Source organism: Micromonospora sediminimaris (assembly GCF_016863575.1).
GTDB classification, from domain to species: Bacteria; Actinomycetota; Actinomycetes; order Mycobacteriales; family Micromonosporaceae; genus Micromonospora; species Micromonospora sediminimaris.
This window is the reverse complement of record NZ_BOPD01000021.1, coordinates 1-57671: the sequence shown is the minus strand read 5'-3', so window position 1 is coordinate 57671 and position 57671 is coordinate 1. Positions and strand designations below refer to the sequence as shown.

The following is a 57671-nucleotide window of genomic DNA, read 5'->3' as shown; positions in this document are numbered from 1 at the left end:
TGGAGCGCCGCCGCGCTGGCCAATCTCGGCGACGGCATCCGGGTGGCCGCCTTCCCGCTGCTGGCCGCCGCACTCACCGACGACCCGCTGGCCGTAGGTGCGGTTGCCGCCGCGCAGTTCCTGCCGTGGCTCGTCTCCGGGATGTTCGCCGGAGCCCTCGCCGACCGCCGAGCCACCCGTACGCTGCTCGCCGCCGCCGACACCGGCCGCGTCGTGGTGCTGGCCGCGCTGGCCACCACGGTCGCCCTGGGCTGGGCCACCATCTCGCTCGTCGTCGCCGCCGCGTTCCTGCTCGGCGTCGGCGAGACCATCCGGGACACCGCCGCACAGACCGCCGTACCCAGGCTCGTCCCCGACGCGCAGTTGGAGAAGGCCAACGGGCGGCTGGTCGCCGGGGAGATCGTCGGCAACGAGTTCGTCGGCCCACCGGTGGGCGCCCTGCTGTTCGTGCTGGGTGCGGCCATCCCGTTCGCCGTCAACGGGGCCACCCTGGCCCTGGCGGTGATGCTCGTGCTCTCGCTGCCGCTGACCCTGGCGCACCGGGCCACCGCAGCTGCCGGCGACGCCCCGCCGAGCGCCGACGGCGACGGTGCCCTGGCCGGTTTGCGCTGGCTCGTCCGCCAGCCGACGCTGCGCACCCTGGTGCTCGTCACCGCTGCCGTGGCCGCCGCGGACACCGCCTGGTTCGCGATCTTCGTGCTCTACGCCCGCGATGCCCTCGGCCTCGGCGCGTTCGGCTTCGGTCTGCTGCTGGCCACCGGCGCCGCCGGTGGACTGATCGGCTCGTTCGCCGCCGACCGTCTCGTCGCCCGCTTCCAGCACCGGTCCGTGTTGACCTGGTCCATGGCCGTCACCGCCGGCGTACCGGTCCTGCTGGCCGTCGTCGGGCACCGCGCCGTCGCGGTGGTCGTGGTGGTCACCACCAGCGCCGCGTTCGCCGTGCTCAACGTCGCCGCGCTGTCGGTACGCCAACGGCTGGTGCCGGGCGGGCTGCTCGGTCGGGTCATCGCCGCCTCCCGCGTGGTCACCTACAGCTGCACCGCGCTGGGCGCGCTGGCCGGCGGTGCCCTGGCCGCCCGAGCCGGCATCGAGGCGCCGTTCCTGTTCAGCGGCGTCGTCGCCGTGGCCGCCACCGTCGCCTGGTGGGTCGCCTCCCGACCCACCACCCCCGGCCCCGCGCCCGGCCTCCGGTAAGCGTTCGGCCGGCCGCCCACTGCCCCGCCGGATCAGCGGGGCAGCGCCTGCTGAAGTTCGGCGCGCAGGGCCGGGGTCAGCATCTCCCCGGCCTGCTTGGCCAGCCGGGCCATCTCGTAGCCCACCACGCCGATGTCGGCGTCCGCCGCCGCCAGGGTGGCCAGGATCGAGCCGTCGCGTACCTGCATCACCAGGAAGTAGCCCCGGCCCATCTCCACCACGGTCTGCTTGACCACGTCCCCGTCGAACATCTGGGCGGCACCGGCGGTGATGCTCATCAGTCCCGAGGTCACCGCAGCGAGCTTGTCGGCGTGGTCCCGTGGCAGGTGGTCGGATATCGCGACCAGCAGCCCGTCGGAGGAGACCACCACCGCGTGCGCCACCCCGGGCACCCGCTCCGCGAACGCGCTGACCAGCCAGCTCAGGTCGCGAGCCTCCTGCGACAACGTCGTCACTTCCGTCCTCCTTCGCTCCACGCCCCGAGCGGTGGCACGGGTATCTCGGTGGTCTCCTCAGACTCTGCCCGCCGTACGCCGCTGTACAACCTGGACAACATCCCGCCGACGGCTTCCGGATCCGGATCGTCGCGGGCCGTCGACTGCTGCTCTGGACGGGCCGGCTGGGTCACCGCACTGAGCTGCGCCATCGGCACCCGCATCGGCAGACCCCGTTCGTTCGTCCCGGCGGTCACCGGCACGGCCGGCGGGGCCGGCGCGCCGGCCCCGACCGCGGGGACGACCGACGACGAGGGGCCCTCCCGCGACCACCAGCCGCTCCCGCCGCTGGCCGGTGCCGCTGCCGGGGCGAGCACGTCCTCGGCGCGTACCGGCACCGGGTGGGCCTGGCGGGGCACCGTGGTCGGACGTCGCCCGGCCACCGGCAGATCCGCCGGCCCCGGGTCGGCCGGGGCGACCGCGACCGGGCGAGGTGTCGCGACGGGCAGCCCGCGCGGCGAGGGCACCGGGTCCAGGCTCGGCGGCGGCGCTTCGGCAAGCAGCGGACGCGGCAGGCGTACCCGGGCCACCAGTCCACCGGCACCGCCGTGCAACCGCACCTCGATGCCGTGCCGAGCGGCGAGGTGACTGACCACGAACAGACCCATCCGCTCGACCGCCGCCACGTCGGCGGCCGGCGGGGCGGCCAGCACCGCATTCGCCTCCGCCAGTGCCGCCGGGCTCATCCCGAGGCCCTGGTCGGCGATCTCGATCACCGCCCCAGACCCCTCCACCCGGGCCATCACCTGCACGATGGTGTCCGGCCGGGAGAAGGCGGTCGCGTTCTCCAGCAACTCGGCCAGCAGGTGCACCAGCTCACCAACCGCGTGCCCGACCACGTGCAGATCCGCCACCGCCTCGTGCCGCACCCGCTGGTACTGCTCGATCTCGGCGCTGGCCGCCAGCAGCACCGCGCTCAGCCCGATCGGCCGGTTCCACCGGCGGGTCGACTCGGTACCGGCGAGCACCAGCAGGCTCTCGTCGTTACGGCGCATCCGGGCGGCGAGGTGATCCAGCTTGAACAGGTTCTCCAGCTGCTCGGGGTCGCCCTCCTCGCGCTCCAGGTCGTCGAGCAGCTCCAGCTGCCGCTCCACCAGCACCTGGCTGCGTCGGGCGAGGTTGATGAACATCGCGTTGACGTTGCGACGCATGTTCGCCTGCTCGACGGCCACCCCGACGGCGCTACGGTGCACCGCGACGAACGCCTCGGCCAGTTCTCCGATCTCGTCGAGCGACCGTACGACCGCCGGCGAGACGTCGATCGGCGGTACGCCACCGGAGACCGACCGCAGCCGGGCCAGCGCCTCGGGCAGCTCGATCTGCGCGATCCGCAGCGCCTGTGAACGCAGCAGCCGGATCGACCGGGCCAACGACCGACCGATCAGCACCGAGATCAGCACCGCCACCAGCAGGACCGTGATGATCACGCCGACGACCAGCAGCGTCTCCCGCAGCTGGGTCTCGCTCGCGTCGTCGGCCTGCCGCGCCGAAGCCGACAGCACGTCTGCCTCAAAGCCCTGCAACAGCTCGTGGCGGGCCTCGCTGGCCGTCCACCACTGCTCCGCGTCAAGCACCGCCGACCCGGACGTGCCCTGCGACAGCGCCTGCTCCTCCATCCGGGAGGCGGCGATGAAGGCGGGGTCCAGGCTCATCTCGTCGTAGCGGGTCACCTGTGCGCTCGTCGCCGCGATCCGGAACGCGCCGAGCGCGGTCAACTGACGCGCCCGCAGGTCAGGCAGCTGGGCCGCGTCCTCGGAGTCGTAGCTGCCGGCACGGGCCGCCGCGTACAGCTCCGCCCGGACCCGCGAGGAGAGTTCCTTGGCCCGGGCGAACTGCACGTAGCGCAGCACCGCGTCGGCCAGCTCCGGCCGGTCGGCGCCGGGCGTCGGCTGGGCGAGCAGATTCAGCAACGCGTCGATCGCCCGGTGGTAGTTACCGATGATGGTGTCGTCGCTGAGCACCACCGTGGTCATCGTGTTCCGGATGTAGCCGACCTGCTGGTACGCCTGGGAGGCCACCACGTAGACGTCCCGCCACGAGGCGTCCGCCTCGGCCAACGGCTCAGCCGCCGCGCGCAGTTCCGCCGCTGCCTGGTCGGCGGCGTCGCGGTAGGGCTGCAACACGGCCAGCCGCTCCTCGCTCGCCTCCTCGTCGGCGGCGTCACGCAGCGCGGGCAGTTCCCCGGCTGTACGGTCGCGCTCCATCTGCAACCGGTGGGTCAGCGTGGTGATCTCGCGTCCGATGCCGACCTGGGCGGCGAAGTCACCCAGGACGCTGGCGCGGCTGACCAGGCTCTCGGTCTGCACCCCCGCCAGCACCAGGAAGGCGACCGACGGAATCACCAGCACCGTGGCCAGCTTGGTCCGCATCCGCCAGTCCCGCAGGCGCAGGGCAGAGCGACGCCGGTGGGGTACCACCCGGACGTCGAACCGACGCCGGCGGTGCTGCGACACCCCGTGCGCCTGCTCCGGTCCTACACCCACCCGCTCCTCCTCCCCCACGCGTCCGCCGCGGTCCGGGGAGCGCCGTCCATCCAACCAGGCCCGGGAGCAGTGTCAACGCCCTGCCCTTATGAACGGTTAAGGAAGGGTACTGCTGGTCGCAACCCTATGCCGAGGTCGCCGAGTCTTGATCATCCGTCCGGCCGATGTCGGCCACCACCACGGCATCGGCGATCCGGCCGGTGGCCACCAGCGCCGCGCCGGTGGCCCCGATCTCCGGGTGCCGCGCGAAGTGGACCGGCCGGGGGGCCAGCACCGCCGCGAACGCTCTCCGCCACCAGCTCGAGGCGGCCATCGCGCCGCCGCCGAGGACCACCTCCACCGGCCGGCCGACCGTGGACTCCAGCACCACCAGGTCGTCGACGACCTGCTCGCACACCCCGTACATGAGCCCGGCCAGCATCTCCACCGCAGTGGTGCCGAAGCCCAGTCCCCGCAGCTCGCCCAGCCCGGCCGGGCGCATGCCCGGCGGACGGTCACCGCCGAACCGGACGTTGGTCGGCCGACCGCCGTCGGGCGGCAGCAGGTCCAGCGCCGCCTCCAACTCGCGGCCGGTCGGCAGCCGCAGCTCCCGGTCCGCCCAGGCGAACAGGTTCCCGCCCGAGGAGTACGCGACCCCGGTCACCACATGGTCGTGGTCGACGCGGTAGCGCCACAACCGGTGGGGCAGGGCGGTCGGCTCGGCGGACGTCGACATCCGCTGCAACAGCCGCACCGCCGAGGACGTACCCACGGTCACCGCCGCCCGGGTCGGGTCGACGCAGCCGGAGCCGACGTTGGAGGCGGCGCCGTCGCCGAGCGGTGGCGTCCACCGGGCCGAAGCAAGGGCCGGCCACCGCCGCCCGTACTCGGCGCGCAGCCTCCCGTGCCAGCCGCGCGGGGCCAGTTCGGGAAGGTCGGCACCGTCGCTGCCGGCCAGCGCGCAGGCCTCCGGGTCCCAGTCCAGCGTGTGCAGGTCCAACAGGCCGGTGCCGGACGCCTGGGACATCGACATCGGCGCCTCGGTGAGCAACCCGCCGAGCACGTACTCGACAAGTCCGGTGAACCGGCCCACCCGGTCACCGGTGTGGACTCGCAGCCAGGGCAGCCGCACCGACCAGTAACAGCGGTGCCACCAGGTGCCGGTGCGCTGGTGGAAGGCGTCCGGGTCAACCGGGCCGACTGCGGTGGCCGAGGGCTCGGGCCGGGTGTCGAGCCAGGTCAGCACCGGGCCGAGCGGCTCGTCGTCGGCACCCAGCGGCACCACCGAGTGCCACTGGCCGCTGATCGCCACCAGTTCCACCCCGTCCAACCAACCCTGTCCGTGCAACTCGTCCAGGCACTCGATCAGGCAGGCCAGGTAGGCACGGGCGTCCAGGGTGCCGGCACCCTCGTCGTCGACGGTGACCGCCATGCGGCGACGAGCCAGCGCCCCCGGCAACGGTTGCGCGTCGTCCAGCACAAGCCCACGCACCGACGAGGTGCCCAGGTCCAGCGCGAGAATCTTCATCGCGGGTCAACGTACCCGGTGATCGTGACTCGACAACGCTGCCGGGCACCGGGTCCGCCGATCGGCTTCCGCGCCGACCACCCGACGCGTAGAGTGTTCGCATGCTTGCGCGATTGACCTGCTGGTGGCCCGCCGACCCGGCGGCCCTCCCCCGCGCGTAGCTTCATCAACGCGGCCGCCCGACGAGGCGGCCGCCGGTCATCTCCCGGTTTCCGGGCCGCCCCCCAACGGTGGTCACCCGGCCTGAGGAGACCGATGCACCAGCTCACCGACCTGCTCGACACGCTCGCCGCCGGCTTCGACCCCGGCCCGTTCGCGCTGTTACGCCGCGACGGCGCCGAGCATCTCGACCTGTTCACCGGGGCCGTGTCGACCGTCGACCGGCTCGTCGACATCCCGCTGCCCGCCGCAGCCGCCGGCCCGGCGACGCTGGCCCTGGTGCCGTACCGCCAGGTCGCCGAGCGGGGCTTCGCCTGTGCCGACGACGGGGTACCACTGGAATGCCTCCGCGTCGACCACCACCACCGGCTGCCGCTGGCCGGTGTCCTCGACGCCCTGCCGACCGCGCCCGTCCGCACCACCGGCGCCGCCTTCGACATCAGCGACGACGAGTACGCCGCCATCGTGGCCCGGGTGCTGGCTGACGAGATCGGCCACGGAGAGGGCGCGAACTTCGTCATCCACCGTACGCTGCGCGCCCAGGTGCAGGGTGCCCCGCTGGCCGCCGCGCTGGCGGCACTGCGCTCACTGCTGATCCGGGAGCGCGGAGCGTACTGGACATTCGTGGTGCACACCGGGGCGCGCACCCTGGTCGGTGCCAGCCCGGAGCGGCACGTAAGCGTCGACGACGGTCTGGTGCTGATGAACCCGATCAGCGGCACGTTCCGGCACACCGGCGCCGCTGCCGACCGGGCCGCGCTGCTGCGCTTCCTCGCCGACACCAAGGAGACCGAAGAGCTGTACATGGTCCTCGACGAGGAGTTGAAGATGATGGCCACCGTCGCCGAGCACGGTGGGCAGGTCGTCGGGCCGTACCTGAAGGAGATGTCGCACCTGGCGCACACCGAGTACCTGCTGGCCGGACGGGGCACGAAGGACGTCCGCGAGGTGCTGCGGGAGACGATGTTCGCGCCGACGGTGACCGGCAGTCCGATGGAGAACGCCTGCCGGGTGATCGCCCGGCACGAACGCACCGGACGCCGCTACTACTCCGGGGTGTTGGCCCTGCTCGGCCACGACGAGACGGGCCGGCAGAGCCTCGACGCGCCCATCCTGATCCGTACCGCCGAGATCTCCCCCGCCGGTGAGTTGCGGGTACCGGTCGGTGCGACCCTGGTCCGCCATTCCACCCCCGCCGCCGAGGTCGCGGAGACCCACGCCAAGGCCGCCGGGGTGCTGGCCGCCCTCGGTCTCGGGCCGCAGGCGCCGGCCGGGCCGCGGGCGACGCACCGGCTCGCCGACGATCCGCAGGTACGCGCCGCCCTCGCCGCCCGCAACGCGCCGCTGGCCCGGTTCTGGCTGGACCAGCGGCCACCGGGCGCTCTGGCCCTGCCCACCCTGACCGGCCGCCGGGCCCTCATCGTCGACGGGGAGGACACCTTCACCGGGATGCTGGCCCACCAGCTCGGCGCCCTCGGGCTGTCGGTGACCGTCCGGCCGTGGCAGGACGAGCAGCCGGTCCAGGCGTACGACCTGGTGGTGGTCGGGCCGGGCCCGGGTGACCCGACCGGGGACACGGAGAAGATGACCAGGTTGCGCGCCCTGCTCACCCGGTTGCTGGACGCCGGGCACCCGACGCTCGCCGTCTGTCTCGGTCACCAGCTCCTCGCCGGTCTGCTCGGGCTGCCCGTGTACCGCCGGGACGCCCCCTACCAGGGGCTGCAACGCACGGTCACCCTCTTCGGCACGCCCCGCCGGGTCGGCTTCTACGCCACCTTCACCGCCCGCGCCACCACCGGCCGCCTGGATGGGCCGTACGGGCCGGTGGAGCTGGCGCGCGACGAGTCCGACGGCGCGGTGCACGCCCTGCGGGGCCGCGGCTTCGCCGGGGTGCAGTTCCATCCCGAGTCGGTGCTCAGCCCGGACGGGGTGGCGGTGCTGACCGACCTGCTGCGCGACCTGCTGCCGGCAGCGGCCGGTGAGTTGTCCCCGGCGGCGCAGGCATAGCCGGCCCGATCCCGGGTAGCGCTGTCCATGGCCGACGGTCCGGGCGGGTCTGAGAGCCCCCGCCCGGACCGTCGGTCCTGTGGTGTCGGGCCGCTCAGGCGGCCATGCCCTGCTTGAGCGCCGCGCCGATGCGTACCGCCCGCTTGGCGGTCAGCGCGACCGCCCCCAGCGCGACGTGGTCGGGCGCGGTCTCGCCGTTGTTGCTGGTGTGCGAGGCACCGTACGGGTTGCCGGCGGTGAACTGGCTCGGCTCGGTGTACCCGGGGGTGACCACGATCCCGCCCCAGTGGTAGAAGACGTGGAACAGCGACAGCAACGTCGACTCCTGCCCGCCGTGCTCGGTGGCGGTGGAGGTGAAGGCCGAATAGACCTTGTTCGCCAGCGCGCCCTGGGCCCACAGCGGGCCGGTGGTGTCGATGAACTGCTTGAGCTGGGCGGCGACCAGGCCGTAGCGGGTCGGCGAACCGAAGATCACCACATCCGCCCAGCTGAGGTCGTCCGGCTGCGCCTCCTCCACGTCCTGGGTCTCCATCCGGTGCGCCTGCCATCCCGAGTTGGAGCGGATCGCCTCGTCCGGTGCCAGCTCCCGTACCTTGCGCAGCCGCACCTCCGCACCCGCCTCACCGGCGGCCTCGCAGGCCGCCTGCGCCATCTGGTAGGTGATGCCCGTAGCGCTGTAGTAGATCACCGCCACCTTGACCTGTGCCGCCATCGCTCGTCCTTCCTCCTTGGGATCAGCTCCGGCGACTACCCGATGCTTGCGGTGACAAACATTGGGCGGCGCGCGTGGATATCTGGTGGCCGGCACCGGCGGCGTACTGGCAGGCTGGTCGGCGATGGAGATCAGGATCGCGACCGCCGACGACTGGCCCGGCATCTGGCCCTTCCTGCGCGAGATCGTCGCGGCGGGTGAGACGTACACCTGGCCCCGGGACGTCGACGAGACACAGGCCCGACAGATGTGGCTGGTAACTCCGCCGGGCCGCACCGTGGTCGCCGTCGACACCGACGGCACGGTCCTCGGCTCGGCGAAGCTGACCCCCAACCAGCTCGGGCCGGGGGCACATGTCGCAAACGCCAGTTTCATGGTCGCTCCGTCGGCGGCCGGGCGCGGCATCGGGCGGGCGCTGGGCGAGCACGTGCTGGGCCTGGCCCGCGCCGACGGCTACCGGGCGATGCAGTTCAACGCGGTGGTCGCGGTCAACACCCGCGCGGTGGCGCTGTGGCGGTCACTCGGCTTCGAGGTGGTGGGGCGGATCCCGGAAGGCTTCCGACACGCCGTCGACGGCTACGTCGACCTGCTGGTGATGTATCGGCGGCTCTGAGCGGCGCGTCGACCGTCGCGCACCGCCGGATAGCCTGGGCCGGTGATGCTGCCCCTGCCGACCGGCGAGTTCCAGGCGTACCTGTTCGACTGCGACGGCACGATCGTCGACTCGATGCCCCAGCACTACATCGCGTGGCGGGACACCCTCGACCGGTGGGGCTGTGCCTTCCCCGAGGACCTCTTCTACGCCTGGGCCGGGCGACCGACCGCGGACATCGTCGTCGCCCTGAACGAACAACACGGCCTGGACATGCCGGTGGAGACGGTCGTCGCGCACCGGGAGACGCGGTTCCAGCAGCTGCTGCCCACCGCCGCCGGCATCCCCGGTGTGCTGCGGCACATCGACGACGCGCACGGACGCATCCCGTTCGCCGTGGTCTCCGGCAGCACCCGGGAGGCGGTCACCGCCTCGCTGGACGCGCTGGGCATCCTCGACCGGTTCGACGTGTTGGTCTGCGCGGGCGACTACGCCCGTCCCAAGCCCGACCCGGAGCCGTTCCTGCGCGCCGCCGAACTGCTCGGCGTACCGCCGCGGTCCTGCCTGGTCTTCGAGGACGCGGACCTGGGCATCGAGGCCGCGACCGCAGCCGGCATGGCCGCCGTCCGGGTGCCGCAACCCCGTCGGGGCTGACCGCGAGCCCGCCCCGGCTTGCTCAAGATATCCGCAAGTTGCGTGGTTCACAGTTCTCGAACAGGTAGGAAAACGTCATCCTGTTGACACCGGTGCCGGCATTTCCGTAGCCGCCCTCACACCGGTCGACCTGAACGGGGGATCGCGCTCCGCCACCAACGATGTTGGCGTAGCGCGATCAGGGGGAACCGCCCGGTGTTCCGGCCCGAACGGTGTTGTCGGTGTCAGCACCTATGCTGCCGTCGACCACCGAAAGGAAGGCGGCCGACGTCGTGGCACCTCCCGGCACGATCGCGCTGAGCGGCTCCGAGGCCCTCGCGCTGCGGATGACCAGCCTGCTGCTGCGCCCCCACCCCACCGCCGCCGCGCCGACGACGGTGGCCGACGTGGTGGAGTGGTTCGGCGCCATGCAGGCCCAGGACCTGGCCAGCGGCATTTGGTCGCTTGGCGTACGGCTGCCCGGGTCGACCCACGTCGACGTGCACGCCGCGTTGGAGCGTAGGGAGGCACTGCGGACCTGGCCGATGCGCGGCACCATCCACCTGGTGCCGGCCCGCGACGCCCGCTGGCTGCTGGAGCTGACCGGCGTTCGCGCGCTCGCCGGTGCGGCGAAGCGACGTGAGTTTCTCGGCCTGTCGGAGGCGGAGGCGGACCGCGCGGCCGACGTACTGGGTGGGATCCTCGCCGGTGGCGGTCGGCTGACCCGCACCGAGTGCGTGGCCGCGCTGGTGGCGGCCGGCATCGACGGTGCTGGGCAGCGCGGCTACCACCTGCTGTGGTACGCGGCCCAGCGCGGGGTCACCTGCATCGCCCCCAACGTCGGCACCGAGCAGACCTTCGCCCTGCTCGACGAGTGGGCGCCCGGCCAGCGACAGCTCGACCGCGACGAGGCGCTGGCCACCCTGGCGCTGCGTTACTTCCGCAGCCACGGCCCCACCACCCGGCAGGACTTCGCCGGCTGGACGGGCCTGACCGCTGCCGACGCCAAGCGCGGCATCGCCGCCGCCGGTGCGGAGCTGACCACCGTTCTGGTCGACGGCGTCGAGGCGGTGCTGCACACGCCGCTGCTGGACGCACCCCGCGCCGTGGTGGACGACGTGCTGACCCTGCCCGGCTTCGACGAATACCTGCTCGGCTACAAGGACCGCGCGCTGATGCTCGACCCCGAGCACAAGCAGGCCATCATCCCCGGTGGCAACGGCGTCTTCCAGGCCACCGTCGTGGTCGGGGGCCGGGTGGTCGGCACCTGGAAACGCAGCCTGGCCAAGACCCGCGTCACCCTCACCGTGAAACCGCTGACCGACCTCGGCCCGGCCCGCCGCGAGCAGATCGAGCAGGCGCTACACCGGTACGCCGACTTCCTCGCCCTGCCGCCCCGGGTCAGCTGGAGCGACTGAACTGCGGGTACCGCGAGCCGGCGACGGCGGCCAGGCCGGCGAGCCCCGCCAACACCGCGACCGGTCCGCCAGGTCCGAGCGACGGACGGACCGCGGGGACGACCGGGCCGAGGAACACGTCGGCGTAGGTGGTCATGACAGCGACTGCGGCCACGATCGTGACGCCACCGAGCCCACCGGCCACCAGCGGCAGCCACCCTCGCCGGCCCGGGTCGGCGATCGTCCACGCGGTGACCAAGTTGAGCAGGACGGCCGCGCCGACGTACCAGGCCCATCCCGGAAACTCGGTGAGGCGGACGGCCCGGTCTCCGTACCAGGCCCAGGGCAGGCCGAAGACCGCGACGAGGGTGCCTGCCGCGCCAGCGACGGCGGCGGCCCGAATGACGACCTTCGACATCATGTCTTCCCCCGGATGCGCGGACCATGACGCGAGCAGGATAGGGCGTGCCTCCTTCGGCGCTGGTCAGCGAATCCGCCCCGGCCGTTCTGCCCACGGCAGAGATCCTTGGCCGCGCCGCGCCACCACTGCTTGGCTGAGTGCCATGCAGACACTGGTGCTCGGCGGAACGGCATGGCTGGGGCAGGAGGTGGCCCGGCAGGCCGTCGCTCGGGGACACGCCGTCACCTGCCTGGCCCGTGGGGAGAGCGGAGCGGTGCCGGACGGCGCGACCCTGGTCTCGGCGGACCGCCGCGACCCGACAGCGTACGACCGGTTGCGCTACCGGGACTGGGACGTCGTCATCGAGGTGTCGTGGCAGCCCGGCTTCGTCCGGCAGGCCCTGCGCGCGCTGGGCGACCGGGCCCGGCACTGGAGCTACGTCTCGTCCGTCAGCGCCTACGCCAGCCACGACACACCCGGCGCCGACGAGTCGGCGGCCACCCTGCCGGCAACGGTCCGCGACGAGGTCGACCGCGAGGAGTACGGCGAAGCCAAGGTGGCCTGCGAGCAGCTCTCCACGACCGAGGTCGGCGACCGGTTGCTGGTGGCCCGGGCCGGGTTGATCGGCGGCCCCGGCGACCACACCGATCGCTCCGGCTACTGGGTGGCGCGGGCCGCCCGCGACCCCGAGGAACCCATGCTGGTACCCCGTACCCCCGATCTGTCGACCCAGGTGATCGACGTGCGCGATCTGGTCACCTGGCTGCTGGACAGCGCGACGGCCGGGACGGTCGGCACGTTCAACGCGGTCGGGCCGGTGGTGCCCTTCGGCGAATGGATCGCCCGGTGCCGCGCCATCGGCGGGCACACCGGCCCGGTGGTCGACGTCGACGCCGACTGGCTGGTGGCCCAGGGCGTGGCCCAGTACATGGGCCCGGAGTCGCTGCCGATGTGGCTGGTCGAGCCGGGCTGGTCCGGCTGGTCGGCGCGTAGCGGGGCGGCGGCGGTCGCCGCCGGGCTGCGGCACCGGCCACGCCCAGACCTGCTGGCGGACACCCTTGCCTGGGAGCGCGAGGCGGGGCTGAACCGTGACCGGCGGGCCGGCCTGAGCGCCGGCCGAGAGGCCGAACTGCTCGACGTCCTGGCCCAGTCGAACGGCCCCAAGTCAGCCTCCTGAGGCCTGCCGCCGGACGCTGACGCCGTAGCTGGCCGAGAACGGCGACAACATCGGGGATGTTGTCGCGTCAAGCCACCGCGAGGCAGCAACATCCCCGTAGTTGTAGGCGGCCCGGCGGGCGTCACCGGCGAGCAACGTACCTCCCGGCGCTTGCTCACAGCGCTGTGCCGTGTCGGCGTGTCGCGCTGCCAACGCAAAGCGCCCGGGTCAGATCCGATCGCAGATCTGGGTGACGAAGGCACGCCACGCGGACGGGGCGAAGGTCAGCGCGGGACCGTTCGGGTTCTTCGAGTCGCGGACACCGACGACGCCGGGAAGATTGTCGGCAACCTCAACGCAGTTGCCGCCGCTAGTGCCGCTGCGGGTGCTCTTGCGCCACCGCGCGCCGTTCAGGTCCATTGGTTCGCTGCCTCCTTGATGAGGTTTAGGGACTGTCGCCGGGGAAGGGCCTCGGTCCGGACGCTCTCCCATCGCTGAAAGAGCGTATCGAGGTCAGCTGGTCGGTCCACCACCTCACCGCCCAGCTGGCTTTCGAGGTGGCCGATCCAACTGCCGTCCGGCATGTGGGCCAGAGACAGTGGACCGGACAGCCCCGCGTGAAGGCCAACATCGGCCGGAATGACGTGGACGCTGATGTTGGGTCGCTCCGCGCAAGCTACAACGTGCGAGAGTTGCCCGGCCATCATCTTCTCGCCTGCGTCGCCCGCGCGACGGATCGCTGCCTCATCGACGACAACGACGAGTTGGGGTGGAGACTCCCTTGTGAGGATGGCCTGCCGTTCAAGCCGACCGGTGACCCGGCGATCCACCTCGTCATCGGTCAGGCGGGGATCGAGTCGTAAGACAGCACGAGCGTATGCCTCGCTTTGCAACAGGCCCGGGATCAGGTTGGGCTCGAAGTAGCGGAGCTGCGTCGCACCGCGCTCGGCGTCGAGCCATGGCAGGAACCAGGACGGTGCGCCGAGCTTCATCGCCAGTCGCTCGAAAAGGCCACCGTTGCTCAGCGCGCGGTCGGCGCCTCGGGCGAACTCCAACGTCAATGCCCGAGTACCGCCCTCAACAGCGCTGACGTGGGAGGCACTGAAGCCGGCGCCGCGCCCGAATGCCTCTTGGGTCATGCCGGCCGCGCCCCGTGCCCGGCGGATCTCGCCCACGATGAAGGACGCCACGGGGTTCGGCATGTCAGGCATTCAAGGCTCCCCAAACTGAAGATCGATTACCCAGATCACCACCGAATCGGCGGCCGTTTCGCCAGCTCAGCCCGGACGGCGGAAGCACCTTCCGAGAGTAACGGCCTCCATACCAGAGTGTCACCAGCGGAACCGCGGACGTGGCACGGCCCGTCGGCGGGACCAGCACGGGGCCGCCCGACGGGCGAGCACTCTCGGGCGGCCCTCCCACACTCCGTGTCGACTGAGGAGGCCCGCCGTGCCCGTGCCGAAGCCCACCACCGCCGTACCCGCGTCCCGTTGGCCGGCCCGGCTCGGCCCTCGCCATGTCCGGTGATGCGGGAGGACGGCACGCCTCGGGTCTCTCCCGGCGTGTACCTCCTGGACCGGGCGGCTTCCCCGCAGTTCGCCAGCCCGATCCTGGTGCGGGTGATCCGCGAGCTGCCGGACCGGCACCCGCCGTACGCCTGGACCTGGGTCGACTGCTACCAGCTCGATCGGCACGGCGACGCGACGGAGAAGCGGCAGTTGTTCGTGATGCCGCAGGGCATGCGTCCGGTGCGCCTGGCACCGGTCCCCTACGCCACGCGTCGGCGCCCGTCCCTCCCCGCCGCGCGGGCGGGAGGGTGAGCAGCGGACCGGTCGAGCACGTCGCGTCCCGTCCCACGTGGCGCTGCCGGGCCTGCGGGACCGCCTGGCCTTGTTCCCCGGCGAAGCTGCGTCTGCTCGCGGAGTACCGGGAGAACCTGCCCAACCTGATGGTCTATCTGGTGACCTTGCGCGAGGAGGCCGCCGAGCAGCTCGCCGGGCTGGGCGGCAGCGAGCCGCCGACCGACCTGCACCGCCGCTTCACCGACTGGGTGCCGGCCCGGCCCCGATGAGCCGCCCGCCCCGGGTCCGCGCACTCCCCCGACGCGGCCCCGGGGCGGGCTCCACCGCTCGGGCTCAGCCGAGGTCGGCGGGGTGGCCGAGTTCCCGGGAGATCTGGTTCGCGGTGTCGAGCAGCAGCGGGAGGCTCTCCTTGAGCTGGTCGAGGCTCGCGATGACCTCGATCGCGGTCATCGAGGCGGCGGCGATGACCTGCCCGCGCGAGTCCCTGATCGGCGCCGCCACGCACATGACGTACGTGTCGTGTTCGCCGTTGTCGACGGCCCAGCCCTGGTCCTTGATGCGGAGGAGTTCGGCGTCGAGAGACTCGCGGTCGGCGTACGTGGTGGGGGTGAATCGTTCGAAGACGACGTGGGAGAGGAGGCGGTCGCGTTCCTCCGTGGGCAGGTACGCCAGGATGGTCTTCCCGACCGCGCTCGCGTAGATCGAGACCGCCCGCCCGATCCGTGACGGCAGCTTGACCGCGTCGAAAGCGGGACTGTCGACCTTGTCGATATAGATGATCTCGTCGCCGGTCAGCTGCGCCAGGTGCACGGTGTGGCCGGTCTCGCGCTGAAGCGCACGCAGGGGCGCGGCGGCGAACTGGCGCAGGTCCATCGAGCCCAGGGCGAGTTCCGACAGTTCGATGATGCCGCTGCCGAGCACGTACGTCCCGGCACCGGTCCGGCGGACGAAGCGGGCCGATTCGAGTGTCTGAAGGATCCGCAGGGCGGTGGACTTGTGCACTCCCAGGACCTCCGCCGCCTCGGTGAGTGACAGCGGATGCTCCGCGGCGCGACGGATCAGGTCGACCGCCCGGCGAATCGATTGCGACAACGTCCTGTCTCCCTCCGCGCAGCGACCCGGGACGGCCGCCGGTTGCATCATATGCAATGTAGTCCGCCCTCAGCGCAACCGACTATTGACACCGTTGCACATGTCGCTACGATCGTTGCAGATTCCAGCTCGGCGACTCTGACCTGCGACAGGGGAGCGACGATGAGCAAGGAGCCCTGGTTCGGAAGTGCCGCCGAGGCGTTGCCGGACGACGTCGACCACAGCGTCCTCATCGGCCGGATCTGGGACCCGTCCGTCGACGGCCCCTCCCCGGTGACCGTTCGCGACGGCGACGTCATCGACCTCAGCCGCCAGTTTCCGACCGTCCGGGACATCTGCGAGCTGCCCGAGCCCGCCAAGGCCGTGGCCGGGTCGGACGGGCCACGGGTCGGCGGCTTCGACGAGCTGCTGGCCAACACCGGTGCCGCGAACCGGGACCGGAGCCGGCCCTGGCTGCTCGCCCCGGTCGACCTGCAAGCGGTCAAGGCCGCCGGCGTGACGTTTCCCGTCTCGATGATCGAACGCGTCATCGAGGAGCGGGCGCGGGGAGACCTGACCCTCGCGGCGGACATTCGTGGCCGGATGCTCGCGGACGTCGGTGCCGACCTGCACAGCCTGGTCCCCGGCTCGGTCGAGGCGGAGCGGCTCAAGGCCACACTGATCGCCGAAGGCCTCTGGAGTCAGTACCTGGAGGTGGGGATCGGTCCGGACGCCGAGATCTTCACGAAGGGTCAGCCGCTCTCCGCCGTCGGCACCGCCGTCCCGGTCGGCGTACTCGCCGCCTCGACCTGGAACAACCCGGAACCCGAGGTCGCTCTCATCGTCCAGTCCAGCGGTCGGATCGTCGGTGCCACCCTGGGCAACGACGTCAACCTGCGGGACGTCGAGGGACGGTCGGCGCTGCTGCTCCCCCGAGCCAAGGACAACAACGCCGCATGCGCGCTCGGTCCGTTGATCCGGCTGTTCGACGAGCGGTTTCCGCTCAGCCGGGTACGCGAACTGGAGGTGGGTCTCCAGGTCCACGGGGTGGACGACTTCCACCTGGCGGCGACCTCGGAGATGGCGCGGATGTCACGCGACCCGGCGGAGCTGGTCCGGCAGCTGATCGGCCCCCATCACCAGTACCCCGACGGCGCCGTCCTGATGCTCGGCACCATGTTCGCCCCCACCCAGGACCGCGAGCGCCCCGGTGAGGGCTTCACCCACAAGGTCGACGACGTGGTGCGGATCAGCTGCCCGGCGCTCGGCACCCTGGTCAACCGGGTGTGGCACGCGGAGCAGTGCGAGCCGTGGCGGTTCGGCGTCCGCGATCTCATGAGCAATCTGGCGAGGAGAGGACTGCTGTGAAAGTCACCACCACCGATCCGCGCGACGGCCGGCAACACCCGACGGATCTCACCGAGACGGACGAGGCTGGCGTGGCGACGATCGCCGGCCAGGCGTTCCGAGCGGCACAGTGGCTGTCCGACCTGGGCAGGACCGGCAGGGCGCAGCTGCTGGACGCGGTCGCCGGCTCCCTGGAGTCCCGTCGTGCGGATCTGGTCGCGACGGCGGAGGCGGAGACCGGGCTGGGGCAGGCACGACTCGACTCGGAGCTGACCCGGGCGGCGATCCAGTTCCGGATGTTCGCGGCGGTGCTGCGCGACGGTGGGTACCTGGAGGCGGCCATCGACCACGCCGCCGACACGCCACTCGGACCCGGCCCGGACGTGCGACGGATGCTCGTACCCCTCGGACCGGTGGCCGTCTTCGGCGCCAGCAACTTCCCGTTCGCCTTCTCCGTCGCCGGGGGCGACACCGCCTCGGCGCTGGCCGCCGGCTGCCCCACTGTCGTGAAGGCCCACCCGTCCCATCCGCTGACGTCGCGTGCCTCCGCCGACGCGGTCGAGTCGGCCGTCCGCGACCTGGATGGGCCCGACGGCGTGCTCGCGGCGGTGTACGGGGAGCAGGCCGGCCGTTCGTTGGTGCGCCAGCCGACGATCCGGGCGGCCGCCCTGACCGGCTCGATCGGCGCTGCCCGCGCCATCCAGGCGGCCATCGACGAACGCGCCGACCCCATTCCGCTGTACGCCGAGTTGGGCAGCGTGAACCCGATCGTCGTCCTGCCCGACGCGGCGGCCAGCCGGGGAGACCAGATCGCCGACGGGCTGTTCGCCTCCTTCACCGCCTCGGGCGGTCAGCTCTGCACCAAGCCGGGGCTGGCGTTCCTTCCGGCGGACCCGGGCGGAGACCGGCTTGTCGACGCGCTCCGGGGGAAGGTCGCCGCCGCCGGCGGGATGGTGCTGCTCAATCAGCGCATCCGCGACGCGTACGAAAGCGGGGCCAACGCGTTGGAGAAGGCCGGCGCTCGCCTCGTCGCGCAACCCCGGATCGACGCCGACGCGGGCTTCACGGTGGCGCCGACGCTGCTGGAGGTCGACCTGCCGGGCCTGACCACCGAGATCACCGACGAGTGCTTCGGCCCGCTCATGGTGGTGGTCCGCTACCGCGACGTCACCGAACTCGACGCCGCGCTGGCGACCGTGCCGCCGTCGCTCACCGGCTCCATCCACAGCGGACCGGAGGACGACACCGTCGCCGTACGCAGGCTCGTCGACGTCTTCGCCGCCCGCTCCGGTCGCATCGTCTTCGACGGCTACCCCACTGGCGTCCGGGTGTCGTGGGCCCAGCACCACGGCGGTCCCTGGCCGTCGACGAATGCCGTGCACACCTCCGTGGGCGCCACCTCGATCCGACGCTTCCTACGCCCGCTGGCCTGGCAGAACGCCCCGGAGTGGATGCTGCCTGCGGAGTTGCGAGACGAGTACACCGCCATTCCCCGCCGAGTCGATGGGAGGTGGCTGCCAGGAATCGATCGCCAGCCCTGATGTGGACGCATGGAACCTCGCGCACCGAGCCCGAAGGGAACCCACGTCAATGAAGACGACACGAACACTCGCGACGGTGGCGATGCTCGTAGCCGCGAGCGGCCTGGCCGCCTGCTCCTCGGACGAAGGCGGAAGCGACGCGAGTAACTGCACCAACACCATCACCAAGCAGGACCTGCCGGTTGTGACGATGTGGGCCTGGTACCCCAACATGCAACTGGTCGTGGACAACTTCAACAAGGCCAACGACGAGGTCCAGGTCTGCTGGACCAACGTCGGGCAGGGCGGCGACCAGTACGACAAGTTCCAGACGGCCATCTCGGCGGGCACCGGCGCGCCTGACGTGATCATGGTCGAGATGGACCGGATCCCGACCTTCCAGATCCAGAACGCGCTCGTCGACATCAGTGGGTACGGCCTCGACGCGGTCCGGGCCAACTACGGCGACGGCGCCTGGAAGGACGTCTCGGTCGGCGACGCGGTCTACGGCGTACCTGTCGACGGCGGCCCGCTGGCGATGATCTACCGGAAGGACATCTTCGACAAGTACGAGATCACCCCACCGAAGACCTGGGCCGAGTACGAGCAGGCTGCCCAGAAGGTGAAGGACGCCGGTGGACCGCTCTTCGGTGACCTCGGCGCGAACGTCCCGGCGCTGATGATGGCGCTACAGATCCAGAAGGGCGCAGCCCCGTTCACCTACGATCCCGCCCAGCCGGAATCGATCGGGGTACGGCTGAACGACCAGGCATCGAAGGACGTCCTGGAGTACTGGGGCGGTCTGGTCCGCAAGGGCTTGGTCGGGACGCAGGACCAGTTCACCCCGGAGTACATCTCCGGAGTCATCAACGGCAACTACGCGACCTACATCTCGGCCGCCTGGGCGCCCGGTTACCTGACCGGCGCGGGCGTCGGTCAGGGTGACGACACCGGCACGTTCGCGGTGGCGCCGTTGCCGCAGTGGGATCCGAACAATCCGGTCCAGGTGAACTGGGGCGGATCGGCCTTCTCCGTCACCAGCCAGTCCAAACAGCCGGAACTCGCGGCCAAGGCCGCCTACGGCCTCTACGCCGACGAGGAGTCGCTCACCGACGGCTGGACCAACCAGATCATCTTCCCGCTCAACCTGACCGCACTCAACAATCCCGAGTTCGTCGACCTCAAGGTGGCGTTCTTCGACGGCCAGCAGGCGAACAAGGAGGTGTACGTCCCCGCCGCCAACGCCTACCAGGGCGTCGTCTACAGCCCGTTCGGCCAGTACTACTTCGATGCCATGACCAAGCAGATCAGCGAGATGAGCGCCGGCTCCATCACCGGATCGCAGGCCGCTGACCGGCTCCAGGAAGACGTGACGAAGCACGCCACCGAGCAGGGATTCACCGTCCAGTGACCGACCGGGTGGGCCGTGCCGTCCTCCCCCGGCCGGCCCACCCTCCACCCCCAGCGGCCCTCGTCCCGGAGCCCGAGATGACATCGTTGACCGAGAAGCGCGCACCGCGTACTCAGGATGAGAAGCGCAAGACCCGCGGCAAGACGCGCCGCCGTGAGCACCTGACCGGGTGGCTGTTCGTCGGGCCGTTCGGGGTCGTCTTCCTGGCGTTCCTCATCGCCCCACTGGCGTACGCGCTGTACCTCAGCCTGTTTCAGAAGAAGCTGATCGGTGGCACCAGCTTCGTCCTGTTCGACAACTACGTGAAGGCGTTCACCGACCCGAGCTTCCTGTCCGGAGCGTGGTTCGTCATCCGCTTCGCGCTCGTCGCCATCCCGGTCCAGATCGCCGTCGCGCTCGCCATGGCCCTCATCCTGGACGCGGTGACCTCGCTGTTCACCCGCTTCTCCCGCCTCATGATCTTCCTGCCGTACGCGATCCCCACGGTCATCGGGGCCGTGATGTGGGGGTTCCTGTACAGCCGGAGCTTCGGCCCGCTCACCGACGTCTTCGGATTCTTCGGCGCCACCGCACCCGACTTCCTCAGCAGCAACCTGATCTTCTACGGCCTGCTCAACATCGTCACCTGGCAGTGGGCCGGCTACTACATGATCATCCTGTACGCGGCCCTCCAGGGCATCGACCCGACACTCTACGAGGCCGCCCGCATGGACGGTGCCGGACGATGGCAGGTCGCCCGGCGGATCAAGATTCCGCTGATCGCGCCCGCGCTGATCCTGATCCTGGTCTTCTCGCTCATCGGCACCCTGCAGTTCTTCAACGAACCGCAGATCCTGCGATACCTGGCAGCCGGCACGATCGGGTCGGACTTCACGCCCAACATGTACGCGTACCAGCAGGCGTTCGGGCTGGCCAACTTCAACTACGGGTCGGCGATCTCCTTCGCCCTCGGCGGAGTCGTCTTCGTCTGCGTCTACGCCTTCCTGTTCTTCACCCGCAAGCGGAGGAGCTTCCTCTGATGTCCGAGAGCGCCAGCGCCGGCCACCGCCGAGCGCAACGCCACCTTCCGCTGCAGATCCTGCTCGGCTTCCTGGTGATCTACTTTCTCGTGCCGTTCTGGTGGGTCGTCGTCAACAGCTCCAAGGATGCGCCGGGCCTGTTCGGTGGCGGCAACACCCTCTGGTTCGCCGACCAGGTCGACTACCTCGGCAACCTCAGGCAGTTGTTCACCTACGACGGGGGCATCTACCTGCGGTGGCTGCTGAACTCCACGCTGTACGCGCTCGCCGGCGGAATCGGCGCCACAGTCCTGGCGGTCATGGCCGGCTACGGGTTCGCCAAGTACCGCTTCGCCGCCCGGCGCTTCAGTTTCGCGGTCGTGCTCGGCGCGCTGATGGTGCCGGCCACCGCCCTGGTCATCCCGACCTTCATCATGTTCGCCCGGCTCGGCCTGACCAACACGGTCTGGGCCGTGATCCTCCCGTCGCTGCTCAACCCATTCGGTGTCTACCTGATGCACGTGTACGCGCGCGACGCGGTGCCCGACGAGATCCTGGACGCGGCGCGGGCCGACGGCGCGGGCGAGGTACGGACGTTTCTCCAGATCGCCCTTCCGCTGATGCGCCCCGCAGTGGTCACCGTCCTGCTCCTGTCCGCGGTCGCGTCCTGGAACAACTACTTCCTGCCGCTGGCCATGCTCTCCGACAACCGGCTCTTCCCGGTCACCGTCGGCCTCGGCCTCTGGCAGGGGGTCGCCTCCGCGAACAACGCGGGCGGCACCTCCCTGTGGAGCCTGATCATCCTGGGCTCCCTCGTGTCGGTCATCCCATTGATCATCGCGTTCTTCAGCCTGCAACGGCACTGGCGCGGCGGGCTGTCCGTCGGGGGCCTCAGGTAGCCGCCGCCAACTGATCGACAGCTTGCCCCTCGACCGCCGCCCACTGCGCGGCCAGAGCTTTGACAGGAAAGGTGTGCTGATGTCGATGACGAGTCGACCGCTGCGCAGCGGCCAGTGGTTCGGTGCCGACGGCCGCAACGGGTTCATTCATCGATCGTGGATGCGCAACCAGGGGTTCGCCGACGACGTCTTCGACGGTCGACCGGTGATCGGCATCGCGACCACCTGGTCGGAGCTGACTCCGTGTAACGCTCACCTGCGCGAGCTGGCTGAATCGGTGAAGCGGGGAATCTGGGAGAGCGGCGGCCTGCCGCTGGAGTTTCCCGCGATGAGCCTCGGCGAACCCCTCATGCGGCCCACCACCATGCTCTACCGCAACCTGCTGGCGATGGAGGCGGAGGAACTGATCAGGGCCAACCCCCTCGACGGCGTGGTCCTGCTTTCCGGCTGCGACAAGACCACGCCCGGCCTGCTGATGGGTGCGGCAAGCGTCGACCTGCCGACCCTGTTGATCACCGGCGGGCCGATGCTCAACGGCAAGTTCCGTGGCCAGGACATCGGGTCCGGCACCGCCGTCTGGCGCTTCACCGAGGATCTTCGGGCCGGCCGGGTGACCGCGGCCGACTGCGCCGAGGCGGAGGTCTGCATGTCCCGCAGCCGGGGCCACTGCATGACCATGGGCACCGCCTCCACCATGGCCTGCGTGACCGAGGCGTTGGGCGTGCAACTGCCGGGCGCCGCCGCGGTTCCGGCGGTCGACTCACGACGGTACGCGCTCGCCCACGCCGCCGGACGGCGCATCGTCGACATGGTCGACCAGGATCAGCGCCTGTCCATGGTGCTCACCCGCGAGGCGTTCGAGAACGCCATCCGGGTCAACGCCGCGATCGGTGGCTCCACAAACGCCGTGGTGCATCTGCTCGCCATCGCCGGCCGCGTCGGTGTGCCCCTGTCGCTTGAGGACTTCGACACCCTCACCGGCGACGTACCCATGCTTGTCAACCTGATGCCGTCCGGGACGTACCTGATGGAGGACTTCGCGTACGCCGGTGGGGTGCCGGCGGTGATGGCGGAGATCGCCCCGCTGCTGCACCTGGACCAGATCACGGTCAGCGGGAAGAGCGTGGCCGACAACATCGACGGCGTCCAGTGCTGGAACCGGCAGGTCATCGGCACCCTCGCCGAACCCTTCCAACCCGCCGGATCGGGCACCGTCGTGCTACGTGGGTCGCTCGCGCCGTCCGGTGCGGTGCTGAAGGTCTCCGCCGCCTCGGCTCACCTGCTCACCCACACCGGGCCGGCGCTGGTCTTCGACCGGATCGAGGAGTACGCCGTCGCCGCCGACGATCCGGACCTCGACGTCACGCCCGACACCGTCATCGTGGTGCGCAACGCCGGACCGCGCGGCTACCCGGGCTTCCCCGAGGTGGGCAACGTGCCCATGCCGCGACGGCTGCTCGCCGCCGGCATCACCGACATGGTGCGGATCTCCGACGCCCGGATGAGCGGCACCGGGTACGGCACCTGTGTCCTGCACGCGGCACCGGAGGCGTCGGTGGGCGGCCCACTCGCGCTGGTACGCACCGGCGACCTGGTCCGCCTCGACGTCCCGACACGCCGCCTGGACCTGCTGGTCGACGAGGCCGAACTCGCCGAACGCCGCTCCGCCTGGCAGCCGCCGCGACCGGTGGCCGATCGCGGATGGGTACGGCTGTACAGCGAGCACGTCCAGCAGGCCGACCAAGGCGCGGACCTGGACTTCCTGGTCGGCGGCAGCGGCAGCGCGGTGCCTCGACACTCACACTGACCCGCTCACCTGGGTACATCTGTTGTCGCTGGGACGACAACAGATGTACCCAGCGGTCATCGCGACCGGTCAGTCGGCGAGGGTGCCGGCGGCGCGGCCCTCGTGCAGGGTGAGGTTGCGGCCGTCGGACGGGTCGAACAGGTGGATCTTCTCCAGGTTGAACCAGACCCGCCGGTCCTCGCCCTCGGTGACTGTCGACTCCGCCGACAGCCGGGTGACCAGGTTCGACCCGGCGCCGCTGAAGTCGGCCGCGCCCGCGTCGGCGGCCAACTCCTCCAACTCGGCGGAGGTGGCCCGCTCCCCCTCGACGCTCAGGTAGACGTACTTGTCCGAGCCCATCGACTCGACGATGTCCACCGGGGCGGTGAACTCCATGCCCCGACGGCCGGTCTCCTCGTCGATCAGTTCGGCGTCCTCGAAGTGCTCCGGACGGATGCCGAGGATCAGCTCCCGAGGGGCGTCGGCCCCCTCCAACTCGCGGCGGATCCGGTCGCCGATCGGCACGTCACCCAGGGCGGTACGCAGCGTTCCCTCCTCGACCTTGGCGGTCAGGAAGTTCATCGACGGCGAGCCGATGAACCCGGCCACGAAGAGGTTGTTCGGGTGGTCGTACAGCTCCTGCGGCGGACCGACCTGCTGCACCGCGCCACCGCGCATGATCACCACACGGTCGCCGAGGGTCATCGCCTCGGTCTGGTCGTGGGTGACGTACACGGTGGTGGTGCCGAGCTGCTTCTGCAGGCGGGAGACGACGGTACGCATCTGCACCCGCAGCTTGGCGTCCAGGTTGGACAACGGCTCGTCCATCAGGAACGCCTTCGGCTGCCGGACGATCGCCCGACCCATCGCCACCCGCTGCCGCTGCCCGCCGGAGAGGTTGGCCGGCTTGCGGTCCAGCAACGCGGTCAGTTCCAGGACCTTCGCCGCCTCCTCCACCTTCTGCGCGATCGTCTCCTTGTCGAGCTTGGCCAGCCGCAGCGGGAACGCCATGTTCTCCCGGACGGTCATGTTCGGGTAGAGCGCGTACGACTGGAACACCATGGCGATGTCCCGGTCGCGGGGGGCCTTGTCGTTGACCCGCTGCCCGCCGATGCGCAGCTCACCGGAGCTGATGTCCTCCAGCCCGGCGATCATGTTGAGGGTGGTGGACTTGCCGCAGCCGGAGGGGCCGACCAGGATGACGAACTCGCCGTCGGCGATCTCCAGGTCGACGTCCCGCACCGCCGTGGTGCCGTCCGGGAACTTCTTGCTCACCTTGTCGAGCACGATCTCAGCCACGAGTTACCACCTATCCCTTGACGGCGCCGGAGGTCAGGCCGGAGACGATGCGGCGCTGGAAGAAGAGCACGAACAGGATGATCGGTACCGTGATCACCACGGCGGCGGCGCAGATCGCGCCGGTCGGGTCCTCGAACTGCGAGGCGCCGGTGAAGAACGACAACGCCACCGGCACCGTGCGCGAGCGCTCGGTGGAGGTCAGCGAAATGGCGAACAGGAAGTCGTTCCAGCAGAAGATGAAGACCAGGATCGCCGTGGTGAACAGGCCCGGTGCGGCCAGCGGTGCGATCACCCGCCGAAACGCCTGCCCCTGGGTGGCGCCGTCCATCTTGGCGGCCTTCTCCAGATCCCACGGGATCTGCTTGAAGAACGCCGACAGCGTGTAGATCGCCAACGGCAGCGCGAAGGTGATGTACGGCAGGATCAGGCCCGGCCAGGTGTCGAAGAGGCCCAGTTGCCGCTCGATCTCGAACAGCGGCGAGACCAGCGACACCTGCGGGAACATCGCGATCAGCAGGGAGACGCCGATCAGCAGCCGCTTGCCGGGAAAATCCAACCGGGAGATCGCGTACGCGGCCATCGCGCCGAGCACGACGGCGATGGTGGTGGCGATCAACGCGATGCCGATGGAGTTGATCAACGCTCGGACGAACTGGTCGGTCGCGAAGATCGTCCGGTAGTTCTCCAGCGTCCACTCCCTCGGGATGAACTTCCCGTCGGTGAGCGTCGCCGGCGTCTTGAACGACAACGACATGATCCATAGCACCGGGGTCAGCGCGAACACGACCACGGCGACGTCCAGCAGGCCCCAGCGCACCTTGGCCCGGGTGGTGGTGTCAGCCATGTCAGCGCCTCTCTCCGTCGTCGCTGCCCGGAGCAGCGGTACCGAACAACTTCACGAAGATGAACGCGATGATCGCGACGGTGATGAAGATCAGCACCGACATCGTCGAGCCGATGCCGAGGTTCAGCCCTCGGATCAGGTTGTTGTACGCGATCATCGACACCGACGAGGTCTCGTTGGCCCCCGACGTGAGCACGTAGATGTTGTCGAAGACCCGGAACGCGTCCAGGGTGCGGAACAGCAGCGCCACCAGGATCGCCGGCTTCATCACCGGCAGCATCACCTTGGTGAACCGCTGCCAGGCGGTCGCGCCGTCGGTGGAGGCTGCCTTGAGCAGATCCTCCGGCACCAGCGCCAGCCCCGCCATCAGCAGCAGCGCCATGAACGGCGTGGTCTTCCAGATCTCCGCCAGCATGATGATCGCCAGCGAGCTGGCCCGCTCGGTCAACGGCGCACCGTCGGAGAACAGGTTGGCCAGGTATCCGGTGCCGGGCGTCCACGCGTACCGCCAGGAGAAGGCGGCCACGACCGTGACGATGCCGTACGGGATCAGCGCCGAGGTCCGCACGATCCCCCGCCCGACAAGCGTACGGTGCATGATCAGCGCGAGTCCCATGCCGAGCACCAGCTCCACGGCCACGGTGACCACCGTGATCAGCATGGTCACCCCGAACGCCGTCCACCAGAACTCGTTTGTGAGCACGGTGGCGTAGTTCTGCAGACCGATGAACTCCCGCTCGGCGGGGAACCTCAGGTCGTAACGCTGCAATGAGAGCCAGACCGAGTACAGAATCGGGTAGGCGGTCACCGCCAGCATGACCAGCGCCGCCGGGGCGCACAGCAGCCAACCCAGTCGGCGCTCGGCCCGCTTGTTCTCACTCAGCGGCGGCTTGCCGCCCCGGTTGTCCCGCTGCCCGGGTAACACGGCCTGCCGGCCGCTGCGGGTGTCGGTGCCGTCGGCGGCCACGTCCGCGCCGGCCGGGGTCGCATTGACGCTCATGCCGTCCCTCCGCTTCGCTCCGGTCCGGCCTGAGACACCGGCGCACTGAGCCCGATGGTTCGCTCGCGGTGCCCGCTCACGGCAGGACTCCCCTCGACTCCAGGGCGGCGGCGACCGCCTCGCGCAGCTCGTCGGCGGTCGCCTGCGGGTCGATCGCCGACGGCGGCGACAGGATCGCCGAGGTCACGGTCGAGATGCTCTGGTACGCGGGGGTCAGCGGTCGCACCGCCGAGTCCCGCAACTGTTCGAGGATGGTCTCCTTCATCGGGTACGCCTCGTCCATCTCCGGGTCGGCGTAGACGCTCTCGATGGTCGGCGGCACCCCGTCGTTGATCGCGGAGAACTTCTGGTTCTCCGCGTTGCGCAGGCACCTGGCCGCCTCGAAGGACTCCTCCGGGTGCTCCGAGTACCGGCTGACGGCCAGGTTGATGCCGCCGATGGTGACCCGACCCGGTGTGCCCTCCTCGACTCCCGGCACCCGGGCCCAGGCGACCTGCTCCGCCAGTTCCGGGTTGGCTTCCTGCATGGCCGGATAGACGAACGGCCAGTTCACCTGGAACGCACCGTTGCCGCTCTGGAACTCCAGCCGCACCGGATCCTCGGTGGCGTTGCTGAACGACGGCGAGGTCACCCCGGAGGTGGCGAAGTCGCGCAGCACCTCAAGTGCCCGCACGGCGCCGTCGTCCACCACGGCCTCGGTGCCGTCCTCGTTGAGGATGTTGCCGCCCGCGCTGGCCACGAGCGTGTTGTAGAGCACCACGAGTCCCTCGTACTGGGCGCCCATGGTGAGCACCTGATGCGGCTGGCCCTGATCCCGCAGCCGCTGCGCCGTCGAGATCATCTCGTCCCAGGTGGTCGGCGGCTCGGGCACCAGGTCCTTGCGGTACCACAGCAACTGGACGTTCGTGTGCTTCGGCGCGGCGTAGAGCTTGTCCTGGTACCGGGCGGTCTCCAGCGGGCCTTCGAGAGTGCCCTGCTCCGCCTCGGCGCGGTCCTGCCCGGTCCATTCGAGGATCCAGTCGGCGCTGGCGAACTCCTGAGTCCAGGTCACGTCGAGGCCGAGCACGTCCATGCCGTCGTCCTCGGCCGCGAGCCGGCGCACCATCTGCACCCGCTGCTCGTCGGCTTCCCGCGGCAGCACCCGGTTGACGATGCGGTACCGCCCGGCGGCCTCGGTGTTGCATCTGTCGACCACCTGCTGCAAATTCTGCTCCGGCGGGTAGTACAGGTTGATCGTGGGCACGCCGCCGTCGTCACCAGTGGCACACGCCGCCATCGGTGCCACAAGCGTCAGTGCTGCGGCCGTCGCCGCCATCCGTACGCGGGGCCGGCGTCGACCGCCGGCCGGATCACTCCGCTCGCTCATGACCCTCCCCTCGTTCTCGGCCAACAGCCGGGGAGGACTCCGTGCCCCGGCGCACGGCGAGACGGTCAGGGCTTTGACCTGCTGCTTCGCACCCCTGCGTTTCGTGGCTGGAACACTGCCCGACGTGTGGAGCCGCGAAACCTGCCCGGGCCGAGACGGGCTAAACACCGAACCGTGTGGCCCACGTCACGTGCCGGCGGGCGCACCGGATCACCGGGGCCGGCAAGCGCCGCCGACCACGGCCTGCGGCCTGCCGAGGCGGATGTCGGTGCCGGCCGGCATGATCGGCGGATGATCGCACGCTTCAAGGACCTCTGCCTCGACGCCGCCGACGCACACGCCCTCGGCGGCTTCTGGGCTCGGATTCTGCACGGGGAACTGGTCGATGTCGGTGACGGCGACACCCGGGTCGACTCGCCGACCGGTGTCAGCGCCGAGTCGATCTGGGTCAACCGGGTGCCCGAACCGCGTACCGTCAAGACCCGCGTACACCTGGACCTGCGGTTGGCCGAGGCGAGCCCGGCAGCGCTGCTGGAAGCCGGCGCGCGGCTGGTCCGCGAGCCGGACTCGGAGATCAGCTGGTGGGTGCTGGCCGACCCCGACGGCAACATGTTCTGCGCGTTCGCCCCCGGTGACGACCCCCGCCCGGGGCCGTTCGAGTTGGTGGTCGACTCCGCCGACCCGAGCGCCCAGGCCACCTGGTGGGCCGGTGTCGTCGGCGGCGAGGTCCAGGTCAGCGAGGAGGGGCACGCCTCGGTCACCGGCGCGACCGGCTTCCCCTGGGACCACTGGGTCTTCGACCCCGTCCCGGAGCGCAAGACCGTCAAGAACCGGATGCACTGGGACGTCGACCTGGCCGCCCCCGAGCCGTCCGCGCTGATCAGGGCCGGGGCCACCCTTCTGCGGGAGCCGGACGACGCGGTGTCCTGGTGGGTGCTGGCCGACCCGGAAGGCAACGAATTCTGCGCCTTCCCGCCACGGGACTGACCGGCCGGTGCTACCGGGCAACCGTCAGGTGGACTAGCGTTTAACAAGCTTCGCCGCCAGCGCGTACGCCGTCGCCGTCGATACGCCACCGGCTGACCCCGACCCGCCCGATCGGTTGGTTCTCGCGGGAACAGCCCCTCACCGGTTACCGGTTGGGCAGGATCGTCCCCAACGAGGAGGTGCCGCCGTGGTGCAGGACACCCGCGCTCTCACCCTGACGTTCGAGGTGAGCGGCCTGCCACCGGTCAAGACCGAAGCGCTGTCCATCTTCGCCGCCGGGCATCGGCAGGCGACGAGGGTACGCGCCCTGTTGCAGGCCGCCTGCGCGGCCGCGCAGGAGACCGGCTGGACGCCACTGTCCGGCCCGATCGAGATCGACCTGACCCTGCGCTGCCCGCCCGGGCACCGCACCTCCGACGCCAGCACGCTGCTGGGTGGGGTGTGCGCGGTGCTTCAGGACAAGAAGCGGGTGTCCAGCATCGGGCTGGCCCACCTCGGCGTGCTTGTCGACGTCGCACTCTACGACGACGACAAGCAGATCCGCCGGCTGTCGTACCTGGAGCAGCCAGCCGAGGACTTCTCGTACCAGGTACGCGTCGCCGCCGTACCGGACGGGGTTTGACCGACGGCAGCGGTGGGGTACCGCAGCCGCCGACGAAGGGAGCGCCATGTCGGAGCCACACGTCACGCTGGATCCACACGACCCGGTGCAGGAGAAGCTGCGCGGGCCGCTGGAGGAGCAGCTGACCTCTGCCCTGCAGGTGGCCGCCGACCGGGTGCGCGACAGCTACGCCGGTGAGCCGGTGGAGCAGGTCTGCCAGCGGCTGCTCGACGAGACCCGCGCCGGCCTGCACCCCGACATCGCGGCCGGTTTCGAGCCCGACATGGACGAGTTGTGCCGGGTGGCGGTCGCCATCGTCCGCGGCGAGATCACCTGACGGACGCCCCACCGCTCGGCCGTGCCGACCCCACCGGGTCAGGACTGGACCCACCCGCTCCGGTCCTGACCCGGCCAGGCATGGTCGGGGCGCCCCGCTGCCCGCCGGCTCGGCGATGTTCAGAAGTGGCGTAGCAGGTCCGGGAAGGCGTTCAGGTGCAGCACGCCGGCGTCCGCCGGATCCAGCTCGTCATGCTCCAGTACCCAGGTGTTGGCGTTCGGGATGAACACCGCGTTCCAGCCTGCGGCCCGGGCGGGCAGGATGTCCGAGCGTGGCGAGTTGCCGATCATCCAGGCGCTGCCCGGGTCCACGGCGTGCTGCCCGGCCAGCCACCGGTAGGTCTCGACGTTCTTCTCCGGCACGATGTGCGCGGCCGTGAAGTGGTGCAGCAACCCGCAGGCGTCCAGCTTGCGCTGCTGCTCCTCGCGCTCGCCCTTGGTCAGCAGCAGCAGCTCGTGCCGGCCGGCCAACTCGTCGAGGGCGTCGGCCACCCCCGGCATCAGCTCGACCTGATGCGCCACCAGGGCCATCGCCAGATCGTCGATCTCCCGACGCTCCGCCTCGGTCGGTCGCTGGCGCAGTCGTTCCAGGCACTCGCGCAGGCTGCGCAGGAAGACCTTGCTGCCGTACCCGTGGGTGACGGCGTTGGCCCGCTCGATGTCGTCGAGCACCGCTCGCAGCTGTGTCCGGTCGAGGGTGGGATGGTCCAGCCACTTCAGGAAGTCGTCGATCACCCGCTCGAACACGACGTTGTTCTCCCAGAGGGTGTCGTCGGCGTCGAAGACCAGCACCCGGCCCGGCTCGATGGCTGCCTCACGCGTCACCTCGCGGACTCTAGGCGAACCGGCACACCCCCGACGACCGGATAACCGGGAGACCCGTCCCTGATCGTCTGCATTCCAGTGACCGTCGGGTCGGCGTGTCGGGTCAATGGAATGCAGACGATCGTCGGCTCAGGCCGGGGTGTAGACCACCCGCGAGCGGATCCGGCGGAAGCCGGTCCGCTCCAGCTCCGCCACCACCTTCACCCGGTGCGCGTCCACGTCGGCGACCACCTCGTACGCCCCGCCGCCGGCCAACGCCGCGACCGCGTCGGCCAGCAGCTCACCCAACACCGACTCGTCCAGCAGGCCGAGGTAGGCGATCATCGGGAAGCAGGCGTCGGCCGTCGGCCCTGCCAGCCCCACCGGTTCGTCGCCGTGCAGTGCGATGCGCCAGTTTCCAGGCGGCGTACCGGTCAACCAGGCCATTGGATTGCGGGCCAGGTCCACGCCGGCGACCGCCCGGGCGGTCTCGGCACCGGTCAGCACGACCGGCTCGGCGATACGGGCCACCAAGGCGTTGATCTCCGCAGCGTCGGCGGCGGGGCGGAAGGAGAACCGGCCGGACGGCGCCGGCAACGGCCCACCCGCCCAACTGAACCTGATCCGCTCTCCCCGCTCGACAAGTCCCGCGAGCCGGGCCGCCGCCATCATCGCCTCGGCGACGGAGCGCACCTCGGGTTGCCGACGCCAGTACGCCGGCAGCGCGGCGTAATACACCTTCGGACCGCCCAGCGCGGCGTGTGCGGTACGCAGCAACGCAGCGCCCACGGCGCTTGCGGCTTCGGTGGCGGGTGCGAGGTCCAGGTCGAACCGTTCCAGCCACGGTTCGCCGACGGAACCGGGTAGCAGCAACCACGCGGCGCGACCCACCACCCGGTCGGTGCGCAGGGCGACCCAGGTGTGCTCCGGCCGGTAGCCGCCACCGGCGATCCCGTCGGCGTAGCTGATCTGTCGCAGTTGCGGCAGCGGGTCGGTCATCGAGTCGAACAGTTCCTCCTCGCCCGCGACGAGCGGGCGGATGACCAGATCGGTCATGGCAGATCCTCCGGGACAGCGACGCCCCGGGTCAGATCCGCGTGGACGCCGGGCCGCGGACGGGGCGCAGAACATCGGACATTGTTCTGACCTCCCCTCCACTCGATCGGCGTGCCAGCCAACCTACGCCCCCACCCCACCCCCCGCAACCACCCCAACCCTTCCCGGTTGATCAAGAAGTTTTCGTCGTCCACGCCCGCGAAATCCGACGCAAACTTCTTGATCACCGGGACGAGGGGCGGGGGGTGAAGAGGTTCTGGCTGAGTAGGTGTTCGCGGTGGTCCTGGGTTTCCGGGCGCAGTCGGCCGCCGCGGGTGAGCATCACCATGCCGTGCAGCAGGCTCCAGCCCAGCTCGGCGAGGATGTCGGCGTCGCGGCCGGCGGCCAACGGCGTGAGCGCGGTGCGCAGCTCGGCGAAGGTGGCCGCGACAGTCTCGGGAACCTGCTCCGCACCGAGGGTCAGCTCCGGCGTGTGGGCGAACATCGCGTCGTAGACCTCGGGATTGGCGTACGCGAAGTCCAGGTAGGCCGCCATCACCGCCGGCCAGACCTCCACCGGGCGATCGACAGACATGCGTGCCCCGGTCAGGGCGGCGGCCAGGTCGGCGAAGCCGCGCACCGCGACGGCGGCCACCACCGCGTCCCGGTCGGCGAAGCGCTGGTAAAGGGCACCGAGGTCGACGTCGGCGCGTTCGGCGAGCCGGCGGGTGGTCACCGCGGCCAGGCCCTCGGCCTCAGCCAGCTGCCAGGCGGTGGTGACGATAGCGTCGCCGTCCCGCCCGGTGCCTGGTTCGTCTGCTCCGGACACGCCGCCGATGCTAGCCCGCGTAACGCAGGGTCACCCGGTCACGACGGATTGGCGACTGTAGACGGCAGCCCGGTCAGCGGCGCAGGGTGAGGATGAGGTCGGCGACCAGGGCGGTCCAGCCCGTCTGGTGCCAGGCCCCCAGGCCGGCGCCATTGTCGCCGTGGAAGTACTCCGGAAACGCGATCAGGTCACGCCAGTCCGGGTGGGTCTGGAACAACTGCGCCGCGCCGTAGATCGGCCGGCGGCCCCAGCCGTCGCGGGTGAACAGCGCGATCAGCCGGGCCGACAGGTCGTCGGCGATCTCGTCGAGGGTCTTCTTCACCCCGGAACGGGTCGGATACTCCACCTGGAGGTCGTCGCCGAAGAACGCGGCGTAGTCCCGCAACGCGCTGATCAACAGGAAGTTGGTAGGCATCCAGATCGGACCGCGCCAGTTGGAGTTGCCGCCGAACAGGCCGCTCGTCGACTCGGCGGGCTCGTAGCCTACGCAGAACTCCTGCCCGCCCAGGGTCACCGCGAACGGCTTGTCCAGGTGGGCGCGGGACAGCGTACGCAGCCCGTACTCGGAGAGGAACTCGTCGGTGTCCAACATCCGGGCGAGCAGCCGCACCACCTGCTCCGGGCCGCACATGGACAGCAACCGTTGCTGCCGTCCGTCCGGTCCGAGCCGCCGCGCGCCGACCACCGCGGCGTACTCGGGTCGGTTGGTGAGGAACCAGCGCAGCCGGGCACCCAGTTCGGGCAGCCGGTGCAGGGTCCGCGCGGTCAGTCGGGTCACCGCGGCCAACGGCAGCAGGCCCACCACCGAACGCACCTTCAACGGCACCTTCGTGCCGTCGGCCAACCGCAGCACGTCGTAGAAGAACGCGTCCTCGTCGTCCCAGAGTCCCTGGTCGTACGCGGCCGCCGCGATGTAGGCGAAGTGTTCGAAGAACTTCGTCGCGGTGTCCACCCAGGTCCGGTCGTGCTCGGCCAACACGATGGCGATGTCCAGCAGGTTGAGCGCGTACATCGCCATCCAGCCGGTGCCGTCGGACTGCTCCAGCACCCCGGCCACCGGCAGCGCCGCCGACCTGTCGAACGGGCCGACGTTGTCCAACCCGAGGAACCCGCCCTCGAAGACGTTGTTGCCGCCGGTGTCCTTGCGGTTGACCCACCAGGTGAAGTTCATCAGCAGCTTGTGCATCATCCGGGCCAGGAAGTCGTGGTCCCGGCTGCCGTCGATCTCGAACACCTTCAACGCCGCCCAGGCGTGCACCGGCGGGTTCACGTCGCCGAAGGCCCACTCGTACGCCGGGATCTGCCCGTTGGGGTGCAGGTACCACTCCCGCAGCAGGAGCAGCAGTTGCTCCTTGGCGAAGCCGGGGTCGACCCGGGCGATGCTCACGCAGTGGAAGGCCAGGTCCCAGGCGGCATACCACGGGTACTCCCACGGATCCGGCATGGAGATCACGTCGAAGCTGGTCATGTGCCACCAGTGGCTGTTGCGCCCGTGCCGGCGACCGGCCGGCGGGTTCGAGCCGGGGTCGCCCTCCAACCACCGTTTGACGTCGAAGTGGTAGAACTGCTTGCCCCACATCAGCCCGGCGATGGCCTGCCGGGCGATCAACGCCTCGTCGGCGCTGGCCTTGGCCGGGATGACCGTGTCGAAGAACCGGTTCGCCTCGGCGCGACGGGCCCACACCGCCGCGTCGAAGCCGTCGCCCAGGTCGGCCGGCGGTGGCTCGCCACCGCCGGGCGGCGGGGCCGTACGGGTCAGCCGCAGCCGGATCCGCCGCTGCTCGCCGGCCGGCACGTCCAGCACGTAGTGCAGCGCTCCCTTGGTGCCCTCCGACTGCGGGTTGACCGTCTCCGCACCGTCGACCACATGGTCGTTGATGCCGTCCTTCGGGTACGGGGTACGACTCGGCAGCCCCCACAGCCGCTCGGCGTTTGTGTCGTTGTCGCAGAGCAGCGGCGTCGGGTCGCCGTCGCCTTCGAGCACGACCTGACCCAGCACCCAGTGCTCACCGACCAACCGCCGCCCGGACCCGACGATCCGGGGCACCCGGTCACCGCCGGGCAGCCCCCACGCCCAGGTGTTGCGGAACCACAGATGCGGCAGCACGTGCAGCCGGTCGGCTTCCTCGCCACGGTTGGCCACGGTCACCACGATGCACATGTCGGTCGGTCCGGCCTTGGCGTAGTCGACGGTCACCGCCCAGTACCTGTCGTCGTCGAAGATGCCGGTGTCGACAAGCTCGTACTCCGTGTCGTCCCGGCCCCGCAGGCCATTGACCGCGACCAGTTCGTCGTAGGGGAAGGCGGCCTGCGGGTAGTGGTACCGCCACCGCATCCAGGAGTGGGTGGGGGTGGAATCCTCGTACCACCAGTACTCCTTGGCGTCCTCGCCGTGGTTGCCGCCGTCCCCACCGAGGCCGAACATCCGCTCCTTGATGATCGGATCGCGTCCGTTCCACAACGCGAGAGCGAAACAGAACGTCTGCCGGTCGTCACACACGCCCGCCATGCCGTCCTCGGACCACCGGTAGGCTCGGGACCGCGCATGGTCATGGGGAAAGTAGTCCCAGGCCGTGCCGTGCTCGCTGTAGTCCTCCCGTACCGTCCCCCACGCCCGCTCGGACAGATAGGGACCCCATGCGCGCCAGTCCTGCTCCCCGGCATCGGCCTGGGCGAGCCGGATCCGCTCGACGTCGGGGGCGGAGGGCGAACCGTCAGTGATCACCTGAACATCTTCGACGCCGCCGGGGTACTGCACCACAGCGGCCATTGTCGTCGTGTCGTGTTACACCTCGCCGCCGTGGAGGAAAGTTGATCGAAATTCGCTACGGTTCGCAGGTCTGCGGCGAGCTGACCAGCGCCGCCAGCCGTGAATGGCTGGTACCCGACGGCCTCGGCGGGTACGCCATGGGCACCGTCGGCGGGTTGCGCACCCGCCGATACCACGGGCTGCTGGTGGTTCCGGGCGAAACGCCGGCCTCCCGAAAGGTGGGACTGGTAAGCCTCGATCCGGCGGTGCTGCTGCCCTCCGGTGCCCGGGTGCGCCTCGGCGCGCACGAGTGGGTCTCCGGCGATGTGGACCCGCGCGGCTTCGAGCTGCTGGAACGCTTCGACCTGACCGACGGGCTGCCGCGCTGGGGGTGGCGCATCGGCGACGTGGTGATCGAGCGGGAGCTGGCCATGCTGCCCGGCCGCTCCTGCGTGGCGGTGGTGCACCGGCTGGTCAGCGGCGGCCCGGTCGAGCTGGAACTGGCCGCCGCCTGCACCTGGCGGGACACGCACGGCGAGCGGCGCGGCGACGGACCACCGCTGCGGATGGACCCGGTCGACGGCGGCGCGGTGATCGAGGAGGCGTACCGGCTGTCCGGGCCCGGCTGGTCACCGCAGGGCCACTGGTGGCGGGGGGTGTACCACCGTGAGGAGGCGGCGCGCGGCCTGCACCCGGAGGAGGACCTGTGGTACGCGGGCCAGTTCCGCGACACCCTGCACCGCCCCGGGGACACGCTCTCGGTGCTGGCCTGGGCGACGGACCTGGAGCAGGAACCACCGCCGGGACCGCAGGTGGTGGCGTCGGCGCGGCAACGCAACCGGCAGGTGGTCGCGGCGGCCCGGCCTGCCGACGCGGTCGAGGCGACCCTGGCGCTCGCCGCCGACGCGTTCGTCGTGCGGACCGCCACCGGTCCGGACGTGGTGGCCGGCTATCCGTGGTTCGGCGCCTGGTCGCGGGACACGATGATCTCGTACGAGGGGCTCTTCCTGCGTACCGGTCGGGCCGACCTGGGCCGTGAGCTGCTGCGCTCGTACGCGGCGACGCTGTCGGAGGGGATGCTGGCCAACACCGCCGACACCGGGCGGGTCGAGTACAACACCGTCGACGGCACGTTGTGGTTCCTGCACGCGGTCAGCCGGCACGTCACCGTCACCGGTGACACCGACCTCGGCGACGACCTGCTGCCGGCGTTGCGCGCGGTGATCGACGCCCACGTGGCCGGCACCCGGTACGGCATCGCCGTCGATCCGACCGACGGGCTGCTCGCCTGCGGTGCCCCTGGTGCCGCGCTGACCTGGATGGACGCCCGGGTGTACGGGGTGCCGGTCACCCCGCGTCACGGCAAGCCGGTGGAGGTCAACGCCCTGTGGGTCAACGGGGTGGCCGGGGTCGCCGAGCTGGCCGAACTGGCCGGGCAGGACGCCGAGGGGCTGCACCGGCTGCACGAGCGGGCGGTCGAGGCGTTCCGGAAGCGGTTTCCCACCCCGGCCGGCTGGCTGCACGACGTGGTCGACGCGCCCGCACCCGCGTACCCGCTCGGTGGCGCGACCCACCACGACGACGACCTGCTGCGTCCCAACCAGCTGCTGGCCTGGTCGTTGCCGTTCGCGCCGATGGAGCCGGATGCCGAGGCGCTGGGCCACCTCGGGGCGGGGCTGCTCACTCCGCTTGGCCCGCGCAGCCTCTCCCCCGACTGTCCCGGCTTCCTGGGCCGGCACCGGGGCGGGCCGGCCGAGCGGGACACCGCGTACCACCAGGGCACGGTCTGGCCGTGGCTGATCGGTCCGTACGCCGACGCCGTCCGGCGGGCCGGTCTGCCGGTCGACGACCTGTTCACCGGTCTGGAGGCGCACCTGAGCGAATACGGCCTCGGCTCGGTCAGCGAGACGGCCGACGGTACGGCCCCGCACACCGCCACCGGTTGTCCCTTCCAGGCATGGTCGGTGGCGGAACTGCTGCGCGTCCGCCGGTAGCGCTTTACACCCCCGCAACGGTTATGTCTCCGCTGGTTAGCCAGGTGCGACCAGGATTGGTCCCGATCCGGCCGCAACGCGAACGCCACCCGTCAGGGGGCTTCCCAGGGGTGCGCGGAGACAAGTCAAAGGGGGCGCGTATGTCACCGAACGCCGACGTGATCGACATCAACCCCGCACGCTCGCAGCGGGTGCTGATGCTGTCGTGGGAGTACCCACCCGTTCTCGTCGGCGGTCTCGGCCGACACGTGCACGCCCTGTCGGTGGCGCTGGCCGCCGCCGGTCACCAGGTCACCGTCGTCACCCGCCACACCGACGGCGCGCCCCTTGAGGAATACGTCGACGGCGTACGCGTCATCCGCGCCGCCGAGGATCCCGTCGCCTTCCCCCTCGCCACCAACTCCCTGCTGGCCTGGACCATGGCCTTCAACCACACCCTCACCCGTGCCGCCCTGCACGCCACCAGCACCGGTCAGTACGACGTCATCCACGCCCACGACTGGCTCGTCGCCCACACCGCCATCACCCTGCGCGACCACCTCCGCCTCCCCCTCGTCACCACCATCCACGCCACCGAAGCCGGCCGGCACCAGGGCTGGCTACCCGAAGACATGAACCGCACCATCCACGGCGTCGAGCACTGGCTGAGCAACGCCTCGAACCGGGTCATCGCCTGCTCGGGCTACATGCGCGAACAGGTCACCAGGCTGTTCGGCACCCCCGGACACCGCGTCGACGTGGTGCCCAACGGGGTCGACGACCGGGCCTGGCGGGCCCGGCCCCGCGCGGTCGCCTCGGCCCGGGCCCGCTTCGCCGGGGACGGGCCGCTGGTCGGGTACGCCGGCCGCCTGGTCTACGAGAAGGGCGTGCAACACCTGGTCGACGCCGTGCCGAAGCTACGGGCGCGGCATCCCGGGCTGCGGGTGCTGATCGCCGGAGACGGCCCCTACCGGGGCGAGCTGGAGGACCGGACCCACCAGCTCGGGCTCGCCGGCACCGTCCGCTTCACAGGTTTCCTCGACAACACCCAGCTGCCGGCGGTGCTCGGCGCCACCGACGCGACGGTGGTGCCCAGCCTCTACGAACCTTTCGGCATGGTGGCGCTGGAGGCCGCCGCAGCCGGAGCGCCACTGGCCGTGGCCCGCACCGGCGGACTCGCCGAGATCGTCGAACCGGGCGTCACCGGCGTCACCTTCCCGCACAGCGACCCGTCGGCGCTGGCCGGCGCCGTCGGGCAGCTGCTCGGCGACGAGGTCTTCGCCCGCCGCGTCGCTCGCCAGGCACGCAGCATGGTCGGCCGGCGCTACGCCTGGGCCACCATCGCCGACCGCACCGCCGACACGTACGCCGCGGCCCGCCGCGAGCACACCGCGCCGCAACCCCGGCGCGTCGCCGCCGAGCTGCCCACACGCCGGCAGACGATCGCCATCCCGGACGGCAACCTCCTCGCGGTGGGAGGTGCCGCCTCCTGAGTGGACCTGTCGGATAGGTGATTCCCGATCCGCTGGCTAGGGTCGGAGTCAACGTGCTCGATTGTGCCGAGGACGTCGACCAGACCCTGGGGATGTACGCCGGACCGTGGCGGATGGGAGAGATGTGCGAGCGGTGATCGCCGGCCGGTACCGGTTGCTCGATCTGGTCGGGCGCGGCGGGATGGGGACGGTGTGGCGGGCCGAGGACGAGCTGCTGCACCGCCAGGTGGCGATCAAGCAGGTGGTGCTGCCGGCCTGGCTCGGCGGTGACGAGCTGGACCAGTCGCGGGCCCGCACGCTACGTGAGGCGCGGACCGCGGCGCGGCTGAACCACCCCAACGTGGTCCGCGTCTACGACGTGGTCTCCGAGGCCGACGAGCCGTGGATCGTGATGGAGTACGTGCCGTCGCGCACCCTCCAGGATCTCCTCGACGCGGACGGGCCGCTGTCGCCGCAGCGGACCGCTCGGATCGGTCTGGCGCTGCTGGACGCGCTGCGGGCGGCGCACGACGCCGGGGTGGTGCACCGCGACGTCAAGCCGGCGAACGTCCTCGTCGCCGACGACGGCCGGGTGCTGCTGACCGACTTCGGGTTGGCCGTGTTCGACGGTGGCGATCAGACGATGACCGGTCCCGGCACCATCCTGGGCTCGCCCCAGTACGTCGCGCCGGAGCGGGCCGCCGAAGGGGTGTCCAGTGAACGCGCCGACCTCTGGTCGCTCGGCGCCACGCTGCACGCCGCCGTCGAGGGCCGTGCCCCGTACGCCCGCAGCACCGCCATGGCGACGCTGAGCGCGCTGGCCTCCGCACCACCGGACCCGGCACCGCACGCCGGCCCGCTGTCGGCGGTGCTGGCCGGGCTGCTGCGCCGCGACCCGGCGCACCGCACCGACCACGCCGAAACACGCCGCCGCCTGCTGGCCGCCACCGGCCCCGACCCGACCGACGAACCCGACAGGTCCGGTGAGGACACCGCTCCGCTGCCCACGACCGGAGGGTCTCCCGCGTCTATCGGGGCCGCTGACGCTCCGGCGATGACCGCCGGCTCGCCCCGCAGGGAGCCGAACCGGCGCCCGGGCGCCGACGAGGCCACCCGGCCGTCAGCCGGGCACGACCCGGATCAGACCGGCGGGGACGGCCCGGGCCGGACCGGCGGGTCACCGCCACCGACCGTGCCCGCCAGCACCCCGGCGGCGACGCCGGGAACCGGGCAGCGCCGGGAGCCGGTGGCCCGGTCCTGGGCACTGGCGGGGGTCGCCGTGCTGGTCGCCATGGCGGCCGGGATCGGCACCGCACTCACTGTGGTCGGCACCGGCGCGGACCAACCCGGCCCGGCGACGCAGAGCCCACAGTCGTACGACGTGGGCGCGCCGGGGCCCGGCGGCCCGTTACCGCGCGACGGGCGGCGCCCGCCCGGCCCGCCGCCGGGCGGGCTCGTCCCCCCGCCGCTGCCCTGCGTACGGCCGTGGGTCGACGGTGCCTCGCTGCGCACCGCAGCGCCCCGACCCGGCGACGGTTTCCGGCCGCCCGCCGGGTGGGTGTGGCATGCCGATGCCGGCGGCTTCCGGGTGGCGTTGCCGGCCGACTGGCGGCACTCCCGCGACAACGACGTGGCCTGCTTCCAGGATCCGGCCACCGGTCGCGCGTTCACCGTCGCGGACAGCGCCGACGTCACCACCGAACCGGCCGCCCGGCTCCGGGCGGTGCGGGACCGGGAACTGGCCGACGGCACCCTGCCCGGCTACCAGGAGTTCCGCCTCGGCCGGGTCGGCGACGCCGTCGAGTGGGAGTTCGGGTGGTTGACGCCGCACGGTGACCGGCTGCGCGCCACGCAGATCGTGCCGGATCCGACGCGGGGCCACTCCTGGACGTTGGGTTGGATCACACGCGAACATGACTGGGCGGCTGCGGCGAGCGACCTGGCGACCGTCCGGCTCAGCTTCCGTCCCTGAGAATGGGTTCGCGGGACGCGGTTAGTCTCGGACCGTGGAACCGGACCGGCACGACGACACCGACCAGCTGCGAGTCTCCGACCGGGAACGGGAGGAGGTCGTGGAGCTGCTCGGCAAGGCCACGGCCGAGGGCCGGCTGACCCTCGACGAGTACTCCGAGCGGGCCGGTGCGGCCCACGCCGCACAGACCCGCGGCGAGCTGGCCCGGGTGACCAGGGATCTGCCGGACGTGGCGGCCCGACCCGCCACCGGCGCGCTCGCCCCGGCGACGGAGAAACTGCTGGCCGTCTTCGGTAACGAGGTACGCAAGGGCGCGTGGCCGGCACCGGAGCGCATCGAGGCCCGAGCGGTCTTCGGCGACTGCCGGATCGAGCTGCACGAGGCCCGGCTGCCCGGGCGGGTGACCCGGATCGACGCCGAGGCGATCTTCGGCAACGTCACGATCGTCGTGGCGGAGGGCACCGATGTCCGGCTCACCGGCAGCGCGATCTTCGGGAGCAAGCAGTCCAAGCTCAGTGGCCCTGTCGCGGCGGGCGCACCGGTGATTGAGGTGCACTGCCGGGCGATCTTCGGCGACGTGACCGTCCGCGCGCCGCGCAAGCGCTGGTGGTGACGCCGCCCGTCCCATCGCCGACAGATCGGGCCGACCGACCGTCACGCGCTGCCATACTTCCTGGTGGTCGGCCCGGCCCACCGACCACCTCCGATGGTTGTCCGAAGTGGACAACAAGGATGGTCCCCCTGCGGCGTCGCCGCGAACTACAGTGGCGTAGTTTTGGCGCTCAAGATCCCTGGGGAGGGCGAGCCGAGATGATGGGACCGTCGCACGCGCTGTCTGGCGCGGCGGTATGGCTGAGCGGGTCCTGGGCGCTACAGCACTTCTACGACTACGAGCAGTCGCCGTTGGCGTTGGCCGTCGGCACCGCCGTCTGCGCCGGTGGGGCTTTGCTGCCCGATCTCGATCTGTCCGGCAAGGTCACCCGCAACCAGGGCGGCGCGACCGTGGCCCGCACGTTCGGTGTCTTCTCGCTGTTCATCGCCGAGGTGGTGGAGAAGGTCTCGCTGGGCGTCTACTACGCCACCAAGCTCAGCCGCGATCCCAAGCGCAGCAACGGCCACCGGACGCTCACCCACACCATCCCGTTCACCGTGCTGGTGGGTTGGGGCACCACCACGCTCTGCGCGCGGTACGGCAAGTGGGCGGTCATCGGCATCCTGTTCTTCATGATCGGCCTCGCCCTGCGCGGCCTGTTCGACGAGTGGGCCGAGCGCGCGGGCTGGGTGATCGTCACCCTGGTCTCGGCCGGCGCGGCCACGTTCACCGCGGCGAACCTGCCCGGCGACCGGGGCTATCCGATGATCGGGCTGGCCGTCGGCGTGGGCAGTTTCGTGCATATCATCGGTGACATGATCACCAGAGCCGGCGTACCGATTCTCTGGCCGATTCCGATCAAACGCCGGATGTGGACACCGATCAGCCTGCCCGACAAGATCGCGCTGCGGGCCGGGGGCAAGACCGAGATCGTCGTGGTCCGCACCGCACTGACCATCGTGTCGGTGCTGGCCGCGGTCGGGCTGGTCGCTCCCTCGGTGCTCCAGAAGTTCAACCTCGACCTGTGAGTGTCGAGCCCGTCGACCCGGCGATCGTGGCCGCCGACGAGGCGGTGCCACGGTTCTGGCAGGGGCTCGGTCTGCCCGGTCTGGCCGACGTCCACGTGCATTTCCTGCCGCCGAGGCTGCGCCGCCGCGTGTGGGAGTACTTCGAGTCGGCCGGTCCGTTGGTGGGGTTGGAGTGGCCGATCCGGTACCGGTGGAGCGACGCGGAACGCGTCGATCACCTCCGTCGGCTGGGGGTACGGGCATTCAGCGCACTCGCGTACGCCCACCGGCCCGGCATGGCCGAGCAGCTGAACCAGTGGACGCTGGACTTCGCCCGCGACACCCCCGGATGCCTGCCGTCGGCCACCTTCTTCCCCGAGCCGACGGCGCCGCGCTACGTCGCCGAGGCGATCGACGCCGGCGCCCGGGTGTTCAAGGTGCATTTCCAGGTGGGTGGTTTCGCACCCACGGACCCGGCGTTGACGCCGGTGTGGGACCTGCTCAGCGCGGCCGACGTGCCGGTGGTCGTGCATGCCGGGCACGCGCCGGTGGGCACCGCGCACACCGGGCCGGAGCCGTTCGGAGCGCTGCTCGCCCGGCACCCGCGGCTGCCCGCGATCGTTGCCCACCTGGGTGCGCCCGACTATCCCGCCTTCCTGGATCTCGCCGAGCGGCACGAGCGGGTCCGGCTGGACACCACGATGGCTTTCACCCCGTTCCTCGATCAGCTCGTGCCCTTCCCGGCCGAGGAGTTGCCGCGCCTGCGCGAGCTGGGGCTGGCCGGGAAGGTGCTGCTGGGCAGCGACTTCCCCAACATCCCCTACCCCTACGCCGACCAGTTGACCGGTCTGGCCGGGCTCGACCTGGGTGACGACTGGCTGCGGATGGTCTGCTGGCAGGCCGCAACGGACCTCTTCGACCTGCCCGCAGGCTGATTCGACCTGCCGGCACGCTGATCGAGCGGGATCCGACCTCAGTTCGACACTGCCTATTGACGTGGTCGTAACACCTGACCTACCTTCTGTCGAACCGCTTAGTCGAAGCGCTTCGACAACGCCGGGGCATACCGCGAGGAGGTGCCGGATGGCCACCATGCAGGACGTCGCACGTCGCGCCCAGGTGTCGGTCAGCACCGTGTCGTACGTGCTCACCGGCGCCCGACCGATCTCCCAGGCCACCCGGGACAAGGTCCTCGCCGCCATGGCCGAGCTGGACTACCAGCCCAACGCCCTGGCCCGTGGGCTGGCCAGCCGGCGCAGCCGGATCCTCGGGCTGCTGCTGCCGATGGACGAGCGCGGCATCGGCGCCACCGAGACCGCCTTCGTCACCGGCGCGACCTCCGCCGCCGTGGCCGCCGGCTACCACCTGGTGCTCTCCCCGATCGGCGTCGGCGACCTCGACGAGCTGCGCCGGCTGGCCAGCCAGCGCATCCTCGACGGTGCGCTGCTGATGGAGGTCCAGCTGCACGACCCCCGGGTGGACGTGCTGCGCGAGGCGGGCGTGCCGACGGTGCTGATCGGGCGCACCGAGGACCCGAGCGGCCTGTCGTACGTCGACATCGACTTCGACCGCACCGTCCGCGCGGCGGTCGACCACCTGGTCGGCCTCGGCCACCGGCGCATCGTCTACGTCAACCACTCGGCCGACACCATCGCCGAGGGTTACGGCCCGGCCCTGCGCACCCGTGACTCGTTCACCGCCGCGATGACCGAGCACGGTCTGACACCGCTGATGATCCCCGCCGAGGACAGCGCCGCCAGTGGTCGAGCGGCACTGGCCAGCGCGCTGCGCCAGGAGCCCGATCTCACCGCCGTGCTGGCGATGAACGAGAGCGCCGTCTTCGGGCTGCTCGGCGAGCTGTCCACCCGGGGGCTGACCGTCCCCGACGACGTGTCCGTCGTCTCGATGGTCACCTCACCGCAGGTCGCCGAGCTGGCCACGCCCGCGTTGACGGCGATGACGTCGCCCGGCTCGGCGCTCGGCCGCATCGCGGTGCAGACGCTGCTGCGGCACGTCGAGAGCGGCGACGGGGAGATCCACCAGGAACTGCTGCCGTGCGTGCTGGAGGTCCGTGGTTCCAGCGGCCCGCCACGTACGCCGGCTGCCAGCACCACCGACCCGGAGGCGGCCGACGAACGGTCGTCCCCGGGTACCGAAGCAGCCCGCCGTCGCGCTGCCACGCGACGACGGGCTTGAAGGAGTACCGGCTCGATACTCACCAGGGAGACTAGCAATGCGACGATTCCGTAGCGTAGCCGTGGCCGCCACAGTGGCGGCGCTCGCGGCGACCAGCCTGGCGGCGTGCGGCGACGACGGTGGCGACAGCGAGGCAAACGTCCTCAAGCTCTGGCACTACGAGAGCGCCAACAGCGCCATGGGCATCGCCTGGGACCGGGCGATCGAGATCTTCAAGGAAGAGCACGAGGGCGTCGAGGTGCGCTTCGAGCGCAAGGCGTTCGAGCAGATCCAGCAGAACGCCGGCATGATCATCAACTCGTCTGAAGGCCCGGACGTGATGGAGTACAACAAGGGCAACGCGACCGCCGGGCTGCTCTCCTCGCAGGGCCTGCTCACCGACCTCACCGAGGAGGCGACCGAGCGCGGCTGGGACACCGCGCTCAGCCCCAGCCTCCAGACCACGGCCCGGTACGACAACGGCGTCATGGGCTCCGGCAACTGGTACGGCGTGCCCAACTACGGCGAGTACGTGATGGTCTACTACAACAAGGACCTCTTCACCGAGCACGGCGTTACGGTGCCGACGACGCTGGCCGAGATGACCGCCGCGATGGACACCTTCGTCGCCAAGGGCGTCACGCCGCTGGGCATGTCCGGCGCCGAGTACCCGGCCGGGCAGCTCTTCTACCAGCTCGCCCTCTCCCGGGCCGACCGGGCCTTCGTCGACAACTACCAGCTCTACGCCAACCCGGTGGACTTCACCGCCGACCCGCTCAAGTACGGCGCCGAGACCTTCGCCGAATGGGTGGACAAGGGGTACATCGCCAAGGACTCCGCCAGCCTCAAGGCGGAGGACATGGGCACCGGATTCATCTCCGGCAAGACCCCGATGATCGTCTCCGGCAGCTGGTGGTTCGGCCGCTTCAAGAGTGAGATCTCGTTCGACTGGGACACCTTCCTCTTCCCCGGCAACACCCTGCACGCCGGCTCCTCGGGCAACCTGTGGGTGGTCCCGGAGACGAGCAAGGCCAAGAGCCTGGCGTACGACTTCATCGACATCACCATGCGGCCGGAGATCCAGGCGTTGATCGGCAACAACGGTGGCGTGCCGGTGGCCGGTGATCCGGCGACGATCAACGACCCGAAGGACCGCAAGCTGATCGAGGACTTCAACACGGTCAGCTCCCAGGACGGTCTGGCCTTCTACCCGGACTGGCCGGTCCCGGGCTACTACGACGTGCTGGTTTCCGGATTCCAGGGCCTGATCAACCAGTCCAGGTCGCCCGCGCAGGTCCTCGACGCGATCTCCGGGCCGTACCAGGACGGCGTCGCGGAGATCAAGCGCGACTGACGGCGGCCGGGGCAGGCGCGCCCGCGCGCCTGCCCCGCCCCTGGAAGGATTTCCATGGCATCCCTCGACACGGTCGACGCCCCGGCCCGGAAACCGGCAGGTCGGCGACGCCGGTCCGGCTCCGACGCCGGGTACTGGCTCTACCTGCTCCCCGGCGCGGTCCTCTTCCTGCTGGTCATCGGCGGTCCGCTGGTCTACACCGGCTACCTCTCGCTGACCAAGTGGTCCGGCGTCGGCGACCCCACCTTCATCGGGCTGGACAACTACCGCGATCTGCTGACCGACGACGTCTTCTGGACCTCGTTCCAGAACACCGTCGCGATGATCATCGCGATGGTGGTGCTGCCCACCCTGATCGGACTGGTGCTCGCCGCGGTGCTCTTCGACACCATCGGACGCCGGTTCCGGCCCCGCACCGCCGCCGCGCTGCGGGCCGCCTTCTACCTGCCGCAGGTGCTCCCGGTCGTGGTGGCCGGCATCGTCTGGGGTTGGATCCTGCGGCCCGACGGCGCACTCAACGGGCTGCTCGACGCGGTCGGGCTCGGCTCACTCACCCACGACTGGCTTGGCGACCCGAACACCGCGCTGCCCGCCGTGATGGCCGTGATGATCTGGGTTCAGCTCGGCTACCCGGTGGTGGTCTTCATGGCCGCTCTGGAACGGGTGAACCCGGAGCTGTACGAAGCGGCGGAGATCGACGGGGCCGGCTGGTTCCGGCGGTTCCGGGCGATCACCCTGCCGCAGATCCGGCCGGAGACGTTCGTGGTCGGGCTCACCTGCACCATCGCCGCGATGAAGGTCTTCGGCCCGATCTTCGCGCTGACCCGGGGCGGGCCCGAGAACGCCACGAACGTGCCCTCCTACTTCGCGTACTTCACCTTCTTCAAGCGGTTGCAGGTCGGCTACGGCTCGGCGATCTCGATGGTGCTGACCCTGATCATCGTCGTGGTCGCGGTGCTGTTCATCCGGGCGCAGAACCGTGCCGAGCGCCGGGACGGAGTGCTCTGATGGCGATCACCCTCACCCCGCCCCGGCGGGTACGGCGTCCCGCTGACCGGCGGCACCGGGGCGTCGCCCGGTGGATCGTGCTCGCGCTGGTCGGCGCGGCGGCACTCGCCATGCTGGTGCCGTTCGCGTTCATGCTGCTCAACGCCTTCAAGTCGCCCGGCGACTACTCGACCAACGGCCCGTTGAGCTGGCCGGGCGAGTTCTACACCACCGGCCTGCGCACCTACTGGGAGCAGGTCGACTTCCCGGTGAAGCTGTGGAACTCGGTGCTCATCTCCGGCTCGGTGGCGGTCCTCGCGGTCGTCGTGTCACTGCTCAGCGCGTACGCCCTGGGCATCGGCCGGATCCGCGGCCGGCTCTGGATCATCGGCCTGTTCCTGCTGGCCAACATGCTGCCGCAGGAGGCGCTGATCTACCCACTCTACCACTTCGCCAAGGAGGCGGGGCTCTACAACACCCGGCTGGCGGTCATCATCATCTTCACCGTCATCCAGGCCGCCTTCGGCACCTACCTGCTCGCCTCGGTGCTCGGCACCTTCCCGCGCACCCTGCTGGAGGCAGCCGCGCTCGACGGGGCCGGCCGGTGGCGAACCCTGTGGCGGGTGGTGCTGCCCAACATCCGGCCCACCATCTCGGTGCTGCTCGTCTTCTTCTTCATCTGGACCTGGAACGAGTTCCTCATCCCGTTGGTCATGCTCATCGACAACCAGACGCAGACCGTCCCGGTCGCGCTGGCCTCGTTGCAGGGCGACCGGCTGATGGACGCCCCCACCACGAACGCCGGGGCACTGATCAGTCTCCTTCCGGCGATCCTGTTCTTCCTCATCTTCCAGCGCACCCTTTCGCGCGGCATCACGGCAGGAGCCGACAAGTGAAGTTCACCGACGGGTACTGGCAACTGCGTCCCGGGGTAAGCGTGCTGCGCCCCGGCACCGTGGAGTCGGTGGAGCCGGACGAGCGGTCCTTCACCGTCTTCGCACCCATCGGGCGGATCACCGGACGCGGGGACACCCTCAACCGGCCGGTGATCACCGTACGGTTCTTCTCCCCCGCGCCCGGCGTGGTCGGAGTGACAATCGGTCACCACACCGGTGGGCTGCCCAAGCAGCCACGGTTCACCCTCGCCGAGAGCACCGAGCATCCGGTGCAGGTGGAGGTCACCGGGCTCAGCGCGCGGTTGACCACCGGCGAGTTGACCGTCCGGGTCGCGCTGACCGGGCCGTGGCGGGTGGACTTCCTGCGTGGCGACCGGTTGGTCACCTCGTCCACCGAGCGCAGCATCGGCGCGGTCACCGACGCCGAGGGCAACAAGTACGTCCACGAGCGGCTGGCACTCGGCGTCGGCGAGACCATCTACGGGCTGGGCGAGCGTTTCGGCGCGTACGTCAAGAACGGCCAGGCCGTCGACATCTGGAACGCCGATGGCGGCACCGCCAGCGAGCAGGCGTACAAGAACGTGCCGTTCTATCTCAGCAGCGCCGGCTACGGGGTCTTCGTGGACCATCCGGAGCACGTGTCGTTCGAGGTCGGCTCCGAGGTGGTGTCGCAGACCCAGTTCAGCGTGCCGGGTCAGTCGCTGACGTACCACCTGATCGACGGGCCCACCCCGAAGGACGTGCTGCGCCGCTACACCGCGCTCACCGGCCGGCCGGCGCGGGTGCCGGCCTGGTCGTACGGGCTGTGGCTGTCCACCTCGTTCACCACCTCGTACGACGAGAAGACGGTCACCGAGTTCATCGACGGCATGGCCGAGCGGGACCTGCCGCTGTCGGTGTTCCACTTCGACTGCTTCTGGATGCGGCAGTTCCACTGGGTCGACTTCATCTGGGATCCGGCGACCTTCCCGGACCCGGAGGGGATGCTGCGCCGGCTGCACGAGCGTGGCCTGAAGGTGTGCGTCTGGATCAACCCGTACATCGCCCAGCGGTCGTACCTGTTCGAGGAGGGCCGGCAGGCCGGCTACCTGGTCCGCAACCCGGACGGCTCGGTCTGGCAGTGGGACAAGTGGCAGGCCGGCATGGCGCTCGTCGACTTCACCAACCCGGACGCGGTCGACTGGTTCGCCGGAAAGCTCAAGGTGCTGCTCGACATGGGCGTCGACTGTTTCAAGACCGACTTCGGCGAGCGTATCCCCACCGATGTGGTCTGGCACGACGGCTCGGACCCGCAACGGATGCACAACTACTACGCGTACCTCTACAACAAGACCGTCTTCGAGCTGCTGGCGGCCGAACGCGGGGAGGGCGAGGCGGTCGTCTTCGCCCGGTCGGCGACCGCCGGCGGTCAGCAGTTCCCGGTGCACTGGGGTGGCGACTGCGAGTCGACATTCGTGGCGATGGCCGAGTCGCTGCGCGGCGGGCTGTCGCTGGCCGCCTCCGGGTTCGGCTACTGGAGCCACGACATCGGCGGCTTCGAGGGCACCCCCGACCCGGCGGTGTTCAAACGCTGGATCGCCTTCGGCCTGCTGTCGTCGCATTCCCGGCTGCACGGCTCCGGCTCCTACCGGGTGCCGTGGGCGTACGACGACGAGGCGGTCGACGTGCTGCGCCGCTTCACCCGGCTCAAGCTGAGCCTGATGCCGTACCTCGCGGCAGCGGCCGAGGAGGCTCACCGCGAGGGCGTACCGGTGATGCGGCCGATGGTCCTGGAGTTCCCGGACGATCCGACCGCCGCGTACCTCGACCGGCAGTACATGCTGGGCCCGGACCTGCTGGTCGCACCGGTGATGAGCGCCGACGGCCAGGTGACCTACTACGTGCCCGCCGGCACCTGGACCCAGCTGACCACCGGTGCCCAGGTCACCGGTCCGGGCTGGGTCACCGAGAAGCACGACTTCGACAGCGTTCCGGTGCTGGCCCGGCCCGGGTCGGTCATCGCGTTCGGCTCGGTCACCGACCGCCCGGACTACCCGTGGGCCGACGGCGTACGGCTGCGGATGTTCGCGCCGGCCCCCGGGCAGCGGACCCGGGTGCGGGTGCCGGCACCCGACGGTGGACCGGGCACCGAGTTCGAGGTGTCCTACCAGGACGGAACGGCCAGCGCCGAGCTGGTGGCGGGCGCGTCGTCCGGATACGAGTGCGAGGTGACGGAGGTGGCGACATGAGCGAGGTCGTGTTTCCTGAGGGATTCGTGTGGGGTTCGGCGACGGCGGCGTACCAGATCGAGGGCGCGGCGAAGGAGGACGGACGGGGGCCGTCGATCTGGGACACCTACAGTCACACCCCGGGCCGCACCCTGAACGGGGACACCGGCGACGTCGCGGCCGACCACTACCACCGGTGGGCCGACGACCTCGACCAGGTGGCCGCGCTCGGGCTCGGGGCGTACCGGTTCTCGATCGCCTGGCCCCGGGTGCAGCCGGGCGGCTCCGGCGCGCTCAACCAGGCGGGGGTGGACTTCTACTCCCGCCTGGTTGACCGGCTGCTCGAACTCGGCATCCGGCCGGTGGCCACGCTGTACCACTGGGACCTGCCGCAGGAGTTGGAGGATGCGGGCGGCTGGCCGGCCCGGGACACCGCCGCACGCTTCGCCGACTATGCCGAGAAGATCGTCGGGTCGCTCGGGGACCGGGTGCACACCTGGACCACGTTCAACGAGCCGTGGTGCTCGGCCTACCTCGGGTACGCCTCCGGGGTGCACGCGCCGGGGCGGACCGAGCCGGCCGCGGCGCTGGCCGCCGTACACCATCTGAACCTGGCGCACGGCCTGGCCGGCCGGGTGATCCGTGACCTGGCACCGGCGGCGCAGCTCTCGGTCACGCTGAACCTGCACGTCATCCGGCCGGCGTCGGGCTCGGCCGCCGACGCCGACGCGGCACGCCGGATCGACGCCCTGGCCAACCGGGCCTTCCTCGGCCCGATGCTGGACGGGGCGTACCCGGCGGACCTGCTCGCCGACACCGCCGCGGTCACCGACTGGTCGTTCGTCCGGGACGGCGACGAGGCCACCGCCGCGGTGCCGCTGGACGTGCTCGGCGTCAACTACTACTCGACCACGCTGGTCCGTGCCTGGGACGGCGTCTCACCCAAGTCGGACTCCGACGGGCACGGCCGCTCGGCGCACTCGGCGTGGGTCGGCTCGGAGCAGGTCGAGTTCCTGCCGCAACCCGGTCCGTACACGGCGATGGGCTGGAACATCGAGCCGGCCGGCCTGACCGAGCTGCTGCTGCGCCTGCACCGCGAGTATCCCGACCAGCCCTTGATGATCACCGAGAACGGCGCCGCCTTCGACGACGTCGTCTCGCCGGACGGCACGATCCACGACGACCGCCGGATCGACTACCTTCACCGGCACATCGCCGCCACGCACGACGCGATGGCCGCCGGCGCCGACGTACGCGGCTACTTCGTCTGGTCCCTGCTCGACAACTTCGAATGGGCGTACGGCTACGACCGCCGCTTCGGAATCATCCGCGTCGACTACGAAACCCAGCAGCGCACCTGGAAGGACTCCGCCCACTGGTACCGCCGCCTGACCACCACCAACCGCCTCCCCTGACCCCCGCCCGACCTTATATGCGTTGATCAAGAAGTTCTGGTCCTGCGGCCGGCGCGATCCCGACCAAAACTTCTTGATCAACGCGCCCGGGAGGGGCGGTGGGGGTCAGGCGCCTACGCGTTGTTCGGGGACGGTGAGGCCGTACAGGGCCATCAGCTCGGGGGTGTCGACCCGGCTGCCGTCGGCCACCGCGTCACAGGCGATGTCGACGATCTGGTCCTTGTGCGCCAGCAGGTACGGGCGGGCGCCGACGTCGGCACTGGCCAGGGTGGCGATGCCGGGCCAGTGCCGACGGCCGAACAGCATCGGGTAACCGCGCAGGCCGTTGTAGGTGGCACAGACCAGCACGTCGGGGAAGGGCAGCGCGGCCACCCGGCGGACCGCTGCGGCGGTGAGCCCGGGCATGTCCACCGGCACCACCACCGCCGCCTCGACCCGGTCGTCGTCGATGCCGGCGAGACCGGCCCGGATGGACGAGCCCACGCCGGTACCCCAGGCGCGGTTGACCACCACCGTGGCGCGACTCAGGTCGGCGGTCTGGCGGACCTGGTCGGCCGCGGCGCCCAGAACGACCACGATCTGCCCGCAGCCTGCCTCCGTCAGCGTGTCGATCATCTGGTCGACCAGGGGTTTACCACCCTGGTGCAGCAGGGCCTCCGGCCCGCCGATCCGGCGGCCACCCCCCGCAGCGATGATCATTCCTGCGATCCGGTTCAGAGCTGCGCTCCCTCCAGCGTGGGAGCGGTCGGGGCCGTGTGACCCCGACCCTCCCGTCCTACGCACACCGTTTGCAACGACAGCGGTCGGAGGAGAGTGGCGGGGCATTTGGTGTAAATTGGGTATCTATCGGCTACGGATCGCGCCGGGTAGCCAGCCGCAGCCGGCGTTTGACGCCACCGGCCGCGCGGGTCCTGAGCCGGGAGAGGACGTTGACGGTGTCGGCTAGGCCGTCCGGCCGCCGACTGAGGGTGTCGGCGTGACCCAGCATGCCCACGATCGTCTCGACAGCGACCTGGAGCAGCTGTTCCCCGTCCAGTTCGTCGGGGCTGATGCTCTGCCGCATCACTGTCGGCCGCAGGTCGTCGAGGTCACCGACGATCCGGCACGGGTAGTCCTGAAGCTCCTTGATCTGCTGCTCCGCCTGCTCCCGCACCCAGTCGGCCCGGTCCAGGCCGACGCCGAAGGGCACCCCCTCACGCCGTTTGAGCACGGCGTCGACGAGATGTCGGTGGACCACCTTCTGGTACGGCGTCCGCAGCGGATACCTGTCGCCCAACGCCAGGTTGACCCGGCGAAGCAGTTCGATCTCGGCCGCGCCGAGCGACGGGTTGGAGGTCGGTTCCGCCAGCTGGCACAGCCCGTCCGGGATCCCCAGGACCCCGGCGAACCGCCGCCAGAGCAGGTCCCTCGGTGCGCCGGGCGGCGGTACCGTCACCAGGTACCGGTGCTCAGCGGGGACCAGGTCGCCCCAGCGGCGCAGCATGCGCGGCGCCGTGTGGTTGTTCCAGAAGGCCTCGGCCCTGCCACCCTCGACGGCGCGCAGGAACGCCCCGAACCGCCAGCCACTGCGCGCCCGGACGCTCTGCTGCCAGAAGGACGGGAAGGTCCGCCACAGGTCACGGCCGGCCGCGATGACATGGACCTCGGCGGCCTCCAGGCTCTCCACCGCCCGGGCGGCCTGTTCGCTGGTCGCCGCGCCCAGCCCCTCGTTGCTGATGATCACATCACCGGGCCAGCTGCGCGCCTTCTCGGCCAGCCGGTCCCAGGTCCAGTAGACGTCGCTGTCGCGCCAGGGCGCCGCCCGCAGATCGGCCATCGCGTGGTCGTGCGCCACGGCACTTCCCGGCAACAGAATGCCGGCGTCCCGCAGAGCGGCGCAATTGTTCCAGAGCACGTTCTGCACATAGGTGCTTCCCGTTTTCGGCGCACCGATATGCAGATAGACGCGCCTGGCCATGCCGCCTCCCGGACCCGACAACCATGTCGATCGAAGTGGTCACCTTTGCGGAGCCAGAGTGACATACGGCGGGCGTACGCCAAAACAGCGGGCGACGCCTTTTCCGGAAGACGAATTTCCTGTTGTGCAGAGATGTATGCGCCACGAAATTCTGGTGAACAGTCTCGCCCGGATTAGTCGGCGCAGCAGGACATGACCTTCTCGAACGCGCCGTCAGGCCGCGTCGGCATAACACTCCACGACAGACAGATCCAACGGGAAGCGGACCGGAGTGTCCCCGAACAGCAGCGCGGCGGCCCGTCGGCCGGCCCGATCGACAGCCTCGGCGACCTGCCCGGCCTGCGCCACAGGGCAGTGCACGATCACCTCGTCGTGCTGGAAGAAGACCAGCTCGGCCCGGGTGCCGGCCAACTCGCCGCGGAGCACCGCGAGCAGGGTGGACGCCCACTCGGCCGCGGTGGCCTGGATGACGAAGTTACGGGTGAACCGGCCCCGGGCCCGGGCGGCCCGGGCCCGGGGCGACTGGGCGTCGCTGTCCGCCTCCGGATCCGTCCCAACCGCCTCGTCCACGCCGAACCCGGCGGTGCCGGGCGGGCAGGTCCGCCCCAACCAGGAACGCACCAGGCCGCCCACCTCGCCGGTCCGCGCCGCCGCCTCGACGTAGCCGAACGCGGTCGGATAGCTGCGTCGCAGCACCGCCAGCGCGGGCACCGCGGCCCCACCGGTCTGCCCGTACATGGCCCCGAGCAGCGCCAGCTTGGCCCGGCCCCGGTCACCGTCGAACGCGTCCCGAGCCAGGGCGGCGTAAAGGTCACCGGTCGCCCCGGCGGCGGCGAGCCGGGCGTCACCGGAGACCGCGGCCAGCACCCGTGGCTCCAACTGCCCGGCGTCGGCCACCACGAAACGCCAGCCCGGGTCGGCCACCACCGCCCGGCGGATCACCTTCGGAATCTGCAACGCGCCGCCACCCCGGGTGGCCCACCGCCCTGACACCACCCCGCCGGGAACGTACTCCGGGCGGAACCGGCCGTCGCGCACCCAGGCGTCCCGCCACGCCCGGCCGTGCGCCGTCCAGATCCGGTACAGCTCCTTGTACTCCAGGATCAGCGGCACCGCTGGATGATCGACCCCGCGCAGCACCCAGGCCCGGGTGTTCGGCAGCTCCACGCCGACCCGCGCGAACGCCTTCAGCAGCTCGGCCGGGCTGTCCGCGTGCACCTGCCGGACCCCGAACGCGTCGGCGATCCGCGCGGCCAGCTCCGCCAACCGGCGCGGCGGCCCACCCACCGGAGAGGGTTCACCCAGCAACTCGGCGAGGACCGCGTCGTGCACGTCGGCACGCCAGGGCAGCCCAGCCGCGCCCATCTCGGCCGCGATCAACGCACCGGCCGACTCGGCCGCCACGAGCAACCGGAACCTGCCCGGGTCACCGGTCCCCGCGACCCGGCCGAGTTGGTCGGCGTACACCCGGGTCAGGGCGGTGAGGCCGGGGCCCGGCGGCCCCGGCACGGCGTCGAAGAGCGCGGCCTGACCGGTGCCGGGCGGGGTGGCGGCGCGCGGCGGCGGATCGGCCGGCACCGGCGCACCGGTCAACCGCGCCCAGGCCGCTGCCAGCCCGCGGGGCTCACCCCACCGGCCCGCGTACCCGAGCAGCAGCGCCTCGGTCAACTCCACGTCGTGGCAGCGCTGCACCGTGACCCCGGCGCGTAGCAGCGTCGGGTAGAGCGCGGCCCCGGATGCCCACACCCAGCGCGGCTGGTCGGTGCGTTCCCGGGCGGCCACCGCGGCAGGCAGATCGACGACCGGTTCGGGCACGCCCAGCGACGCGCCGGTCGGGTCGAGGGGTTGCAGAACTCCCCCGCCCCGGTCGTCGGACACCACCGCCACCAGCACGAACGTGATTCTGCCCGGCCCCTGCGACAGACCGGGGCCGGGCTCGGTCCGTTGGTCAGTCTCGGCGAAGGCTCATCCGCAGCAGTTCGGACTCGTCGGACAGGCCCGGTGGCGCCTTGGTGCCCGCCGGAACCAGCGACCAGACCTCCTGCTTGCGCACCAACCGAGGAGAATCCAACTGCACCTGCTCGCCGTCGACGGACAGCCGCGCCGTTCCGGCTGCGAGGACGTTGCGGACCCAGTCGGTACGCGGCCCGTACAGCGGAAGGAACAGGTATCCGTCGGGCAGCGGGTGGGCGTCCAGCGGAGTCTGGTACGTCCTGCCGGACGATCTGCCCACGTGCGTCAGGACCGGTCGGACGCCCCGACGGACTTCCCGCGGGTTGACGAACCGTTTGTTGAACCGGGCGAGCCACCGCGGCAACGCCATGCCGACCTCCTCGTTCTCGGTGCGTGTCAGCGAGCACCACCGAACCACCTGGACAGCGCCGCCTCCAGGGTCTGCTGGTCCGCACCGACCCACGCGACGTGCCCGTCCGGCCGAAGCAGGACCGCCGGTACGTCCAGCTCCTCGCTGGTGTCGACGACATGATCTACCCGGTCGCGCCAGCCGTCCACCGCGAGCCGCCCGGTCCGGTCGAGCAGCAGCCCGTTCCCGGAGCGCATCAGCTCGAACAGCCGCCCACGTTCGAGCTGGACGTCGCGCAGCCGCCGCCCGAGCAGGGCATGGCCCTCGCCGAAGTCGTACCGGACACCGATCGCCGTGATCTTCTCGATCAGGAACCGGTTGACGTCGTTGAAGTCCATCAGCTGCGCCACCAACCGTCGGACGGCCTGCGGCCCGGGCTCGTTCGTGGTCAACTCCATCTGGGCCCGCGTGTTGTCGAGCACATCCGCTGCCACCGGATGCCGCTCGGACTCGTAGCTGTCCAGCAGATCGTCCGGCGCCCAGCCGTTGATCGCCGCCGCCACCTTCCAACCCAGGTTGAAGGCGTCCTGGATCCCGAGGTTCAGCCCCTGACCGCCCATCGGCGGGTGCACGTGCGCGGCGTCCCCGGCCAGGAACACCCGTCCGACCCGGTAGCGCTCGGCCTGGCGGGTCGCGTCACCGAAGCGCGACAGCCAGCGGGGCGAGTGCAGCCCGAAGTCCGTGCCCGCGTACGCGCGCAGCTGTTGCTGGAACTCCGCGAGCGTCGGCGGCTTCGACCGGTCTTCGACCACGTGCTCCGCCGGCACGACCACCCGGAACGTTCCCGGTGTGCCCGACGGCCCGACCCCGAACCGCTTCTCGGTCTTGCGTACCTCGGTAACCACCTCGGCGATGTCCTCCGGTGACGCCGTCACCTCGACCTCACCGAGCAGCGTGTCGACTCGCGAGGGCTCGCCCGGAAAGCCGACGCCGAGCAGCTTCCGAACCGTGCTGCGCCCGCCGTCACAGCCGACGACGAACCGCGCACGCACCGGCGACCCGCTGCCACCTCCGAGCTGGACGGTCACCCCCGCGTCGTCCTGCTCCAGCGCGACCGCCGCGCAGCCCCGCCGGATCTCGGCGCCAACCTCGGCCGCGTGCTCGGCGAGCAGCCGGTCGGTGAGCGTCTGCGGAATCCCCAGCACGAATCCGTGGGCGGTGTCCAGTCCGGTGGGGGCGGGCTTGTCGATGCCCGCGAAGAATCCCCGGATCGGAAACTGTTTACCATTTTCGAGGAACCGCTCCAACAGCCCCCGCTGATCCATCACCTCGATACTGCGCGCATGCAGTCCGAGCGACCGCACGAACGGCGGCGGTTCGGCTTCCTTCTCCAACACGAGCACGCTGACGCCCCGCAGCCGCAATTCGCTCGCCAACATCATGCCGGTCGGCCCGCCGCCGACGACGACCACATCGAACATGCATTTCCCCCAGGTGTTCCGATTCAGGCGCTGGCCGACGATTGTGCGCCACGACCGGGGTCTTGCCGCAATGCCGGGGGTGCGGTATATGTTGATGGTGGCAGGAGTTCTCCTCCTTGCCTTTGTCGTTTCCGGTCCGGCACGCCGGCCCGCGTCCAGAGAGCCATTAGCCTGGGCGCATGACAGTCGACCTCTTCGCCGGGCTTCCGGTCAGCGACTATCAGCGTGCCCTCACCTGGTACGAACGGCTGCTGGGCTCCGCACCCACGTTCGTGCCGAACGACACCGAGGCGGTGTGGGAGCTTGCCGAGCACCGGTACCTCTACATCGAGGAACTGCCCGAGCGGGCCGGCCACGCCCTCCAGACCGTGTTCGTCGACGACCTCGATCAGCGGGTGGAGGGCATCGCCGCCCGAGGCATCCAACCTGCCTCACGAGAGACGTACGACAACGGTGTGCGCAA

51 protein-coding genes (1 of these 51 running past the window's edge) are annotated in these 57671 nt (G+C 70.8%); 30 read left to right on the top strand and 21 right to left on the bottom strand.

Going from position 1 to position 57671, the window contains the following annotated elements; genetic code table 11:
• On the top strand, nt 1-1194 hold the 3' portion of the coding sequence (locus Vse01_RS17835; protein ID WP_093408061.1) for an MFS transporter. It extends 42 nt beyond the left edge of the window; the window shows 1194 of its 1236 coding nt (coding positions 43-1236); its start codon lies off the left edge, out of view; it ends in the stop codon at nt 1192-1194.
• Nucleotides 1195-1226: 32 nt separating this feature from the next.
• On the opposite strand, the gene Vse01_RS17830 is transcribed toward Vse01_RS17835, so the two are convergent.
• From Vse01_RS17830 to Vse01_RS17820, 3 genes are all read right to left on the bottom strand, one after another.
• Nucleotides 1227-1649, bottom strand: coding sequence for a roadblock/LC7 domain-containing protein (locus tag Vse01_RS17830; protein ID WP_093408063.1), 423 nt, complete (start codon nt 1647-1649; stop codon nt 1227-1229).
• Nucleotides 1646-4171, bottom strand: a complete 2526-nt coding sequence (locus Vse01_RS17825) for a sensor histidine kinase (RefSeq protein WP_170863536.1) — start codon at nt 4169-4171, stop codon at nt 1646-1648. Before Vse01_RS17825 ends, Vse01_RS17830 begins: the two co-directional genes overlap by 4 nt.
• 124 nt (nt 4172-4295) lie before the next feature.
• Nucleotides 4296-5678: an FGGY family carbohydrate kinase gene (locus Vse01_RS17820; RefSeq protein WP_093408065.1), complete on the bottom strand. Its 1383-nt coding sequence runs from the start codon at nt 5676-5678 to the stop codon at nt 4296-4298.
• 255 nt (nt 5679-5933) lie between these two features.
• Between Vse01_RS17820 and Vse01_RS17815 the strand changes: the two genes are divergently transcribed.
• Complete coding sequence (locus Vse01_RS17815; protein ID WP_093408067.1) at nt 5934-7844, top strand: anthranilate synthase family protein; 1911 nt, start codon at nt 5934-5936, stop codon at nt 7842-7844.
• Between the two features lie 94 nt (nt 7845-7938).
• Here Vse01_RS17815 and wrbA read toward each other — a convergent pair whose 3' ends face one another.
• Nucleotides 7939-8556 carry an NAD(P)H:quinone oxidoreductase gene (wrbA, locus tag Vse01_RS17810; RefSeq protein WP_093408070.1) on the bottom strand — a complete coding sequence of 206 codons (618 nt, stop codon included), beginning with the start codon at nt 8554-8556 and terminating at the stop codon, nt 7939-7941.
• 124 nt (nt 8557-8680) lie between these two features.
• Here wrbA and Vse01_RS17805 point away from each other — a divergent pair, with 124 nt between their 5' ends.
• The 3 genes from Vse01_RS17805 to Vse01_RS17795 all read left to right on the top strand — a co-directional run bounded on the left by Vse01_RS17805 (nt 8681) and on the right by Vse01_RS17795 (nt 11199).
• Nucleotides 8681-9169: a GNAT family N-acetyltransferase gene (locus Vse01_RS17805; RefSeq protein ID WP_093408146.1), complete on the top strand. Its 489-nt coding sequence runs from the start codon at nt 8681-8683 to the stop codon at nt 9167-9169.
• Nucleotides 9170-9214: 45 nt separating this feature from the next.
• Nucleotides 9215-9802 (top strand): HAD family hydrolase, encoded by a 588-nt coding sequence (locus Vse01_RS17800; protein ID WP_373870682.1) that lies wholly within the window; start codon nt 9215-9217, stop codon nt 9800-9802.
• Between the two features lie 326 nt (nt 9803-10128).
• A complete protein-coding gene (locus Vse01_RS17795) occupies nt 10129-11199 on the top strand; it encodes a winged helix DNA-binding domain-containing protein (RefSeq protein ID WP_170863541.1) in 1071 nt (356 codons plus the stop codon).
• Here Vse01_RS17795 and Vse01_RS17790 read toward each other — a convergent pair.
• Nucleotides 11183-11596, bottom strand: coding sequence for a hypothetical protein (locus Vse01_RS17790; protein ID WP_139233206.1), 414 nt, complete (start codon nt 11594-11596; stop codon nt 11183-11185). The two genes, Vse01_RS17795 and Vse01_RS17790, sit on opposite strands and share 17 nt — an antisense overlap.
• Nucleotides 11597-11741: 145 nt before the next feature.
• Between Vse01_RS17790 and Vse01_RS17785 the strand changes: the two genes are divergently transcribed.
• On the top strand, nt 11742-12755 hold the full coding sequence (locus Vse01_RS17785) for an NAD-dependent epimerase/dehydratase family protein (protein WP_093408079.1): 1014 nt from the start codon (nt 11742-11744) through the stop codon (nt 12753-12755).
• Nucleotides 12756-12962: 207 nt separating this feature from the next.
• Here the strand turns inward: Vse01_RS17785 and Vse01_RS17780 are convergent, their stop codons facing one another.
• Both Vse01_RS17780 and Vse01_RS17775 read right to left on the bottom strand, forming a co-directional pair.
• Nucleotides 12963-13154 carry a DUF397 domain-containing protein gene (locus Vse01_RS17780; RefSeq protein WP_093408082.1) on the bottom strand — a complete coding sequence of 64 codons (192 nt, stop codon included), beginning with the start codon at nt 13152-13154 and terminating at the stop codon, nt 12963-12965.
• On the bottom strand, nt 13145-13945 hold the full coding sequence (locus Vse01_RS17775) for a helix-turn-helix domain-containing protein (protein ID WP_093408084.1): 801 nt from the start codon (nt 13943-13945) through the stop codon (nt 13145-13147). The genes Vse01_RS17780 and Vse01_RS17775 overlap by 10 nt, the downstream gene beginning before the upstream one ends.
• 216 nt (nt 13946-14161) lie before the next feature.
• Here Vse01_RS17775 and Vse01_RS17770 point away from each other — a divergent pair, with 216 nt between their 5' ends.
• Together Vse01_RS17770 and Vse01_RS17765 are read left to right on the top strand one after the other, a co-directional pair.
• The gene (locus tag Vse01_RS17770) at nt 14162-14554 is read left to right on the top strand and encodes a hypothetical protein (RefSeq protein ID WP_239104285.1); all 393 of its coding nucleotides are present in this window, start codon (nt 14162-14164) and stop codon (nt 14552-14554) included.
• Nucleotides 14551-14805 (top strand): flavin reductase, encoded by a 255-nt coding sequence (locus Vse01_RS17765; RefSeq protein WP_093408090.1) that lies wholly within the window; start codon nt 14551-14553, stop codon nt 14803-14805. The genes Vse01_RS17770 and Vse01_RS17765 overlap by 4 nt, the downstream gene beginning before the upstream one ends.
• Nucleotides 14806-14869: 64 nt before the next feature.
• On the opposite strand, the gene Vse01_RS17760 is transcribed toward Vse01_RS17765, so the two are convergent.
• On the bottom strand, nt 14870-15628 hold the full coding sequence (locus Vse01_RS17760; protein ID WP_170863537.1) for an IclR family transcriptional regulator: 759 nt from the start codon (nt 15626-15628) through the stop codon (nt 14870-14872).
• 162 nt (nt 15629-15790) lie between these two features.
• Between Vse01_RS17760 and Vse01_RS17755 the strand changes: the two genes are divergently transcribed.
• The 6 genes from Vse01_RS17755 (at nt 15791) to Vse01_RS17730 (ending at nt 23589) form a co-directional block, all read left to right on the top strand.
• Nucleotides 15791-16975, top strand: coding sequence for a fumarylacetoacetate hydrolase family protein (locus tag Vse01_RS17755; protein ID WP_093408095.1), 1185 nt, complete (start codon nt 15791-15793; stop codon nt 16973-16975).
• Nucleotides 16972-18495: an aldehyde dehydrogenase (NADP(+)) gene (locus Vse01_RS17750; protein ID WP_204019252.1), complete on the top strand. Its 1524-nt coding sequence runs from the start codon at nt 16972-16974 to the stop codon at nt 18493-18495. The genes Vse01_RS17755 and Vse01_RS17750 overlap by 4 nt, the downstream gene beginning before the upstream one ends.
• A gap of 82 nt (nt 18496-18577) precedes the next feature.
• The gene (locus tag Vse01_RS17745) at nt 18578-19885 is read left to right on the top strand and encodes an ABC transporter substrate-binding protein (protein WP_232511336.1); all 1308 of its coding nucleotides are present in this window, start codon (nt 18578-18580) and stop codon (nt 19883-19885) included.
• A 77-nt stretch (nt 19886-19962) separates the two neighbouring features.
• Nucleotides 19963-20904, top strand: coding sequence for a carbohydrate ABC transporter permease (locus Vse01_RS17740; RefSeq protein ID WP_093407206.1), 942 nt, complete (start codon nt 19963-19965; stop codon nt 20902-20904).
• A complete protein-coding gene (locus Vse01_RS17735) occupies nt 20904-21782 on the top strand; it encodes a carbohydrate ABC transporter permease (protein WP_093407209.1) in 879 nt (292 codons plus the stop codon). The genes Vse01_RS17740 and Vse01_RS17735 overlap by 1 nt, the downstream gene beginning before the upstream one ends.
• Nucleotides 21783-21861: 79 nt before the next feature.
• Nucleotides 21862-23589, top strand: coding sequence for an IlvD/Edd family dehydratase (locus Vse01_RS17730; RefSeq protein ID WP_093407608.1), 1728 nt, complete (start codon nt 21862-21864; stop codon nt 23587-23589).
• A gap of 69 nt (nt 23590-23658) precedes the next feature.
• Here the strand turns inward: Vse01_RS17730 and Vse01_RS17725 are convergent, their stop codons facing one another.
• The 4 genes from Vse01_RS17725 to Vse01_RS17710 form a co-directional block, all read right to left on the bottom strand.
• Nucleotides 23659-24867, bottom strand: a complete 1209-nt coding sequence (locus Vse01_RS17725; RefSeq protein WP_093407212.1) for an ABC transporter ATP-binding protein — start codon at nt 24865-24867, stop codon at nt 23659-23661.
• A 10-nt stretch (nt 24868-24877) separates the two neighbouring features.
• Nucleotides 24878-25711, bottom strand: a complete 834-nt coding sequence (locus Vse01_RS17720; RefSeq protein WP_093407214.1) for a carbohydrate ABC transporter permease — start codon at nt 25709-25711, stop codon at nt 24878-24880.
• Nucleotide 25712: 1 nt separating this feature from the next.
• On the bottom strand, nt 25713-26711 hold the full coding sequence (locus Vse01_RS17715) for a carbohydrate ABC transporter permease (protein ID WP_093407217.1): 999 nt from the start codon (nt 26709-26711) through the stop codon (nt 25713-25715).
• Nucleotides 26712-26787: 76 nt separating this feature from the next.
• Nucleotides 26788-28077 (bottom strand): ABC transporter substrate-binding protein, encoded by a 1290-nt coding sequence (locus tag Vse01_RS17710; RefSeq protein ID WP_093407219.1) that lies wholly within the window; start codon nt 28075-28077, stop codon nt 26788-26790.
• Nucleotides 28078-28368: 291 nt separating this feature from the next.
• Between Vse01_RS17710 and Vse01_RS17705 the strand changes: the two genes are divergently transcribed.
• The 3 genes from Vse01_RS17705 to Vse01_RS17695 all read left to right on the top strand — a co-directional run bounded on the left by Vse01_RS17705 (nt 28369) and on the right by Vse01_RS17695 (nt 30002).
• A complete protein-coding gene (locus Vse01_RS17705; protein WP_093407222.1) occupies nt 28369-29064 on the top strand; it encodes a VOC family protein in 696 nt (231 codons plus the stop codon).
• Between the two features lie 190 nt (nt 29065-29254).
• Nucleotides 29255-29686 carry a RusA family crossover junction endodeoxyribonuclease gene (locus tag Vse01_RS17700; RefSeq protein ID WP_093407610.1) on the top strand — a complete coding sequence of 144 codons (432 nt, stop codon included), beginning with the start codon at nt 29255-29257 and terminating at the stop codon, nt 29684-29686.
• Nucleotides 29687-29732: 46 nt separating this feature from the next.
• Nucleotides 29733-30002, top strand: coding sequence for a hypothetical protein (locus Vse01_RS17695; RefSeq protein WP_093407224.1), 270 nt, complete (start codon nt 29733-29735; stop codon nt 30000-30002).
• Between the two features lie 119 nt (nt 30003-30121).
• On the opposite strand, the gene Vse01_RS17690 is transcribed toward Vse01_RS17695, so the two are convergent.
• From Vse01_RS17690 to Vse01_RS17675, 4 genes are all read right to left on the bottom strand, one after another.
• Entirely contained in the window at nt 30122-30793 is a 672-nt protein-coding gene (locus tag Vse01_RS17690) for an HAD family hydrolase (protein WP_093407613.1), read from the bottom strand.
• 162 nt (nt 30794-30955) lie between these two features.
• A complete protein-coding gene (locus Vse01_RS17685) occupies nt 30956-31861 on the bottom strand; it encodes an acetyltransferase (RefSeq protein WP_093407227.1) in 906 nt (301 codons plus the stop codon).
• 223 nt (nt 31862-32084) lie between these two features.
• Nucleotides 32085-32669, bottom strand: a complete 585-nt coding sequence (locus Vse01_RS17680; RefSeq protein ID WP_093407229.1) for a TetR/AcrR family transcriptional regulator — start codon at nt 32667-32669, stop codon at nt 32085-32087.
• A 73-nt stretch (nt 32670-32742) separates the two neighbouring features.
• Nucleotides 32743-35439, bottom strand: coding sequence for an MGH1-like glycoside hydrolase domain-containing protein (locus Vse01_RS17675; protein WP_093407232.1), 2697 nt, complete (start codon nt 35437-35439; stop codon nt 32743-32745).
• A 41-nt stretch (nt 35440-35480) separates the two neighbouring features.
• On the opposite strand from Vse01_RS17675, the gene Vse01_RS17670 reads away from it, so the two are divergent.
• The 12 genes from Vse01_RS17670 (at nt 35481) to Vse01_RS17615 (ending at nt 51468) form a co-directional block, all read left to right on the top strand.
• Nucleotides 35481-37412: an amylo-alpha-1,6-glucosidase gene (locus Vse01_RS17670; RefSeq protein WP_093407233.1), complete on the top strand. Its 1932-nt coding sequence runs from the start codon at nt 35481-35483 to the stop codon at nt 37410-37412.
• 140 nt (nt 37413-37552) lie between these two features.
• Entirely contained in the window at nt 37553-38884 is a 1332-nt protein-coding gene (locus tag Vse01_RS17665) for a glycosyltransferase family 4 protein (protein WP_093407236.1), read from the top strand.
• Between the two features lie 133 nt (nt 38885-39017).
• Nucleotides 39018-40835, top strand: coding sequence for a serine/threonine-protein kinase (locus Vse01_RS17660; RefSeq protein ID WP_232511326.1), 1818 nt, complete (start codon nt 39018-39020; stop codon nt 40833-40835).
• 34 nt (nt 40836-40869) lie between these two features.
• A complete protein-coding gene (locus Vse01_RS17655) occupies nt 40870-41448 on the top strand; it encodes a DUF1707 SHOCT-like domain-containing protein (RefSeq protein WP_093407238.1) in 579 nt (192 codons plus the stop codon).
• A gap of 197 nt (nt 41449-41645) precedes the next feature.
• Entirely contained in the window at nt 41646-42455 is an 810-nt protein-coding gene (locus Vse01_RS17650) for a metal-dependent hydrolase (RefSeq protein WP_093407241.1), read from the top strand.
• 23 nt (nt 42456-42478) lie between these two features.
• Complete coding sequence (locus tag Vse01_RS17645) at nt 42479-43369, top strand: amidohydrolase family protein (protein WP_093407618.1); 891 nt, start codon at nt 42479-42481, stop codon at nt 43367-43369.
• A 148-nt stretch (nt 43370-43517) separates the two neighbouring features.
• Nucleotides 43518-44630 (top strand): LacI family DNA-binding transcriptional regulator, encoded by a 1113-nt coding sequence (locus tag Vse01_RS17640; protein ID WP_093407243.1) that lies wholly within the window; start codon nt 43518-43520, stop codon nt 44628-44630.
• A 37-nt stretch (nt 44631-44667) separates the two neighbouring features.
• On the top strand, nt 44668-45963 hold the full coding sequence (locus tag Vse01_RS17635; protein ID WP_093407246.1) for an ABC transporter substrate-binding protein: 1296 nt from the start codon (nt 44668-44670) through the stop codon (nt 45961-45963).
• Between the two features lie 54 nt (nt 45964-46017).
• Nucleotides 46018-46971 carry a carbohydrate ABC transporter permease gene (locus Vse01_RS17630; RefSeq protein WP_093407249.1) on the top strand — a complete coding sequence of 318 codons (954 nt, stop codon included), beginning with the start codon at nt 46018-46020 and terminating at the stop codon, nt 46969-46971.
• Nucleotides 46971-47846: a carbohydrate ABC transporter permease gene (locus Vse01_RS17625; RefSeq protein ID WP_093407252.1), complete on the top strand. Its 876-nt coding sequence runs from the start codon at nt 46971-46973 to the stop codon at nt 47844-47846. The genes Vse01_RS17630 and Vse01_RS17625 overlap by 1 nt, the downstream gene beginning before the upstream one ends.
• Entirely contained in the window at nt 47843-50074 is a 2232-nt protein-coding gene (yicI, locus tag Vse01_RS17620) for an alpha-xylosidase (protein WP_093407255.1), read from the top strand. Before Vse01_RS17625 ends, yicI begins: the two co-directional genes overlap by 4 nt.
• Nucleotides 50071-51468 carry a GH1 family beta-glucosidase gene (locus tag Vse01_RS17615; protein ID WP_093407258.1) on the top strand — a complete coding sequence of 466 codons (1398 nt, stop codon included), beginning with the start codon at nt 50071-50073 and terminating at the stop codon, nt 51466-51468. The genes yicI and Vse01_RS17615 overlap by 4 nt, the downstream gene beginning before the upstream one ends.
• A 105-nt stretch (nt 51469-51573) precedes the next feature.
• Here the strand turns inward: Vse01_RS17615 and Vse01_RS17610 are convergent, their stop codons facing one another.
• From Vse01_RS17610 to rox, 5 genes are all read right to left on the bottom strand, one after another.
• Nucleotides 51574-52167: a nucleotidyltransferase family protein gene (locus Vse01_RS17610; RefSeq protein WP_093407260.1), complete on the bottom strand. Its 594-nt coding sequence runs from the start codon at nt 52165-52167 to the stop codon at nt 51574-51576.
• Between the two features lie 151 nt (nt 52168-52318).
• Nucleotides 52319-53425, bottom strand: coding sequence for a hypothetical protein (locus Vse01_RS17605; RefSeq protein ID WP_093407263.1), 1107 nt, complete (start codon nt 53423-53425; stop codon nt 52319-52321).
• Between the two features lie 213 nt (nt 53426-53638).
• The gene (locus tag Vse01_RS17600) at nt 53639-55348 is read right to left on the bottom strand and encodes a bifunctional 3'-5' exonuclease/DNA polymerase (protein ID WP_093407265.1); all 1710 of its coding nucleotides are present in this window, start codon (nt 55346-55348) and stop codon (nt 53639-53641) included.
• A 25-nt stretch (nt 55349-55373) separates the two neighbouring features.
• On the bottom strand, nt 55374-55748 hold the full coding sequence (locus Vse01_RS17595) for a nitroreductase family deazaflavin-dependent oxidoreductase (protein WP_139233179.1): 375 nt from the start codon (nt 55746-55748) through the stop codon (nt 55374-55376).
• Nucleotides 55749-55774: 26 nt separating this feature from the next.
• Nucleotides 55775-57208 carry a rifampin monooxygenase gene (rox, locus tag Vse01_RS17590; RefSeq protein ID WP_093407271.1) on the bottom strand — a complete coding sequence of 478 codons (1434 nt, stop codon included), beginning with the start codon at nt 57206-57208 and terminating at the stop codon, nt 55775-55777.
• 179 nt (nt 57209-57387) lie between these two features.
• Between rox and Vse01_RS17585 the strand changes: the two genes are divergently transcribed.
• A partial coding sequence (locus tag Vse01_RS17585; protein ID WP_204019251.1) for a VOC family protein occupies nt 57388-57671 on the top strand: 284 nt, incomplete at its 3' end.

Coding starts and splice junctions, on each gene's coding strand:
- Vse01_RS17795 (WP_170863541.1), top strand. CDS start 10,129: ATGACCAGCCTGCTGCTGCGCCCCCACCCCACCGCCGCCGCGCCGACG.
- Vse01_RS17815 (WP_093408067.1), top strand. CDS start 5,934: ATGCACCAGCTCACCGACCTGCTCGACACGCTCGCCGCCGGCTTCGAC.
- Vse01_RS17685 (WP_093407227.1), bottom strand. CDS start 31,861: ATGACCGATCTGGTCATCCGCCCGCTCGTCGCGGGCGAGGAGGAACTG.
- Vse01_RS17640 (WP_093407243.1), top strand. CDS start 43,518: ATGGCCACCATGCAGGACGTCGCACGTCGCGCCCAGGTGTCGGTCAGC.
- Vse01_RS17675 (WP_093407232.1), bottom strand. CDS start 35,439: ATGGCCGCTGTGGTGCAGTACCCCGGCGGCGTCGAAGATGTTCAGGTG.
- Vse01_RS17800 (WP_373870682.1), top strand. CDS start 9,215: ATGCTGCCCCTGCCGACCGGCGAGTTCCAGGCGTACCTGTTCGACTGC.
- Vse01_RS17755 (WP_093408095.1), top strand. CDS start 15,791: ATGAGCAAGGAGCCCTGGTTCGGAAGTGCCGCCGAGGCGTTGCCGGAC.
- Vse01_RS17605 (WP_093407263.1), bottom strand. CDS start 53,425: ATGGCCAGGCGCGTCTATCTGCATATCGGTGCGCCGAAAACGGGAAGC.
- wrbA (WP_093408070.1), bottom strand. CDS start 8,556: ATGGCGGCACAGGTCAAGGTGGCGGTGATCTACTACAGCGCTACGGGC.
- Vse01_RS17665 (WP_093407236.1), top strand. CDS start 37,553: ATGTCACCGAACGCCGACGTGATCGACATCAACCCCGCACGCTCGCAG.
- Vse01_RS17720 (WP_093407214.1), bottom strand. CDS start 25,711: ATGGCTGACACCACCACCCGGGCCAAGGTGCGCTGGGGCCTGCTGGAC.
- Vse01_RS17595 (WP_139233179.1), bottom strand. CDS start 55,748: ATGGCGTTGCCGCGGTGGCTCGCCCGGTTCAACAAACGGTTCGTCAAC.
- Vse01_RS17820 (WP_093408065.1), bottom strand. CDS start 5,678: ATGAAGATTCTCGCGCTGGACCTGGGCACCTCGTCGGTGCGTGGGCTT.
- Vse01_RS17775 (WP_093408084.1), bottom strand. CDS start 13,945: ATGCCTGACATGCCGAACCCCGTGGCGTCCTTCATCGTGGGCGAGATC.
- Vse01_RS17790 (WP_139233206.1), bottom strand. CDS start 11,596: ATGTCGAAGGTCGTCATTCGGGCCGCCGCCGTCGCTGGCGCGGCAGGC.
- Vse01_RS17650 (WP_093407241.1), top strand. CDS start 41,646: ATGATGGGACCGTCGCACGCGCTGTCTGGCGCGGCGGTATGGCTGAGC.
- Vse01_RS17635 (WP_093407246.1), top strand. CDS start 44,668: ATGCGACGATTCCGTAGCGTAGCCGTGGCCGCCACAGTGGCGGCGCTC.
- Vse01_RS17695 (WP_093407224.1), top strand. CDS start 29,733: ATGTCGGAGCCACACGTCACGCTGGATCCACACGACCCGGTGCAGGAG.
- Vse01_RS17615 (WP_093407258.1), top strand. CDS start 50,071: ATGAGCGAGGTCGTGTTTCCTGAGGGATTCGTGTGGGGTTCGGCGACG.
- Vse01_RS17625 (WP_093407252.1), top strand. CDS start 46,971: ATGGCGATCACCCTCACCCCGCCCCGGCGGGTACGGCGTCCCGCTGAC.
- Vse01_RS17715 (WP_093407217.1), bottom strand. CDS start 26,711: ATGAGCGTCAATGCGACCCCGGCCGGCGCGGACGTGGCCGCCGACGGC.
- Vse01_RS17610 (WP_093407260.1), bottom strand. CDS start 52,167: ATGATCATCGCTGCGGGGGGTGGCCGCCGGATCGGCGGGCCGGAGGCC.
- Vse01_RS17630 (WP_093407249.1), top strand. CDS start 46,018: ATGGCATCCCTCGACACGGTCGACGCCCCGGCCCGGAAACCGGCAGGT.
- Vse01_RS17705 (WP_093407222.1), top strand. CDS start 28,369: ATGATCGCACGCTTCAAGGACCTCTGCCTCGACGCCGCCGACGCACAC.
- Vse01_RS17780 (WP_093408082.1), bottom strand. CDS start 13,154: ATGGACCTGAACGGCGCGCGGTGGCGCAAGAGCACCCGCAGCGGCACT.
- Vse01_RS17805 (WP_093408146.1), top strand. CDS start 8,681: ATGGAGATCAGGATCGCGACCGCCGACGACTGGCCCGGCATCTGGCCC.
- Vse01_RS17745 (WP_232511336.1), top strand. CDS start 18,578: ATGCTCGTAGCCGCGAGCGGCCTGGCCGCCTGCTCCTCGGACGAAGGC.
- rox (WP_093407271.1), bottom strand. CDS start 57,208: ATGTTCGATGTGGTCGTCGTCGGCGGCGGGCCGACCGGCATGATGTTG.
- Vse01_RS17735 (WP_093407209.1), top strand. CDS start 20,904: ATGTCCGAGAGCGCCAGCGCCGGCCACCGCCGAGCGCAACGCCACCTT.
- Vse01_RS17730 (WP_093407608.1), top strand. CDS start 21,862: ATGTCGATGACGAGTCGACCGCTGCGCAGCGGCCAGTGGTTCGGTGCC.
- Vse01_RS17740 (WP_093407206.1), top strand. CDS start 19,963: ATGACATCGTTGACCGAGAAGCGCGCACCGCGTACTCAGGATGAGAAG.
- Vse01_RS17785 (WP_093408079.1), top strand. CDS start 11,742: ATGCAGACACTGGTGCTCGGCGGAACGGCATGGCTGGGGCAGGAGGTG.
- Vse01_RS17710 (WP_093407219.1), bottom strand. CDS start 28,077: ATGAGCGAGCGGAGTGATCCGGCCGGCGGTCGACGCCGGCCCCGCGTA.